The organism is Paenibacillus lutimineralis, from assembly GCF_003991425.1.
GTDB classification, from domain to species: domain Bacteria; phylum Bacillota; class Bacilli; order Paenibacillales; family Paenibacillaceae; genus Fontibacillus; species Fontibacillus lutimineralis.
On the sequence record NZ_CP034346.1, the window covers coordinates 5,815,172 to 5,872,842 of the forward strand.

The window sequence follows — 57,671 nt, forward strand, 5'->3', positions numbered from 1 at the left end:
CGAAGGTAACCATCGCATCCTTGCTCATGCCGAAATCATTCTCATAACGGAAGCGGACTTTAATGTCACCAGTACCATAGAGCAGCTTGTCCATCTGATCCTTCGTTAGCTCCGATACGGGCACATCCTGTGGAATTTTGAAATGTTCACATACCGAACGCAGAAACTGCGGGTAATAGTTCGAAGTTCCACCCGCCCAAGCTTCAAAGGCACCGTCTTCAATGCTCTTGGAACGATCAGGCACTAGTAAATCCGGGTCGATAATCATCTTTACCCCGAGGCCGTCACACTCTGGACAAGCACCAAACGGGCTATTGAAAGAGAACATCCGTGGCGACAGCTCTTCCATGCTGAAGCCGCAAATTGGGCAGGCGAAGTTAGAGCTGAAGCGCAGCTCCTCCTGACCGATAATATCAATAAGGATTTGGCCACCTGACATTTTGAGCGCCGTCTCGATCGAGTCGGCTAGCCGGCTCCGAACATCCTCCTTAACGACGACCCGGTCCACAATTACCTCAATAGAGTGCTTCTTGTTCTTCTCCAGTTCTATCGTCTCAGATAGATCACGCTGCTCTCCGTCCACGCGTACACGAACGAAGCCCTGTTTGGAGATTTCGCTGAACAGACTCTTATGCTCACCCTTCTTGCCTGACACAACTGGAGCCAGAATTTGCAGTCTCGTCCGCTCTGGATACTGCATGATCCGGTCAACCATTTGTTCGACTGTCTGTGACGTAATTTCGATGCCATGCTCCGGACAATGCGGATGCCCGACACGGGCAAACAACAGACGCATATAATCATAAATCTCAGTGACGGTTCCCACAGTAGAACGTGGGTTGCGGCTGGTTGTCTTCTGATCGATGGAAATCGCAGGCGACAGCCCCTCGATGGAATCTACATCCGGCTTCTCCATTTGCCCGAGAAATTGCCGAGCGTAGGCCGATAGCGATTCGACATATCTGCGCTGACCCTCGGCATAAATCGTATCGAATGCCAGTGAAGATTTGCCGGAGCCGCTAAGCCCGGTCAGCACGACAAAGCGATCGCGTGGGATCGTAATGTCGATATTTTTCAAATTGTGCGCGCGTGCGCCCTTGATTACGATATTCTCACTAGCCAATAGGTTTCATCTCCTTGAACCTTCTATATAATAGGGAAAGTTCCCTAGCTTCATCCAACCTTCTCGGTGCTGAAAACCGGCCTTTTTGAACATTACTATACAACAGCTTGCTACTCCGCCTTAAGCTCCAAAATCGCATCGCGCAGCTCAGCAGCTCGTTCAAACTGCAAGTTCTTCGCTGCTTCCTTCATTTCGGCCTCAAGCCGCTTGATCATCGACTCGCGATCGCGTTTGGACATCTTACCTTTGGCATCCGCCAAGTAATCCGATTTGCTCTCCGCCACTTTCGTAGCTTCGATCACATCTCTGACCTTCTTGCGAATTGTCTGTGGCGTGATACCATGCTTCTCATTATAAGCGATCTGGATACTGCGACGACGCTCTGTCTCCTTAATAGCCCGATCCATGGATTCCGTAATATGATCTCCATACATCAGCACACGCCCCTCTGAGTTCCGCGCCGCCCGGCCAATCGTCTGGATCAACGAACGCTCGGAGCGCAGGAAGCCCTCCTTATCCGCATCGAGGATAGCTACCAGCGATACCTCAGGAAGATCCAGTCCCTCCCGAAGCAGGTTAATCCCAATTAGCACATGGAAGGTACCGAGTCGCAGATCACGAAGAATGCTCATCCGCTCCAATGTCTTAATATCAGAGTGAAGATAACGCACCTTGATTCCGATTTCCTTAAGATAGTCGGTAAGGTCCTCGGACATTTTCTTGGTCAACGTCGTAACCAGAACCCGTTCATCCTTAGCGATCCGCTCATTGATCTCCCCGATCAGATCATCGATTTGGCCCTTGGTCGGACGCACTTCGATTACCGGATCAAGCAGACCCGTCGGCCGGATAATCTGCTGCGTCATTGTATCGCAATGCTCCAGCTCATATGGACCTGGGGTCGCTGATACAAAGATCATTTGCCCGGCCTTTTCCTCAAATTCCTCGAATCGGAGTGGACGGTTATCCAAGGCAGAAGGGAGCCGGAAGCCGTGGTCAACCAGCACATTCTTACGCGCCTGGTCCCCGTTATACATCGCCCGGATTTGCGGTAGCGTCACGTGCGACTCATCCACGACAATCAGCATATCGTCAGGGAAATAATCCATCAAAGTATAAGGCGTTGCCCCCCGCTCACGGAAGGTTAGCGGCCCCGAATAGTTCTCAATCCCTGAGCAGAAGCCGACTTCCTTCATCATCTCGATGTCATACCGGGTACGCTGTTCAAGTCGCTGTGCCTCCAGCAGCTTGCCCTGTGAACGAAGCAGCTCTAGCCGCTCCTCCAGCTCACGTTCGATATTGACAAGCGCCGCCTTCATCGTCTCTTCTTGGGTTACGAAGTGAGACGCCGGGAAAATAGCAACATGGTCCCGCTCCCCGATCAGTTCACCGGTCAGTACGTCAATTTCCGTGATCCGGTCGATCTCATCGCCAAAGAACTCTACTCTAATCGCTTGCTCCCCTTTGGAAGCCGGGAAAATCTCCAGCACATCCCCGCGTACACGGAACGTCCCGCGCACGAAGTTGATATCATTCCGCTGGTATTGGATATCTACGAGCCGACTCAGAATCTGATTACGCGGCTTCTCCATCCCAATCCGGAGCGACAGAACGAGGTCGCGGTACTCCATCGGCGAACCGAGGCCATATATACACGATACGCTCGCTACAATTATGACATCTCGACGCTCAAACAATGAGCTTGTCGCCGAGTGCCTTAATTTATCGATCTCTTCGTTAATACTGGAGTCTTTTTCAATATAGGTATCAGAGGAAGGAATGTACGCTTCCGGCTGGTAATAGTCGTAATAACTGACGAAGTAATCTACCGAGTTGTGAGGGAAAAATTCTTTGAACTCGCTTGCGAGCTGCGCAGCCAGCGTCTTGTTGTGAGCGATCACTAGTGTCGGCCTGTTCAGCTTCGCAATCGTGTTCGCTATAGTAAAGGTTTTTCCGGTACCTGTTGCGCCTAACAACGTCTGGTACTTTTCGCCCATTTTTACGCCTTCAACCAATTCCTCGACGGCCGTCGGCTGGTCCCCCTGTAGCTTATACTCGGAGACAACTTCAAATTTATTATCATTGAAGACAATATCGCTCATTGTCCAACATCACCTTTATCGTTAAAATGAAATACTAGAGGTTATCATTAGACAGCTTGTGACAAATTTCCACCTTATATAAAACAATTCATCCCTAAAAATGTAAAATAGGAATGGATGTTCCCATACATTATAACTTTTTTGCGAATCAGATGCAAACGATAAGTAAGAAGAGGAGTGGATAGCAAGAGATGGATATTTCAACGGTTATCGGTATCATTATCGGACTTGCCGCACTGGTCGGCGGGTTCATTTGGGAAGGGGGAGAATTAGGAGGTCTCATGCAGCTTACAGCTGCTTGCATCGTATTCGGAGGAACGCTTGCTGCGGTGTTGGTCAGTTTTCCATTAGCCAAGCTAAAGACGGTTCCACGCGCTCTGGCTATCGCCTTTGCTACTAGAGGTACTGATATAGCCGGATTAATTGATGACATCACCCGCATGTCGCATACGGCGAGACGCGAAGGTGTACTGGCTCTGGAGAAGAAAGCAGCCGAATACCCCGATCCCTTCCTCCGCGAGGGAGTCCAACTCGTCGTTGATGGTACCGATCGGGCAATGGTGGAGCAGATCATGGAGCTTGAACTACAGTCTACGCATCATAAATATGAAGGCTATGCCAAAATATTCGAATCCGCTGGTGGATACGCCCCTACGATGGGGATTATCGGTACGGTTATGGGTCTCATTCACGTTCTTGGCAGCCTGACTGAACCAACGGCATTGGGGCCATCCATCGCTCTGGCTTTTACAGCTACATTATATGGTGTAGCGAGCGCCAACCTGATCTTCCTGCCAATCGCTTCGAAGATTAAATCGCGGGGTGAGGATGAAATACAACGTATGGAGATGATGCTCGAAGGAATCCTGTCCATTCAGAACGGAGATCACCCTGTGCTGGTTCGACGCAAGCTGGAATCATTCGGCGCAGATTCTATCACTCCCAAGCAAGAAATGCCCGAGTTCAAGGAGATTGAACTATGAGACAGAGTCAGCATGAACGGAGCCGCAGATGGAAGAAAAGCGAACAGAGTGGCGACTCCAAGGATCGCTGGATGATTACATACGCTGACTTGATTACCCTGCTGCTTATTTTCTTCATCATCATGTATGGAATGAGCCGTCTTGATGTTGAGAAATATGAACTTGTTACTCAATCCTTGCAGCACACATTCAGCAGTGGGAACTCCATCATTGCCGGTGGCAATGGCATTCTAGATGGTTCACAAAGCCCCGATATACATGAGGATCCGGGTTCCGGTTCTGCCGAGGCAGACCAGAGCAATCAGAACGGTGAGGAACCCTTAAGCGAGCGCGAACTCGCCTTCCGTAAACAAGAGGAAGAACTGCAGGATCTTATGAAACGGATCGAAGCTTATGTGAAGGATAATCATCTACAAGATCAAATTCATGTCGCCGATCTGCCAAAAGGAATCTCGATTACCTTGAGCGACCGCTTCCTGTTCGATACCGGCAAGGCGGAATTGAAGCAGGGTTCTGCCAAAACCATGGCCAAGCTGGCCAGCCTGTTCAAGCAACTGGACACCGTAATTAGCATTGAGGGGCATACCGATAATCAGCCGATCGTCCGTGCCTCCAAGTTCAAGGACAACTGGGAACTGTCTGGCGAAAGAGCCTTGTCGGTGCTGCGTTTCTTCCTGGATAAGGAGAAGCTTGATCCACAGCATTTTCAATACGCCGGCTACGCTGACACCCGTCCTACCGGTGACAACACTACAGCCGAGGGTAGACAAAAGAACCGCCGCGTTGAAATCACGGTATTGAGACAGCTACAGCAATAAGAAGCAGAAAGCTTGGTGATGAGCCAAGCTTTTTGCCTTGTAGATCAATTGTTGAATAAAAAACAGGTAAAATTATGCACTGCATCATTTTTACAGGTATGATATATGTCTGGATATAATCTATGTTGAATAGGGTGGGTGAGGACATGACAGAAAACCTTAGTACGGTAAAAAAGGAAAAAACGGCATTAGTTGTTGAAGGCGGCGGAATGAGGGGTATATTCTCTACGGGAATTCTCGATGCATTCATCAAACAGAATTTCTACCCATTTGACCTATGTATCGGCGTTTCCGCGGGTTCTTCGAATGTCGCTGCCTATTTAGGCCAAATGTATCAGCGTAATTATAAAGTATTCACAGACTATTCACTCCGTCCGGAGTTCATCAGTATGAAGAAATTTGTACGTGGTGGCCATCTGATGGATATCGATTGGCTATGGGACATAACACTGCGGGATATGCCTGTAGATGTGGATACTCTGTTCTCAGGCTCCGCTGAGTTCATTATCGGAGCCACCGAAGTGAATACGGGCAATTCAGTGTATTTGCAGCCGACCCGGCATAATTTTGACCAGTTAATGAAAGCTTCGAGCGCTATACCCGTCATATACCGTGGCTTCGTTGAGGTGGATGGGGTAAAATATGTCGATGGCGGAGTTACCGATTCTATCCCCGTCATCGAGGCCTATCGTCGTGGCGCCAACAAAATTATGGTGCTGCGCTCCAGGCCTCATGCTTATATGATGAATAACAGCAAAAACAATATGTTAACCCGGTGGCATCTGCGTAAATATCCGGACCTGCTGCAAGCACTCAACAACCGCGCACATACTTACCAGGAAGCGATCGACTTTATGCGCAATCCTCCGAGCGATGTACAGGTTATCGAAGTGAATCCACCGGATTCCTTCAAGACAGAGCGTCTGACCAAGGAGCTGCCTATACTAGAGCAAGACTATCAGCTCGGTTATGACATGGGCGTACAGCTTGCGCAGGATTGGGACAAACAATCCTCCTGATGCTGCACTTCAACACAAAAGGCTGCGGCCGCTTACGCGGTGCCGCAGCCCTTATTTTTGTCTCAACCCGCCGATGGCGGCTGAGACGCTTTGTCGCCGCCCCGGCCAGCCGGGCGGCGCTTGCCGCGCGCGCCAGCTTCGCTGCGCCGCGGCCTCAGCAGCTGCAGCAGCGACAGCGGCTGCAGCCTAACAGCAACCGGCGCCTTGTCGTCAGGCGCCAGGATCACGCCGAGCTGATGATGCTCGCCGGCGTAAATTGCGCGCTGGAGAAACTTGATCTCACCCTTGAGATTAAGAACCTCCAGCTTGCAGAAGGCCGGATTCATCCGCAGCGCCGCATGCATCTCTTCCTTCGTTGGAACCGGCACGCCATTGACCTTGCGGATGGTCTCCCCGACCAGGATGCCCATCTCCCGTGCCGGACTGTCCGGCAGTACCGCGAGCACCTTCAAGCCTCCTGCCGGATTGACGAACAGCGGGCTCGATTCCTGCTCCTCAAAGCGGCTGTACCACACAAGTCCTTCATGCAATAAGAAGGACACCAGCGCCGCTGGAAGCAAGATCCAGCCCCACCAGTGGGACAGCAGCGCCAGCACAAGCACAGCCAACCCGTAGAACAGTAGTCGATTCGAAGTTAATCGAGCCTTGACCTGAGGCAGCATCCCACTCGTCATCTCCGAGAATCCGATAATGATCGGCAGAGCAACAAGACCGAACCCGTCCTGCCAGGCATCTCCACCAAACAGCGGCGTCCAAGGCAATACCCCTCCCGTTGTATGAGCAGGAATGAGCAAGAGCAATGGAACTGGCCATAGGCTCTGCATCTGATAGCCCCCGACCAGCTTACCGCGCTTGCCTTCGAAGAACAATGGCCCTGCAAAGGAAGCACCCTGCCAGCGGACAAGCAGCCCTTCCGCTAAGTGCAGCAGCCCGACAAGGCATAGCAGTGCTGGTATATTCAGTTCCCTAACCGTACGAATCACTTCGGCCCCAAAGCCGCTGCCTACAAATGAAGGGAATCGATCCAGGATAAACTGGATAACTCCTAGCAGACCGACGGAGTAGGCCAGACATAAATATCTAACACGAACGAGCAGTAATACAATCGTTACCGCCCATATACATAAAATCCCCTCTATCGTTAACGTCATGCCGATAAACGCACCAACAAGCGATACGATAATCCCCGCCAGCAAGCCTCCAAGCACTGTACGCCAAGTCTGAGCGAGCCAATTGTTCAGCCTTACATGGAACAACCTGCGCTCCAATATAACTTGCCTGCGATAGAGCAGGAGCACCATAATAATCGAGATATAATAAAATGGCTGCAGAAACAATTGTCCTACGGCCCCGGCTAAATTCCACAATCCTTCAAGCACAAGATCCAATCGATCATCAACCCCTAACCATCATCTCAAAAAATATTGACTCTAACCACAATATAAGAACCCCATTGAACATCCACCAAGTTAATTCCACTTTTAACTATAACAGAAAAAAAGAAGGCTGAAACTCAGCCTTCTTACTCATTCGACGCCAATGAATTGATTTCCTTCTGGGCCTCCTGAATCGCTTGATTCATTTGGTTATCATTCTTCGGATCACGGATTTGATCAATCAGACTGCTCTCAAGCGCCTCCGCCGTCTTAGCGTCAAGCACACCATTCGCCTTCAAGCCTTTGGCTGCTTGGAATTTCTCCAGTGCCGCCTCCGTCTTCTTGTCAAAATATCCGTCCTTGCGGCCGGGATCATAACCTACCCCGCTTAACATCGTCTGAGCGCTCTTAATGTCTTCGCCCAGCATGTCGAATTTATAGGTTTTCTCCTTGTTAATCGGAGCGACCGAGAAGTAATCCGGCTGTGATACCGGGATGTCCGGCTCAATCCCTTTCTTGTGGATCCACTCGCCATTTGGTGTCAGCCATTTAGCAATCGTAATCTTCACTAGACTACCGTCGCCCATCTCTTTGGAGAAGCTGGACTGAACAGTTCCTTTGCCATACGTCGTTTCTCCAAGCGATTTTGCCCCTGCTGATTCTTTGAGGGCACCCGCCAGAATTTCCGAGGCACTAGCACTGCCCTTGTTCGTAATGATGATCACCGGATAATTTTTACTCTTGCCTTGAACAGAAGTCATCTTCTTACGATTTTTATTCTTATCCTCGATTTGAAGAATGGCCTTACCTTTCGGAACAAATTGCTCTGCCATCTTCTCAACGACTTGAAGCACGCCGCCCGGATTGTTCCGCACATCGATGACCAGTGCCTTCATTCCCTGTTTCTCCAATGAAGCCAATTCCTGTGCAAAGCGATCCGCCGTATTCATGGAGAATTCCGTAACCTCAATCACGCCAATATTCTCTTGCTTCATGCTGGAATAGACCGTTTCCAACGCAATATCACCACGGACAATCGAGAATTCCAGTTCATTAGCTGTACCTGGACGCTTGACCTTTACTTTAGCCTTGGTCCCTTTTGGACCGCGAATCTTAGCAACGGCTTCATTCAAGCCAAGCCCTTCAAAGGATTCACCGTTGACCGAGAGCAGAATATCCTTCGGCTTGATGCCCGCTTGCTCCGCAGGAGAGCCTTTAATGGGAGATACGACGACAACCTTGCCGTCCTCCATCGATACCTCAGCACCAATTCCGGTAAAAGAACCTTCGATTTGTTCGGAGAACTGCTGCGCAGTCTCCGGTGCCATATAAGAGGTAAACGGATCGCCAAGCGCATTCAGCATACCACCGATCGCCCCGTCCACCAGTTTGTTCCGATCAACGCCCTCTACGTAATTTTTTTCAACAAGATCCATAGCCGTCTCGATCTTCTTGATTCCGCTCTTGTTGCCTCCAAAAGCATCAGCAAAAATTCCGCTACCTACTGCATTCGAACCCGCAAAGGTCCACTGACCTGTTAAGGTAAGAGTCAGAATACTGCTGAGCAGCATGGCGACCACGACCATTAGAGCAACTGTACGTCCTTTGAACATCTTCTCTTCTTCACCGCCTATGTATCTTGAATAGAGTAGGTATTGCATCATTTCCTTCAGGGAAGCAGTCCGCCAAACCGCTGTCTATCTTTTAGTGAGTGTTCAAAAAGTCCGGTTTTCAGCACCGAGAAGGCCCGGATGAATTCAAGATTCGATGCCGAATTTGCTTCCTGATTCACTTCGTGATCAAAAGCTGACTTTTTGAACAACCTCTTTTATTATATGCGCGGCTTGTACAGATTATTTACACACCACATGCCTGCCGCTCAAGAAGGAAAAACGGATACGCAAAGGTATCCGTCTCTTTGATATAACCTATTTTATTACAAATAAGGTGTCGGGTCTACCGGATTACCGTTAATACGAACCTCGAAATGAACGTGTGGCCCAGTGGCAACACCGGTCTGACCGACCTCCGCTATCTTCTCACCTTTTTTCACCGTATCTCCGACCTGTACCTTAGTCCCGCCAGTACGGATATGACCGTAAAGCGTCCAGACATTGTTGCCATGATCGATGACAACCGTATTTCCGTAGCCGCTCCACCATTCTGCGACGATGACGACACCACCTTCAGCTGCATGAATATCGGTTCCTTCCGAAACAGCAAGATCTACCCCTGTATGCGACTTAACCTTTCCCGTCACCGGATGTACCCGTGTGCCGTACCCGGAGGAGAGACGCGCCCCGTTCACTGGAACCATCATTGAGCCGCCATTTCCTGTGAATCCACCTGATGCCGAATAGGATACCTTCTTGGTAGTCGTCTTCGCTTTATATACTTGAGCTGCTTTGATCTTCTTCTTCTCATTCTCAAGAGCAGAACGCTTGGTCGCCAGTTTGACAAGCAATTCATTTTGCTCCTGAGTAATTTCTTCCTGTTGATCGATCTGATCGCTATACTTCGCAATCAATTGCTGCTTCTCAATTTCTTTCTCCTCAAGAATACTTCTACGATCCTCCGCTTGAGCATACAATGTCTTCACTTTAGCGTAGTCCTGTTCAAGCTGCTGCTGCTGATCCTGGAGAAGTTCTTTATCATGCTTGTGCTCATCCAGCAGGACCTTGTCCTGATTCATGATCGCCTGAAGGGAATCAGCCCGCTGCAGAAAATCCGAGAAGCTAGTGGAGGACAGCAATACATCCAAATAAGAGACAGCACCGTCGGTATACATGATACGAACCCTCGTATCCAGCAAGCCTGAACGTTCCTCAATCCGCTGCTTTGTCTTATCCAACTTGTTCGCGGTATCCCGCAGGTTCGTCTTCGTGTCCTCAATGTCCAGTGCAATATTGGCCAATTCATTACTAACTGTATCGATCTGTGATAGCACCTGCTTCAAATACGCCTGGTTCTTGTTCACATAGTGCTGTGCTTCCTGCTTCTTGTCAGTTGCTTTCTCTTGCTGAATCTTCGCCTGTTTCGCCTGCTTCTGAAGCTGCTTCAGTTCGGCATCAATCTGGTTGATGGTCTTAGATTTGGCATAACCCTCTGTTGGGTTGAACATCGTAGCGGCTATGGTGATTACAGCAATCACGGATATCCATTTCTTCAAATTCTTTTCCCCATCCTTCTCACGATTTAGATTAGCCTCTTCCTAAACTCTTTCTCTTCTGTACCTTGCCACGCCTATACCTTCAAAGATTTACGGATGGACATGAGACTTCCCCAGATGCCGATCAGCAATCCAAGTCCGATCAATAATCCGCTGATCTGAAGTGCGATCTGCTTGATCGGAACGAGTCGGAAGGCAAGGGTCATATCAGCGGCTACCGCTTGCTCCAGCTCCTGATACCCGAAGATCAATGCGCCCACCGTAATAACGGAGCCGATCAAGCCAATCAGTGCTCCCTCAATAAAGAAAGGCCAGCGAATGAAGGCGTTGGTCGCACCAACCAGCTTCATAATTCCGATCTCACGACGTCGTGCCAAGATCGTCACCCTGATCGTGTTGGAGATGAGGAACATGGCCATTAATGCCAGGCCGGCTACGAAGATAAACCCGATGTTGCGGATCCCCCGCGTAATCTTGAATAGCTTCTCTGTCGTCCCTTTACCATAGTTCACTTTGTAGATCGGCTTATCTGGATTTTTGTCGTTGAGCGCTGTTATTTTGCTGGCAACGAACGGCGCCGTCGTTGGTTCGATCAATTTGATCTTGAACGTATCAGGGATCGGGTTCGTCTCATCGGTATAGCCTTCAAGCAAGTCCTTCCCTTCCGCACCCAGCTTCTCCTTGAACTCCTTGAGCCCTTCGGACTTCGGAATCAGGGCCACCTCGCTAACCTCCGGCATCGACTTGACTTCTGCAATCAGCTTGTCCCGCAAGGCATTATCCACATTCGATTCCAAATACACGCTAATCTGCACCTGACCGTCAGCATCATCTGCGAAGGAATTTATGTTAACGACAAGCATTATAAATACGCCTAATATAAATAGAGATACGATAATTGAAGTAATGGATGCCACCGACATCCAGCCATTGCGGAACACATTACGCGCCCCTTCTCGAAACTGTCTTAAGAGGGTACTAAAACTCATATCCGTATTCCCCTCTCATCTCATCACGAACGATATTTCCATGCTCAATAGCGATGACGCGCTTGCGCATCGTATTCACAATATCCTTATTGTGGGTCGCCATAACAATCGTCGTACCGCGAAAATTAATCTCATCTAATAGCTGCATAATTCCCCATGATGTCTCCGGATCAAGATTCCCGGTTGGTTCGTCAGCAATGATAACCGACGGGTTGTTCACAATCGCCCTGGCGATCGCCACCCGCTGCTGCTCTCCCCCTGATAATTGGGATGGATCACGAGTCGCCTTATTTTTCAGACCGACCAATTCCAGCACCTCAGGCACCCGCTTGCGAATCACTTTCTTCGGGGCTTCGACAACCTCCATCGCAAAAGCGACGTTCTCATATACATTCAGCTTGGGCAGCAGCCTGAAATCTTGGAAAACAACGCCGATATTGCGTCTGACATAAGGAATTTTTCGCTGTTTGAGCCTTCCGATATTAAAACCGTTTACAGAAATCTGCCCTTTCGTAGGCACTTCTTCCCGATATATAAGCTTCATAAAAGTCGATTTCCCCGCGCCAGAGGGCCCGACCAAATATACAAATTCATTACGATCGATTTTGACCGAGATACCCTTCAAAGCATGGGTCCCGTTTGAATATGTCTTCCAAACATCCTGCATTTCTATCACTTCATCACGTCCTAAGCCTTGATTCATATCTAGTTAGTTTGTACGCATAGTCAACTACTACAATTTCGACATCTTCTAGCCAAATCCTTTATAAGTTGAGCCAAATTTCTTCAGTTCGATAATTATTGTAACAAATATGTTACCATTTGAGTACCCGAAAGTTTCCATTATTTCAGCATATATATCATTAACAAGGTTGTACAATAAGTTTTTCCAGTGATGATAAGGAGCGAATAATGGATAGAAATCGATTCATATTCTTCGTGGCCCCGTTATTAATTCTCGGTAGTACGGCGCTGTTTCTGCTGTTCTCACTGCAGCATTATGCTTATAGGGATACGATTCCGTCTGGAGTAGACGTCGCCGGGATTCCTATGGGAGGAATGTCAGCTCATGAGGCAATACAAGTACTGGATAGGAAGCTGGCGGAGCTGGAGTTGGAGAAAGTCACTTATTCTTTTCGCGACATTGCCAGTTCTGAGGTTCTATCATGGAAAAATAGCGGGATCACCTTCGACATATCTGATTTCCGCACCGAGCTGACTGCCCTAACAAATGGAAGTCTCTGGAGTCGAATCCAGATCCGCAGCCACTTTCCCAAGCAATGGAGGTTACAGGCCCGTTACGATCTACAGCCGTTGAAATTACAATTGGGTCCGGAATGGGAGAAAGCTCATTTGGGTGTACCGGTAAATGCGACAAGAACGATCGGAGCGGATGACAGCATCCGTTATACGGCTGGAAAATCCGTGTACCGAATCGATTGGACCGTCTTCATGACGCTGATTCAAGCTGCCCTTCCAACCACACTCCCCTTGGATAAAATGGACGATGGTGCCGCTGAAGGGGATCTTCGAGAAGAGTCAACCGACGTTACTGGACATGATACTACAGCACATCCACGACAGAACTTTCGAGTTCCGACCCAACCCATCACAATCTCTGTTCCACTAATTAAGCTCCAACCAAGCGTTACCCTGGATAGCCTCAAGTCGCAGGGCATCACTCGCAAAATCGCTCAATTCTCCACCGATCTTACGACGAGCGGCGAGGGACGTTTGCACAATGTCGACGCTGCCGCCCACAGCATCGATGGTATGCTGCTGTCACCTGGCGGTACTTTCGACTACGCCAAGGTGATCGAATCCGCCGAGCAAGAGTATGGCTTCCGGGAAGCACCGGTCATCTTCGGCGGCAAGCTCGTCCCTGGAGTAGGCGGAGGCATCTGCCAAGTTTCCAGCACCCTCTACAACGCTGCCCTCCGGGCAGGTCTAGAAATAGTGGAACGACGCAATCACACCCTGCCTGTCAGCTATGTCCCGAAGGGACAGGATGCCACCTTCGCTCAAGGGTACATTAACTTCCGCTTCAAGAACACGACAGGCAAGTATCTGTTGATCCGCGCCGAGAGCAGCAACAATCAGCTTGTAATCAAACTGTTCGGTACGCTTGCTGAAAACGTGACGTACAGCATCCAATCGAGAACAACCCGAACAATCGCGCCCACCAACAAATATATCAAGAATCCTTCGCTTCCTATGGGCAGCCAAGAGATCATGCTTGAGGGTAAGCCTGGTTATATTGTAGAGACGTATCGTCTTAAGCAGGTCGACGGCGTTACCGTCAGCCTAACTTTGCTGTCACGTGACACCTACCCGGCCCAGCCGGCTGTCATTGCTGTCCACGATGGAACAGAGAAAAGCGGCGATCCCCCGTCACAAATCCTAGAAGATGGGGTAGAGGGACCCAAATTCCCTTGATTTTTGAGAAATTTGAAAAAACAATAAAAAAGCCCTTTTGGGGGCTGCTGGTCGGGATCCGGTTGAATTTATGAATAATGCATGCAAATTTGTTGGACTAGACAGGGGAAGGGGATTATATTGGTAATAACCCGTTACGGACTTGCCCATAGCGGGTTATTTTTTTTCATACATACATTACTTGAGAGAGTTGGAGCGACTGAACGATGTGGGGGATTATAGCAATTTTAGGACTGATACTGTTTTTGATCTGTATTCCATCATTTGTCTATGCTTTGAAAAGAAAGAAAAAAGGAGGCATTGCGGTTTATGCCATCATGGCAGGGATTAGCTACTGCATTTTATTATTCGGTGGGCTTGAGGCGATCAGCGAATATCAAGCCGCGAAGGCCGAAGAAACAAAGATTGCCGCGGTTGTAGCTGAGGAAGACCCGGGAGGCGCCAGCGCCGATGATATGGTTGTAAAGGTGGCGGAAGAAGCCCAGCCGGCGGATTCGGCTACCGCATCCGACACAGCCATACCTGACGAAACGGCTAAACAATCGGCCGAAAAAAAGGCGGACCTGGACGCGAGGACAGATGAAGCTGGAGATAACCCCAACAGGCCGGATGAAATCATCAGCGACGAAATTCCGGATGAAGTGGAGCCTGCCGGGAAAGGCCCTTCCTTGCCGGAGCAATTGACCGCTTCCGGTGGAATCGGCGATACGCTCTCCGTATTGGGAGAAGAGTATGGTTATAATGCGGGGGACGAGAATCATGCTTCTTTTAAAAGAGGGGCGTTAACCGCGGATTTGCACCCGCCCACAAAACGGGCTTACCAGATCGAATACGGATATGTCGGCGATGTGGGAGGTGCCCTGAACGCCATCAGCGATATGATTCCCGCCGATTCGGTACAATTGGATATGGGGGTCGGCAAGGACAAGGTGATGATCAGCTATCGTAGTGAAATGTTGTCCCAAGCGATTCAGGAGGGCGACTTTGTGGCGTCGTTCAATGTCACAAAAGTCGGTAAAGACAAGCTGGCGAGCTACATCAACATAAGTCTTGGAAGTTTTACGCGCACCAAGGAGTCCGTCGAATAAAGCAAAATGTAAAGCCGGTCCGATATATTTCTGATATCGGGCCGGCTTTAATTTTGAAGGAAGCCTATAATAATTAATGACATTAATTTATTTGAACTTGAATGTTTACCGTCAAACCAAGCGATTCCACCGGTTTGTGGAAGGTCTAAATAGGCATTGGCCCAATCCGAACAATTCATTCCTGCATACATTGCATTAGCCCATTTTAGATAAGGAGTGAACTCGAATGACGTTTATGCCTCCATTTGGACCACCATCTGGTCCACCACTGGGTCCACCATTTGGACCTACACCTGGACCGCCTGGAACAGTTGGACCACAGGGACCAACTGAACCTCCTCCAGCTTTTGAGCCGACGATGACTGCTTTTGCAGTTGATCCTCGAGCTATTTCCCGCTGCTTGTTTCGATACACTTTTATTTGGCTTAATAATGGGAATCGCTTCTGGTTCTATCCAACTTTTGTCGGAAATGTATCGGTTGCAGGTTTTAGGTGGACCGGTAGGTTTTGGTTAATGTCCGGAATTAGTTTAAGAGAAATTAGTTCATTTTCATGTTTTTAGCTATCATCATCGCTCCCCAGGCCGCATCGTGCTTAGGCAAGATACAGGATAACCCCGGGTAACTTTCGGCTATCCTTCCCCTCAAGGCTGACTGAATAAAGCTATTATGCAGCAGCACACTTCCGGCTAGCGCCAGATTACCCGACTGCAAACCAAGGCGCTCAGCGACGGGAGCGAGCAATTCAAATAACGCCTCGGCACTTTGCCGAGCTATATTCAAAGCCGCCATATCACCGACAGAGCAAGCCTCGGACAGAATCGGAGCCAGCGCTGCAATATCCTTCTTCGTCCGCTGAGGGTCATAGACAAAGCCTATGACCTCATTGAGCGAACCATTAGGCAGCTGCAGCGTCTCATAAATCCGTTCACTGACTACTGTCGGAGGAATCCTCCCATCGCTGGCCTGAACGAGTGCCTCAAGCAGTTGCCTGCCGATACTATAGCCGCTCCCTTCATCGTCAATTAGATGGCCGAAACCGCCGGTGCGATGGGTGCAGCCCTGCTCATTCCGTCCGTAGCAAATCGAGCCTGTTCCAGCGATGAGAATGATACCGTGTGGCTGGCTAAGTGCGCCATAGAGCGCCGTTTCATGATCGCCGGCTAGTGTCAGGCCGCCACGATATCCAGCCTTGCGAATCGCCACAGTTAACCGCTCTGTTACTCCCGTAGCACTGATCCCAGCAGCGCCGAGACAGATATGCGCACAATGCTCCAGACTACCGCAGACCATTCCAATCCTCGTAACGATCTCCTCGATATTTCGCTCTACAACTCTCTCATCCTGTCCATTATAGTTGATCGGACCCGACGTGAAGGTCTCAACCATCCGACCGCTCTCATCAGCAATAGCAACCTTTGTCTTCGTACCTCCACCATCTAGGCCTGCGGCAAATCTCATGATGAATCACGCCTTTCTCTTTTTACAGGTAACTCAAAAAGTCCACTTTTGATAAGAAAACCTGATACGCTGCACTCCTCATGCCCCAGCTTCATCCAGCTGAAGCGTTTTGAAAAGATGCACATCACTAGACTGTCGAACTCTAACGAAACTGGATATCGCTATTTAGGCCAAAAATGGTGGTTAATTATTTTAACGAAACTGGGTATCGCTATTGAAGCAAATGAGTGGTCAAAAGTCTGGATTTGTCCCGAATAACGATATGGTGTTTCGTTAGGTTTTATTTACCGTTGTTTTTGAAGAAATAACGATCTGTAGTTTCGTTAGACATTAATTTGCCTAAAATTTCACTCCATGCACGAACTCATGAATAAAGATGATACTTTTGTTTTTCCCTGGCGAAATCCCGGCTCTCCTCGCGAAACTTCTCCAGCATTTCAGTGAGCCCAGCCTCTTCCCAGTAGAGCTTGTCACCGCATAGTAGATCAATGAATGGACGCGAGCCCTCCTTAACCGGAGGCAAGTAAGAGAACTCTTCATAGTTCCGCTTCATGGTGTACATCAACGTCACGCCCGTCTCAACCGATCGGTATGAAAGTGTATCAGTCACATAAATCTGTATCCCTGCGCAGAGCTCATCTTGGAACTTCGAAGTGGTTGGCTTGAAGTATACGGGTCGAAAACGCACTCCTGGCAAACCTCTACTATTCATTTCATCAGCCAGGCGCTCAGCGTCGATAAATGGCGCTCCAATGATCTCGAACGGGAACGTTGTCCCTCGTCCTTCTGACAGATTCGTACCCTCAAACAAGCAAGTGCCGGCGTATACGAGAGCTGTCTCAAAGCGTGGAATCCCCAATGAGGGATGAACCCAAATCTGTCCTGTCTGCGGGAAGAGCATGTTCCGTTCCCATCCCTCGCAAGGGATCACATGGAGCTTCGCCTTCCAGCCCTTCTGTTCATTGGCCATATTTGCTATCTCTCCCACAGTCAGACCATACCGGACAGAAAGCGGATAATTTCCAATAAAGGATTCATAACCAGGCTTGAGTACATTTCCCTCCACCGTCAGTCCGTCAAGCGGGTTCACGCGGTCCAACACAACGAACTCCTTATCTGCCTTGGCACAATCCTCCAGAGCATACAACATCGTATAAATAAACGTATAATAACGCACGCCCACATCTTGAATATCGTAAACAACCATATCCACCTGATCGAGCATATCCGCAGTCATCCGTTTGGAATCCTTGCGATATAAACTGTATACCGGAACGCCGGTCAACGGATCAGTATACGTCTCTACCATGGCCCCTGCTGCCTGATCTCCACGCACGCCATGCTCCGGCGAGAATAGAGCAGTGAGATTGAAATTGTCATGCAAAATTTGAATCGTAGATACGAATTCTGAAGTGATACCGGTCGGCGTCGTGATTAAGCCAATCCGTTTACCCTGAAACAGATGGGAGTACCTCAATATGCGGTCGATTCCGTTCTTAACCATAGCCTCCGCTCCTTATAGAGGTTGTTCAAAAAGTCCGCTTTTGAACACGCACTTATAGTTCTGACTTGATGATGCGCAAAGACTCCTCCGGGATCGTGAATGTCTCTGCATAGGTCTTACGCGCCTCTATACCACGAACCCGGGCCAGATGCTTGTAATACTCCAAATAAGGGAAAGACTTGCTGCCCGTCACGAACCAATGCTGGGACACCGCCTTAACCCATAGATCATAGGCATCCTGATCGAAATCGATATAAACATACGGTGTATAGCCGACAGCATCCTCCCAATTTTCCGCATAGTACAGTCGTGAGGCAAAATGGGCAGGCTCATGCCGCTGCATGGAAGCGAGCCCTGCGAAGAAGCGGGCATCGTTAACAATCAAATGTGTCGTTCTGTGATCCTTATGCATGCTGTTCTTGAAATGAGTGATGATAATGTCCGGTTTAACAAGACGAATCACATCGCAGACACGATAGCGCATGTCCTCACTGTCGCTCAGCTCTCCATCTGGGATGTCGAATACGATCGACTCCCCGCCCAGCATATCTGCGAAGACTTTCGCTTCCCGAACCTTTTGCCCCCGGTATTCTCCCATGTCCTGCCCAGCCGGGACACCACGCTCCCCTGCCGTAAGTGCCAGGGTAACGATACGATCCCCCTTTAATGAATGGCTGGCAAGCACGCCTCCCGCCGTAAGCTCCATATCTCCAACATGACCGCCGATCGCCAGAATCGTTAGTGTCTTCCTGCTCATTTTCAGAACTCCCTTCTCATAATTACGAACCGTTTGACTGTCTGAAAACCCGCTTTTTCATAAATGCGTTTAGCCGGATTATTGATTCCAGTAAATAGAGACATATAGTCGGCCCCGATCTGCTGAAAAGCCTCGCACATTTTAAAGAACAGAATGCTGCCTAGACCGTGCCCCTCATGCTGGGGGTCCACGCCAATGCCGATGAAGAAGGCCCGTCCGCCGGGCTCGCGAATGATCGGTCCGGCGAATCCCTCCGTATTTCCTTGATAGGCCGCTATCATGACCGGAATTCCCTGCGCCGCATAGCGTGGAATCTGTTCGCGCCATAACGGATTGTCCAGCCCATCCAGCATCTCCTCTAATCCCCCATGCTTCGAGAGATCTAGCAGCTCGACCCGATATCCATCCCCTTCGGCCTTGCTTTCCTTGGCCCGGATTTCCTCCGGAATCCTAAACTCGGCAAGCGGCATATACATCCCGCACTCCTGCGCCCGCTCCACATACCCGTAGTTCAGCAGAAAGCCATGTAGCGTGCTTCCCTCCGGCACTCCAGGAGTATTGTTATGTTCATGACCAACGGTTCCCGGAATGATCCAGGGCAGCATCATCGGATTAAAAAACAGGCAATCCGCCTGCTTCTTACCAAGCTGTTGAAAGCGGCTCTCCAAGGCTTCGACCATAAATCTGTAAGATGCATCGTTTTGAACAGCTCCATCTAACACGATACAGGTAATATAGCCTGCCACCTTACCTAAGGGCAGATCATCCCCCGTACAACCGCAGGCAAAGCCCTGCACATGCCCTTCCTCATGAAACATGACAAAGGTGGCTTCCCGGTCAAAATAAGGGTTTGATAAAAATAGATCTACGAAACTGGCTTCGGTTAATCTTCTATATCCATCCCGCACCGCTTCCCTGTTCCATAACTCAACGGTCTCAGCTATGAATCGATCATCCCATGTTGTGATCATGTTCTGATGCCCTCCGCTTCCATTGAACTTAATACTCCATCATAAGTTTATGTTTGGACTTATACCCCATCATACTTTACGTTCAAACTACCTCTAAAATGGATAACTGATCTTGCCCATTATGACTGGTCTGCTTGCTCCAGTTGCCGCCGGCAAATTGTTCGGTCGCCTGACCAGGGTGTAATCCGCCAGCAGCGCGAAGGCTACCGCCTCCTTGGCATCGCTGCTTAGTCCGAGCTGCTCCTGAGTAAGCACCTGAACCCCAAGCGGCTCCAGATCCGCCTGCAAATAACGGAGCAATACCGGATTGTAGCTGCCTCCGCCGCCAACAATCAGCATGTCGGCCGGATAGCGCTCCTGGACGTACTTCCGGTACGCCTCACTAATCGAACGTGCTGTTAACATCGTCACCGTGGCAACCAGATCCTCATCTGAGAGGTTATACTCCTGCTGATGGGCTAGCAATCTAGCAATATAGGCTGAGCCGAACAACTCTCTTCCGGTAGATTTAGGCGAGCTTTGGCTGTAGTAAGGCTCCTGCATCAACAGGTCAAGCAGCCGTTCATTCGGATGGCCTTGTGAGGCTATAGCTCCTCCTGCATCCATCTTGCTCTTCCCACCGCTCATATGCGTGACCAGGCCATCGATGAGCATATTGCCCGGCCCCGTATCGAAAGCAAATACGTCCTCTGGCGGGCTGCCCGCCGGAAGCACCGTCATATTGCCGATCCCCCCGATATTTTGCAGCAGCAGCGTCCTTTTCTCTTCCCCGTACAGCAAATGCTCCGTGAATGGTACGAGCGGGGCCCCTTGGCCACCTACGGCCATATCAGCCGGGCGAAAATCAGATACGCAAGTGATCCCCGTTCTGGCCGCGATTATCGAGCCCTCACCAATTTGCGCCGTATAACGAAGTGCGTATCCCCCAATAATCTCATCTGTCGGATGATGATACAGTGTCTGACCATGCGAGCCGATGTGGGATATATCCCCCGGCGCCAAACCAGATTTAGCAATGACAGATAGAGCCGCTTCCGCAAACAATTCGCCAAGCCAAACATTAAGGCGACCTACCCGATCCAACGTGGCCTTCTTGACGTCGAACAGAGTAAATATTTCGTCTCGAACCTGAGTGGAGAAGGGGGTATTTTCAAAACCTAGAAGCTGGACCTCCGGTCTCGTCCCCACAGCACCTGTAATCCTAACGACCGCCGCGTCGATGCCATCGACCGAGGTACCTGACATAAGTCCAACCGCATAACGTGTTACCAGGTTTGTCGACTGGGCCTCACCCATCTGTCCCGCAGCAAATTCCGTCATCCGCCCTGAGGCTTGTGACCCGTCCATTAACCCTTCACCGCTCCCACGGTTACACCCTCAAGGAAGTACTTCTGCAGGCTGAAGAACAGGATGAACATCGGCAACGCCGAGATCGTTGCCCCGGCCATCATCGGCGCGAAATACGTCGTATTGGCAAAACGGAAGTTCTTGAGCCCCACCTGGATCGTCTGCATATCCATCGTATTCGTGACCAGAAACGGCCAGAAGAAGGTATTCCAGCTATCCATGAAAGTAAGAATGGCCGTAACCGCCATGACTGTCTTCGACAGCGGCACGATCACCTTCAAGAAAATTTGAAACTGATTACAGCCCTCCACCTTGGCACACTCGATAATCTCGTTAGGAATAGAGGACATAAATTGTTTGGTTAAAAATATGCTGTAGACGGTGACCAGTCCAGGCATGATCAGAGCTCTGTAAGTATTCTCGATCTCAAATATATTCACGATCAGAATATAAAGCGGTACCTGGGTCACTTGATATGGAATCATCATGGCGCAGAGCAGAATTGAGAACAGGACGGCCCGGCCTTTGAAACGGATTTTCGAGAAGGCATAGCCTGCCATCGTGGCGAAAATCACGTTAGATACCGTAACACTTCCTGCCACAATCAATGAGTTCAGCAGCCAACGATAGGAATGTTCACTGTAATCAAAAAAGAATTTATAGGATTCAAGAGATACTTTGGCAGGCCATAGAGAATAGTCCATAGCCCCCGCCTCAACGGGATCCCCGAATGAAGAGATAATCATGAAATAAATTGGAAATAACGTTGCAAGAGCAAACAGTAAGAGAAGAATCATGATGGATGTATTCCTGGTGTATTTAACCGTTTGCTTGCCGGTATGTTTCTTGTACAGAGCCATGTGTCATTCTCCTCCCCTATTAGTACTCGATATTTTTACCGAAGAATTTGAATTGAATGAAGGAAATACTGGCAATAATCGCAGCCAGAATCAGTGATTGCGCAGCCGCCTTGCCGAACTCGAAGTATTTAAACGCATTGTTGAAAATAAGCAAACCAACCATCGTTGTCGCATTGTCCGGTCCGCCCCCTGTCATCAGGTAAGCATTCTGGAACACCTGGAAGGAACCAATAACACCGGTAACGAGCAAGAATAAGGTTGTCGGTTTCAGAAAAGGAATCACGATATACCAGAGCTTCTTGAGGAAATTCGCTCCGTCCAGATCGGCGGCCTCATAGTAACTCACGTCAATCCCGAGAAGAGCGGCCAAATAGATGATAATACTGGTGCCGTGACTCGATAGCCAGGCCATCAATACGAGCGAGAACATCGCCGTGGAGCTGGACCCCAGCCAGTTCAGGTTAGAGATACCAAAAAGGCCCAGTAGCTTGTTCAAAATACCGCTTGGCATCGGATCAAAGATCCACAGCCAGACGACAGACAAAGCTACCCCCGAAGCAACCGCCGGCAAATAGTAGATTGCTTTGAAAGCAGTCTGCGTCCGTTTCTTCAAAGGAAGAATTAGAATCGCTACTGCAAAGGACAAGAACAAGGTGACGGGGACTGTGAGTACGGTATATACAATCGTGTTTTTAATAGACTTCCAGAACAGGGAATCCGAAAATGTATTGATATAGTTCTCAAATCCTATGAACACGGAGCCCAGCGGGCGGTATTCCTGGAAGCTGATGATGAAAGCACTGACTACGGGATAAGCCGTAAACATCGCATAGACAACAAGTGCCACGGCAATAAAGGCATAACCCCAAGCATTGTCGCCTCTCCATTTTCGTTTTTTGGCCACTTTTGCTGTTGTCGGTACTTTTGCTAATTGGCTCATATCTCTTAGCTCCTTTTCCAACCGTTTTGCCAAAATGACCCGGGTAGCCATATGAATAATCTCAACGGCTACCCGAGCTAAAAGATAATTAATCCTTCACAATACCATCTTCTCCGAAGGTCTTGATGGCTGCAGCCTTCACGGCTTCATACATATCTTCCGGAGTTATCTCGTTCGCAAGTAGAGCCTGTAGCTTAGGAACAATGACTTCATCTTCCATTTTGATCGCTTTAGCACCTAGGTCAGATGGAATATCAGGACGCGGTGGATTCGCATGTGAGAGAAGCTTCTCTACAGCTGCTACGTTGTCCGGATTACGGTCAACTGGCATACTCGCAGCGGCATCTCTGGCGCTCTTCGTAATATGAGCAGCGAACAGATCATTGTTCGTCATCGCAGCAACCTTGCCGCTGGCAAGGAAATATGCAGCCTTAACTACGTTGGCTTTATGCTCATCGGTCGGCTCCTTCTTGCCGCGGAATGTAACATATCCGTCTACTACCGTGCTTGAAATCGGCTCTTCACCTGCGAATGTAGGAACTGGCAATACGATATATTCTACTGGGATACTACCGCTGACAGCGCTTCCATCATTGGCTTTAATTTTCTCGTTATTTTGTCTAGCATTGTTCTCAAACGTAGCGAGACCCTTACCCGTAATCATGGTCTGTCCTGTTAGGAACATATTCCAGCGTTTTCCTGCATCTACTGAGCTGAGCTCCTTCGGCATAGACCCGTCATCGATCATTAGACGAACGTCCTTCAGCACTTCCAGGAAGTTCTTGCTCGTTAAGGCGTATTTCAAATCCTTCGTAAATGGAGCAGGCATACCCGCATTTTTGATGAGAATGTTCAAGTAGTCCTTGCCTGTAACGCCCGCGGTAGCAAATACGAACCCATAACGCTTCGTTGTATTGCCTTCCTTGACGACACCATTCTTGATCGCTTCACGGAACTCATCAAAGGTCCAGCCGTTCTGCTGTACACTCTTCCAGTCTATGCCGGCCTGTTCAAGGAATTCCTTGTTTCCTCCCAAAGCATGCACTTCCATATAAGCTGGGAAGCCGTACAATCCTTCAGCTCTCTTCATATACTCCAGCGGAGTCTTATCATAGTCATTGACCATATCTGGCGTCGCTAAATCCGTAATATCCATCAGCATATTCTGCTGCAGATACTTCGAGATTCCCTCTGAGCCGATAAAGGCGATATCTGGAGGGCTTCCCGCATTCACCTGCGTATCGAGCTTCTGCGTCATATCTTCCCAGCTGGCAGGCTCAATTTTAAGCGTCAAATTTGGATAGAGCTCGTTGAAGTCTTTCTCCATCTGTTGGAACATATCTTGGAAATTGCCCGATACCGGCGGAAGCAGCGCCGTAATCGTATCTTTTGCCTCTGAGTTAGTGTTGTTATTAGATTTACCGGAATTCTCCGTCTTGTTATTATTGGCAGCTGTATTGTCTTTGCCGGAATTGCCTTTATTGGAAGAACCACAAGCCGTTAATGCAGTCAAGGACATGGTTAGTGCCAAGACTAATGCCAACACACGCATTTTTCTCATAACAAAAATCCTCCCCCTGGAATTTCATACTAAACTACGCGATTTGTAGTACGAATGGCTAACTTCAAGCTTCCTTCGCATTCCTGCAGCACCTGCTTGCCCTTCTCGGCATCCAGGCCCGTCTTGATCATCAGGATAGCCAGCTTGCAATTCATAGACGCCTTATGCAGGTATTCACCGGCCGTGTCATCATCGACTCCCGCCGCAATTTTGATGATGCGGATAGAGCGGTCATAAAGCTTCTTGTTGCTAGCCCTCAAGTCCACCATCAAATTGTCGTATGTCTTCCCCAGTTTGACCATCGTGCATGTTGTAAGCATATTGAGCACAAGCTTCTGAGCAGTGCCAGCCTTCAGACGAGTCGAACCCATGATCACTTCAGGACCTACTACAGGCGCGATACAAACATCGCAGACCGCTTCCAATCTGGAGCCCTTATTATTAACTACTCCGATCGTCGCTGCCCCTAGTTCGGCTGCCCTCTTCAGACCGGCAATAACGAAGCTGGCCGAGCCGCTGGCCGAGATGCCAACGACAGCATCACGTGCGGTTACGCCGACCCGCTCGATTAAGGCAATCCCCTCCTCTATACTATCTTCAAATCCTTCAACAGCCACCCTTAAAGCCATATCGCCTCCGGCAATATACCCTTGCACTAGCGTTGGGTCTACTCCGAAAGTAGGTGGACATTCCGAGGCATCCAATACTCCCAATCTTCCAGAAGTACCTGCGCCTATATAAAACATTCTTCCACCATTCTTAAGCGAATGATATAGAATATCCACCGCCTTCATGATTTGAGGAATTTCCGCAGCCACGGCAGCTGGAACCTTGGCATCCTCCTGATTAAGCAGATGAAGCATTTCTTCGGTTGTACATTCATCAATCATCTGTGTGTGGGGGTTGACTCTCTCTGTGGTCAGTTCTGCAAAGTATTGTTCCATAGCTGATCCCTTCTCCTCACTGATGGTCTCAATCTCCATTTCCTAGAGGTAGTTCAAAAAGTCCGCTTATGATAAGAAAACCAATCGAGATCAATTCAAGGATGAGTGACCGCGATCCAAAGGTAGGTTCTCTTGCGATATAGAATTTCATCAGTACTGCTGGTACCTTGTAAATTCAATATCTATCACGAAGTGAATCGAGTAGTAACTCGACCTTTTTGAACTCTTACTCTTAGCTTTAGCTTAAATGAGCGCTCACCTATCCGTCAATAGTTTTTGGAATAAAATTTTACTATGTAATATTATTTTGTATTTTTAATTCAATGTTTCAACAAAAAAAGAGACCATTCCTTATTTTTCTCCATCCAGAAAATGCACCCCTCACTTGCGGCAGGTGTTTTCGCAGGCTCAGTGCCCCTGTCTTCTGTCAACGGTTAGTACGTATGACACTTCGCCTCCAGCCAAAGATGTTTTTATTGAAAAACTGGGTGTCATGATAGGAATTTGAAGAAGTAGAGCTTTGCAGCAGTGTATTTCTTTGCGGCTCGTAGTGCGGCTTGTGGTACGGTTTATGGTGCGGTCTATCTGCGGTTTGTGGTTCGGTTTATGATGTGGCTTGTGGTGCGGCTTGTGGTGCGCTTGGCGTTTTCGTGCTTTGTGAACACGGTTATCGTTAGCTCGACATTATCGCGCTTTGTGGCTTTTGTTCGAGCTTGGCCTGGCCTATTGGACATTATTGACCGTTAGAGCCGATCCTTGGATAGTCCCCCCTCCTTACGGACACTTTTGTCCGTAAGGAGGGGGGGACTATCTCAGAAAGGCGTGGTTTTTCCCTTTAACGGTCATAAATGTCCATTAAGATAGCAAAGTGGCTTTTTTCATGCTCTAACGGTCATTTTTGACCAATTGATAGGTACAATAGCGCTGTTGTCCATTGTGAATAAGCAACACTTCCATTTTTACGAGTTTGTCTAAAATACGTCTCGCCTGTCTGTCGGATCGGTTCAGGTGCAAGGCGAGCTCTTCGGATCGGAAAGGCCGAATGACCCGACGAGCAAAGCGCAGAGCCTCTTCATCAATCCAGCTAAGCGAAGGACTCGTTGACAAGGACACAAACTTACCGACAAAAGATAGCGCCATCTGCTGGATAACCTCCGGTTCTTCCTCAATTGACAAATAGGCAACAGGCAGGAACAACCAATCGTCTAATACAAGGTAAGCCTGTTTTCTTGCACAAATCTCTGAACCGCCATGCTTCAATATCTCTCGCGTGAGACCGATATCCATGGACTTCGATGCAGCCTTTGGCGCCAATGGGCATATAGGCCAGATCCAGATATCGATAGCGGCCGCCATAATCCCGAACTTCCCACTCCGCATACAGATGGTTAAAGTTCCCAATGGCTGGGTACCATACCTTTCTCAGAAACTCCTTCGTACCGTGTCCAATTTCCTTTTGAAGCATCTCGCGTCTTCTCGGATTTTTTCTACAGCGAGCTGATCATTAAGCCATTGGTTCTTTTTTGTCTCAAAACCACTCATCGTACCTCTTCCTTTCTATCTGAAAATAAATAATGCCGCTTTGATCACAAGAATCGCAAACGATTCCGGATCAAAGCGGCATGTGCTTCACGCCATTTTCAACTTTTATCAAATCTTATCTCACACGCTTCGCGAGCTAAACTGGCTTAAACCCTGAATTACTCCCAGTGACTGCCTATTTCCGGCCGCGATGCTTGCTAGCCAATATGTTATGTGTCTTGGTCAAATATTTCTTCACATTTTTGTATTCAGCGCTAGCTACGCCGGCGAACAAAATATCGATAATCGTCAGCATCGCAATCCTCGAGCCCATCGCTCCGCTTCGCATCGTAATCTCGGGAGTCGTAATGCCGAGCAGAATATCGGCCTTGTCCGCAAGCTCGCTCTTGCTGTACCGGGTTATGGCGATGGTCGATACATTGTTCTTCTTGGCGATCTCTAGCGTATCCAGGATTTCCACCGTATCTCCCGAATTCGAGACAAAGATAGCGACATCTCCCTTGCCGAGCAAGGTTGCCGCAGTAAGCTGGCTATGCCCGTCCGTGTAAGCATGGCTCATTTTGTTGATCCGGGAAAATTTCTGTTCCCCATCCATGCAGATCAGGCCGGAGGCACCGATCCCGAAGAAGACGATGCGGTTGCTGGAGCGCAGCACCTTGACTGCCCGGGCTACCTCATTTCGGTCAATTACGCTCAGCGTGTCCTCTATCGATTTGATATTGTTATGCGAAATATTCGAAATAATCGTGAATAGGTCATCACCCGGTTGAATATCGGTATAAACATCCTTCTGCTCCTCATCGATTGACCCCAGAGCAGCGGAGATACTGACGATGAAATTCCGGTATCCGCTATACCCCATCGTCTTACAGAAGCGAAGCACAGAGGCGTCGCTCGTCTTGCTGAGCTGGGCCAGACTCTTGATAGAGAGGTGCGGAATTTCCTCCGTATTAGCCAGGATATATTCGGCCACCATTCTCTCCACCGGAGTCAGATTGTCCTTCATCTCACGAATTTTGATCAGAATATTATCATTAATCGCCATGTAATACTCCCCACTTACCTTGATTAATTTATATAGGTGGTTCAATAAGTCTGACTTTTTGAACACGCACTTATATGATTCATTCATTCCTTTGCACCAACAGCTGGCAATACTTGCACCTATCTTAAGCGCTTTTTGGCTAGAAAACAAGCAGATCAAGGTGAATAATTGGTAAATTCTTTAATTAACCTGAAATTTTATTTCAAAAACATAATACATTATAACATTTATTTGCGGAATATTATTGTCGGAATTAAGAACGGGTGCTATAATGACGGCGATGATAGCAGCTGGAGTTCTATCCCAAAAGCATAGGAGGAGTTCAAATGACTCAGAAGCTAAAGATCTCCATTATTGGTTCTGGAAGTACCTATACCCCTGAACTTATCGAAGGTATTATCAAACGCAAAAATGTACTGCCCGTCAGCGAGCTGGTGTTCATGGATATCGATGCCTGTAAACTGGACATTGTTGGTCAGCTGTGTAAGCGCATGATCGAGGCTGAGCAGCTCCCCTGTCGGATAACGATGACTCAGGATTTGGATGAAGCGCTAAGGGATGCTGACTTTGTACTAGGGCAAATTCGCGTTGGCAAACTTCCCGCCAGAGTTCTGGATGAGAAGATCCCGCTTAAATATCATTTAATCGGCCAAGAGACCTGTGGTATCGGTGGGTTTTTCAAGGCGATGCGCACGATTCCCGCGATGCTGCATATTGCAGAGCGGATGAAGGATCTATGCCCCAATGCCTGGCTGATCAACTTCTCGAACCCGGCCGGAATTATTACTGAGGCATTGCTCAATCATAGCGGGGTCAAAATGCTGGGCCTTTGCAATGTACCCTTTAACATGTTCAAAAGCATTCGTGAGACACTCCATTTGGAGCACCCCGAGTTCACCTATATTGGATTGAATCATCTGAGCTGGATTACTTCGATTAGACAAGACGGTATGGATTATCTTGAAGCCGCGCTTGATATGGGGCTAAACAGCGAAGCGATGAAGAATATTCCGTCCAGTGGCTTCAGCAAAGAACTAATCCAGACGGTTGGCGCGATTCCTTCCTCCTATCTTGAATACTACTATTTCAAGAACAAGAAACTCAAGACCGTTCAAGAGAGCGAACTGTCTCGAGGCGAGAAATGTATGCAGATCGAGGAGGAATTGCTGCAGATCTACACTGATTCCAAGCTGCACACTAAGCCAGAGCTGCTGTCCTCCCGCGGCGGAGCCAATTATTCTGAGGTGGCTATCAGTCTAGTGGATGCCATTTACAATGATAAACAAGAGGTTCATGTCGTCAACCTGCTGAATCAAGGCGCGCTCGATTTCATGGAGGATAACGATGCTGTTGAAGTATGTGCGGTTGTCGGCAAAGACGGTGCCAAGCCAATTAAAATCGAAAACTTTGCCAATCACCATATTATCGATTACATGAGGATGGTTAAAGCCTATGAGCGCGAGACTGTCGCTGCTGCGGTCAGCGGAAGCGAAGATGCCGCTATGCGCGCGCTGCTGATGAACCCACTCGTCGGTGATTACGACGCTGCCTACCATTGCTTCCAGGAGCTTAAGCAGGCTCACCAAGCCTATCTGCCGCAATTCTTCAAGGAAGGCAGCAGCCAATGAACAAAGTCAACAAATACATTATAGGTGTTGACGGAGGCAACAGTAAAACAGATTATTTTCTGTTCGATCTTCAAGGCAATTATATTGATCATCTTCGTACTGGTACTTGCAGCCACGAGCGCTTCCCCGATGCCTATGCCAGCACCTTCCGAATCATGCGGCAGCATCTAGAGGAATTGCTTACTCCTCACGATCTGGAAGCTGATCAGCTTGCGGCTGCTGCCTTTGGGCTTGCCGGGGCGGACATTCCTTCCCAGAAAGAACAGCTCGGCGATGTGATTAAGCGGCTGGGCTTCAGCAATTATGCTGTAGACAATGATTCCTTCCTCGGTATTAAGGCTGGCAGCGAAAAGGGCTACGGCATCTGCTCTATCAATGGTTCGGGTATGTCCACCGGAGGTATAAGCAGATCTGGTGAACGCCTGCAGGTCGGCGGCGTCGGCAGCGAGTTGTCCGGCGACGAAGCAGGCGGCTTCTATCTAGCCCGTAAAGTGCTGCGTACCGTGTACGACTCCTTCTACCGGATGGGTGAAGATACGGCTATGACTAAGCCAGTCATGGATCTCCTTCAGGTCAGCGATAAATCGAAATTTATCGAAGCCATGGTCGAAGGTACTGTGAAGCGGAATCTCCCGAATACGGAGCTAATGCAAATATTGTTCACCGCAGCAGATCAGGGCGATGCCCCGGCGATCAGCGTCATTGATCAGACGGCTGAACAGTTGGCCCGCTCCAGCGCAGGCTGCTTGAACAATCTCAACTTCTCAGGGGAGACTGAGATCGATATTGTACTCGCCGGTTCCGTGTGGATCAAAGCCGAAAGCCCGCTCCTCTTCGAGAAATACCAACAATATATGTCCGATTGGGCTCCCTGCAATTGCCGTTACATTTTCCTTCAGGTCCCTCCTGCAGCCGGGGCAGTACTATGGGCATTGGAGCTGTTCCATGGCCAGCCCGTACATTCGGCGTTCCGCCATAAAGTAATCAGCAGCATTGAACAGGTGCAGACCGGACAGCACGCTCCGATAGAGTCATAATATATAACGATATGAATTATTATATAAGAGCCATCCTTAGGCAAGTAAACAAGCACTTTAAGGATGGCTCTTTTCTATTTTGTAAGTTATATATTTAATACTGGATATATAGTAAAATTAATCCAAAGGGTTATTTTTATAAGATTCAAATCCATTTGCTGAATGAAGATGTTCTAGAGATGGGTTTAGACCGGAATTCTATGAAATACATAAGATTATCACCTGTAAAAAATTGAAGTTGGAGGAAAAAGCCATGTATTCATCGAGTGAGATCCGTTCTGCGGCCAGGAAGACTTCTCAAGGGGAGGCTGATCTGAGGAAGTCGGAGAGACAGCTAAGCTCTGATGTTCAGGAAGCAGCCTCCTGGTGGAAAGGGAAGGCAGGATCAGCATTCAAGGATGACTTCACGAGGCAGACCAAGAGCGAAATCACCCGGTTGTACGCAGAAATCCGGGATATCGAATCCGGGCTTGAACGCTTGGCTCGGGAAGTTCAAATCGCCGATGAGCGCCGCCGAGCTGAGGAAGCCAGAAAGGCGTTAGAACTGCAAAAGCAGCAGAAAGGCAGGTAGTAACAAATAAGGAGAGCGAATAGGATGTTACAAGTGAAGCAGTATTTGCTGTTATGTGAACTCGCTGAGTCGGCGGAGACCAGGTTAGAGTACGAAAGCTTTGCCGAACTTGAGTTGTTGGAACAATCAAGTATTGAGCACCGACGGGATTGGGTTCTACTTCTCAACAAGGAGCAGCAGTACGGCATAGTGGTAGTACTTCAACCAAAAGAATCGGGAGATCAAATTACATATTCATTCCCATTAGACACCATGGTACATAACATTCGAGAAGAGTTGCCACCTGATGTTACTACCGTGTTTACCGGACTTGGCCAGGGAGGCTGGCGTGCCGCTATGCTAGCGGAAACACTCGATGCGGAAGCTATTGTTTTTGGTGCGCCAACTATAGAAGAACTCCCTGGAAAAGCGGTCAACTATGTTGTGGAAAATGACCCGGTGGGAGATCATACTGAGAAAGTCGTATTTGTAAAGGAAATGGATGATCTGGAAGAAGAGGACGTCGTCCCTCTTTCTAGAAAACTGGTTTTTGACGACAGCGGGAGAGCAATCTTATCAGAACAAAGCGAGTTCTCCCGATTCGTCAGCTGGTTCTACAACACAGCTGGAACCGTAGAACCCGTGATCTGGAATTTCTTCTTTCCGGGAGCAGAAGAAGATGAAGTAACTGTCCTTGCAGACCTTGGCGTTTATTCCGTGTTCTTGAAGGTTGGCGAGCTTAACAATGAGAGGGTTCTTAGATCCATCGGGGACATCATACGATATGCTGCAGGAAGACTGGAATCAAACCGCAATCAACTTGCAGCCGAATTGGATAAACTGCCGGATGAAGACTATGATAATCAGGTTTCAGAAACTGCGAATAACTTTACAAAGCAGGCCGAAGATTTCATCCTGCGTACATTCGAAAGTGTCCAAACCGTATTTATGGGTGTTGCTCTGTTTACCCTGGAGCAGGAGTCATTTGACACGGATACCCTGATTGATAGTTTTTACAGGCAGCTCCATGACCTACTGGATCAAGAACTAGAACGGGTAACAGATTGCCTTGATCAAGCAATTGCACGCCGGTTGGATCGATTCTTTCAGCTCCCTTCATTCCATTTTAAGTGGTAAGAAGAGCTATGGTTGGATTAAATGAAAATCAGTTAAACTACTAGATGTTTACATACGTTGATGTATAAGAGACTCCAAATTAAAATTGTTGGGAGGAAGCTGATGAATCAATGGGTTGGACGAATATTACTCGTTGTTTTAGTAGGAACGATTATTATCTTAGGAGTGAGTGGTTGTATGAGTAAGAATAAGGAACAACAAACAGAGGAAAATAAACCAACTCCAGAAGTCATTAAAGAATGGGTGCTTACCCATTTGCAGGAGAAGTACGGTGAAGAATTCGTGCCCGTGTCTTTTAGCGGCAGTAGTTTCGCATATCCCTATAATCTAATGTATTTGTATCCGAAAAATGGATCTAAATCGGATCGTTTTGAAGTTCATATCGTGATTAATATGGATGGGACTTACGATATTACAGATGCGTATTTTGGGATTCTAATCGCTCCGGAATATGCGAAAGTTGTTTCCGAATTCATAGGAGAAATTTATAAGGATTTTAAATTTTCCGTCGACTTTGGCGAAGGCGTATTTCCAGACCGATTGAACAAGAATACGAAGTTGGAAGAAATCTACAATGAAAATGAATTTTTCAACTCCGATATTACTGTTTTTGTAAAAGATGAATCAGCTAAGGGAATCGACACGATTGATAGTTTAAGTACGATTGCCGTAAAAATGATAGAAAAGAAATTGGTCGGAGACGTCTCCATTTATATTGTCAAGGATGAAAAGTTTGATTCTATAACGATGGAGGCCTTAAACGCAGTAAATGAGGATGAATACTTCATTGGAGATTATAACATCGTAATGATTGGTAAAGATCTGAAAATTTTAAAAATAAGGTAGGACGGAGGTAGAAATTTGTCTGAGCTAAGTAATAGCCAGTTAATTCTCTTAGATAATTTGATATATCTTGATGATGTTGCAAACCGAAATAATAAGAAGGTTGAAGATATTGTAGATTATCTTTTGAAAGGCGGGCTAGACAAAAGCATCACTGTAAAAGATGGTGCCAATAGCTACCCGGGTCTAATGACTAGAGAAGAATGGATTACCGTACTAGAAGCCATAAAAAAAGATCCCCAGTTAATGAATCTAACATTGAAACATGGAGATGTCGGTAAAGTATACGACAAAAATGGAAATATCATCGTTGACCAGAATGGGAAACCCTTGGAAGTCGGCGCTCGTATGGCTACCTTTGTCGATTCGGACAAGAATGCAACCGTTGTCTTCCGGGGTACTGCCGGAGACTTTGAATGGTATGACAACGGTACAGGTGGATATTTATCCGACACCGATATGCAGAAGCAGGCTTTGAAGTATATCGAAAGTCTGCCCTATAACAACATAACGGTTACCGGTCACTCCAAAGGCGGTAACAAGGCCCAATACGTAGGGATTCTTTCCGATAAGGTGGATCGGGTCCTTTCTCTGGATGGACAGGGATTCTCGAAAGAATTTGTTGAAAAATATCAGGACTTGATAGACAAGAATAGATATAAAATCATTTCCATTTCCGCAGAAAGTGATTACGTGAACTGCCTATTGATACCGGTAGCGGGAAAATTCATCTACATAGATACTGAGTATCAAGAGGATTTCCTCAGGAATCATAGCCCGGTCATCGTGTTGGATGGAAACGGACAGTTGCGAGACACAGCCGAACAAGGGGCTATTCCACAGCTCGTAAACGACCTAACGATCTATTTAAACGCTCATATGCCAGAGCCGGATCGAAGCTATGCGATGGACGGACTATTAGCTATGCTGCAAAGCGGAGACGAAGGGTTCCAAAAGGTGAGTCAGGACCATACCAATCAGGGCATCAAAATTGCGCTGCCGTATGTAGGGGATTATCTTTTGGAGAAAGCCGCCCAAGGCGGAAAAGATTTTGGAAATCTGCTGGCAGCCACTATTGGGATGGCTGTGTTGCCTCAGGAATTTATGGATGACTTTTTGCTATATTTGAAAATCAACGCAGACAATTTCGGCTACCTACGTCAATTAAAGGAAGAAATCGGCGCCATCTTGGGTCCTATAATCCGCGAGAAGCTGCAAGCCTTTGTATCGGATTTAGCAGCTAAAATTGAAAATAAAGCCAAGGAAATTGCGGCTAGCATTTCTGAGTTTGCCGGTAAGATCAAAGACGGCTGGGATGCGATGGTCCAAATGATTAATAACTTTATGTCTGACCTCAAAAATGCGGGTATGGCTGCCCTGGAGAAAATCAATCAATTTAAGGATAGGATGTTCCAAGGCATCAAAGATTTTGGAAATTGGGTTGCCGAAGGTACGAAAAAAGCGGCCGACGCCGTGAAAAATGCCTGGAACAGTTCTATTGATACGGTTAAAGGCTGGTTTGGAATCGTTAAAGAAAAAACTACGAATGCAATCATTGGTCTGAAAGACGGGATAAAACGTACCGTCGATTTAACCCGATCCACATGGAGTAAAGTTGTAGATGCATCGATAACCAAAGCTAAGGAAATCGGCAATTGGCTAGTCACCAAGCTGGATCAGGCCCGGGATAAGATGAAGGTGCTTGGCTCAAAAATCAGTGCTGCATTTACTGCTTTTGTAGATAAATTAAAGGCGGGCTGGGAAAGTCTCAAGGATCAGATGAAGAGCCTAGCTGAAAAGGCCAAAGATGCCGCAATACAGATTTATGAAGGTGTTGCTCGATTCGCCCAGACTTTGAGCCAAACGGTTAAAAGTTTTTGCAATAAGCTGGTCTCTACCTATAGACGGATTATGGAAGGCATAAAGAAATCCTGGGATACACTCGTTGATAGGGTTTCTAATCTATACAGTAATCTAAAAAATACGATTAGCCTGAAAGTCAGTGAGTATAAAGAGAAAATGAAATCAATGGTCACTCTATCAAAGAGTAAATTGAAAGACTTGGGTCAACAAGCTTATGGGGGAATCAAACCATTTACACGCAAGGTTGTAACAGGGTTGTCCAAATTCTCCGGAGGCCTTCTCATGGTCAGCGTAGACCGACTCAGCGATTTGCAGACGAGGTTCAAACGTATGGACGACGAGATCGTGTCTACAACAGGACGAATCATGAGCGATGCGGAACGAATTGCATCTGATATTTCGCGCGCCTATAGCGAATCTAACGTACAAAGCCAAATTCGTCAGCTTCAGAGGGCAATTGACGATGTCAGAAATCGCGGCAGACGGATCGCTACAGAAATGCAGCGTAAAACACATTCCATTACTGTTGCGCGCGATCAGTATTTGAAAGTCGAACAAATGGTGAGAAGCGAGATCCGGGGATTGATTTGATTTGCAGTTCTGCATCTGCTTATTCCTTTGTTGTAATTGGAGATTACAACAATACGGGAATGCAGATGTTTTTTCTTTCAGCGTAATTTTAACTATTGATTGCAAAAGTTTTCATATGCTAAGGTTATTTCAATATTCTAAATACATATATTTCATCCCGAATTTGGTATTACACATTCGGTGAGTATCGGAAGGTGGCTTGCAGCAAGTATGAAATCCAATGAGGTTCTCCCTGATTCCAAGGCTCAGCCGGGTCCCTTTCACTCAACCGGCAAGACTCAAGCCTTAACTGCGACGAAGGCTGCAACTCCCCTGCTCTTCATCGCTATTATGTTGACCGCTGCTACTCTTCGATCGCCATTAACAGGCGTCGGATCACTCATTACGCAAATCCAGGCCTCAACAGGACTGACGCATACGACAGCTGGCATGCTTACGACACTGCCGCTAATCGCATTCGGCTTATTCGCCCTGGTTGCGCCGAAGCTCTCGAGCCGCTTCGGCATGGAGCTTACCCTGCTCGCTAGCACTGGGCTGCTAATCATCGGGATTCTGCTTCGCTCTATTCCGGGCATTCCCCCCTTATTCCTGGGCACAGCGTTAGCTGGTATCGCTATCGCCATATGCAATGTCCTGGTTCCTGGCTTGATTAAGCGCGATTTCCCACGGCAAATCGGAATGATGACCGGATTGTATTCATCATTCATGAATCTATGGGCCGCCATCGCCTCAGGCATCAGCATCCCGCTCTCGCTTACCTTTCTCGGCTGGCGCGGATCGCTGGCGATCTGGGTTGTGCTCGCCCTGGCTGCGACATTGACTTGGCTGCCGCTATTGCGCCGAGCCAACCATGCCAAGGAGAAAGAAGCTGGCCGGGTACAGAACGCCGGCCCGCGGAGGCCAGTTCAAGTATGGCGTTCTCCCGTTGCTTGGCTCGTTACCATCTATATGGGCTTCCAGTCCGTCATGTTCTATGTCGGGGTATCCTGGCTACCGGAAATTTTGCACGAACAGGGTATGGATATGGCTAAGGCGGGCTGGATGCTCTCACTCATGCAAATCCTAAGTATGATCGGTTCCTTCGTCATGCCGCTCCTCGCTACGCGATTGCAAGATCAGCGCTGGATCACCGCAGCTTCCTCCGCCTTCTTCCTATTTGGCTTCGGCGGTGTATGGGTTGGCCCGCATAATCTGGCTCCGTTATACATCATGTTAATCGGGCTAGGCTGCGGTACGACCTTCAGTCTGGTCATTACCTTCTTCTCGCTGCGTTCGCATACATCTGAACAAGCGGCGGCCATATCAGGGATGGCCCAGTCGATCGGATATTTGCTAGCTGGTGTCGGCCCAACCCTGTTCGGCTTCATCCATGATGCCAGCGGCGGATGGGATGTCCCGCTGGCTACGATCACTTTGATGTCCATCCTGACGATTATCTTCGGATATGCCGCCGGGCGTAAAGGCTATATCAGCCCAAAATAACAAAAAAGCTTCTTTTGTCCGTGCAGCCGCATCAGCTGAACTACCGACAAAAGAAGCCTTTTTTATCCTATTTCTATACAGACTATAATCCGACGTACCGGCTGTCCTCAATAATGGAGTCCTTATCTTGCTGCAAGCCCTCCCGATACTCCACTATCCCGATTTGACAACCCTTCCCGATAACTACGGTTGAACCGCGTACCACTCTGGCAATCGTGTTCTCCAGATAGAGACGATCTCCTTCAATCACTTCACTCTCCAATTGCGGCAAACCTTTGAATGTGAACAAAGAGACCCATTTTTTGAAGTTGCTTGGCTCGACCTTGATCTCCCCGCCTACCACTTCGGTAACCACACTTCTGCCATACAGATCGATCTCAATCTTGTCTGCGTTCAACATACCGTTCATCTGCAGTGCACCCTTCACCCGGAAGTTCTCAGCTTGAATGCCATGACGGACCGTCAAATTACCGAAGATATGAATCTCCTCGCCGATGATCCGGTTGCCAACCTCGACTTCTCCGTTGAAACTTGTCTTGGCTGCGATCAGATCCCTGCCGATCTTTATGTTGCCCGTCATCGCCAGACTGCCGCCCTGCAAATCTTCCGTCGTTCTGATCTCCCCCGTCGATTTAAGGCTTTCGGCGCGCAGACTTCCTTCTACATCCAAGGTACCTGTACCCCTGAATTTGGAGCAGTCAATATCGCCGTCAATCTGTGCATCGCCGACGATGGTAACCTTATCAAACACTCCACCGTTTGAATTGCTGTTGCCGATAATCCGCAAGTTAGAGCTTCCTTCATCATCTCGTACAGTCATATTCATTTCGCCTCCTGCACTATATCTATCCATCATAGCTACACCTGCTCCACGCTGCGGACCGATGCTCTCGGATCAATCTCGCAGTGCTGCCTATACTCTATTCGTTCAATCTCACACCCAGGTCCGACCTTTACGATATTTCCACGTACGATGGTGGCCCTCGTCTCCTCAAGCTCAACAATGTCACCTTCAATAGAATCTGCGGACAGCCTCGCTGCTAGTGAAGACGACAGCAAGCTTAGCAGTCTTCGCGGAGAGGCCAGCTTCCGCTTGACAACAATGCGCTCGCCGCCAATTTCACGCGCCTGGCTGTTCCCTTCCAGGAGAATCTCTAATTCCCCGGCATTAATCATTCCGCCAGCGCGAATCTGACCGTGAACCTTCAAGCTCTCGAACTCTGCGTTTTCTCTCGTCTTCATTCCGCCATCTACCTTGGCATGTTCACCGGCGATTCCCCCGTTTACCGTCAGCATCCCGTTGATGTCCATCTCAACGAATCTCACATGTCCATCCACCTTCAACATACCGTCAACGCGTAATTCACCACCGCGAATCGATTCGGAAGCGGAGCCGGTTCCATTCATGCGTAATTTCCCTGCTTCGATAGACTTCTTCACTTTCAACGTACCGTTAGATGTTAGTGAATCGCAAACAACATCACCATTTATAGTTGCAAGCCCATCAGCTACGATGCTCCCATAGACTCCTCCAGCCACCTGACCTATTCCATTAATTTTCAAATCCTTGAATCCATTCCCCATAAACTTAACCCTCACTCCCGTTAACAAGTAATTTTAATTCTTCCGTGCACTGTGCTAGCGATAGATGGGCAACCCTCTTCACCCCGGGATCCATGTAGATCTCCTGATCATTGGGGATAAGAAGGAAGGCCGACACCCCCATTTTGCGAATCAAGACAATTCCGCATTCCATTCCCGCCATCCGCGGCAAATGCTCATTCAGGGCCTGAATCAATAACCGCCCTTCATCCAGCGCAATATCCCCGCTCTGAAGCCATCTATCCAGCACATAAATACTGAGTAGCTTATCGAACTCGAATATAATATGCTGCGCCGCAGGGTCAACCATTTCAATATATAAATTCAGAGCAGCTGATGTAACAATGTTCTGTTCCATAATCTCCCCAGCTGTTAATTGGATGTCCGCCAGATTTGGCGAGAATACATCGGCCAGTGCGTCCAGTGATAGATCATCCTTCATGTTCAGAATCTTGTCGATCCGCCGTATTATCTTGTCACGCGGGAAGAAGGTCTCCTGCCCAGTGAAGGAAGATTTACGGATGAACCACTGCTCGGGAATCAAATTTTTACGCTTCCATCGATATAGCTGTCCATAGGATATTCCGGTCAAATCCAGCAGCTCTTTCTTGGAAATTAAATCCTCACTCATACTTATACCCCTTTCTTACGAAAATAATGTAACATAACATTGTTACGTTGTAAAGTTGCCGAATATCCCCTATTGCTCTCTCCCCATTAAAATTGCAGTAAAAAAAGTCTCCAACGCATTTGTTAATACGTTAGAGACTTCTCCGATCATCTTATTCTATTCTTTATCGAATTTGAAATACTCCACTTTACCGTTCATATCGGTTGCAATCTTGGCTAGTCCCTCTGCCGCGGAAGCAATCTCCTGCATCGAGGCAAGCTGCTGCTCCGTCGCCGCTGTAACACTTTGGAAGGCATCCTGGCTCTTGGCCGAGGTATCGGCAATACGAGCAACTGAAGCGGTCACCTGATCCGCGCTGGCCGACATCTGTTCGGTAATCGCTGATACATCTTGAATCTGCTCTATGATCAGCTTAGTCGACTGCTCGATTTGCCGGAATGCGATCTGGGCATCATCTGTAACCGTCATGCCGAGTTCTACATTAGTTACGACATCTTGACTCATTTTCGCATAGGCTTGATCCGTTAATTCAGTCATCATCGTCAGACTATTCCGGATTTTCTCAACGGTCACCTTGGACTGCTCCGCCAGCTTGCGAACCTCTCCAGCTACAACGGCGAAGCCTCTTCCTTCCTCACCCGCTCTCGCCGCTTCAATAGAAGCGTTCAAAGCCAGTAGATTTGTCTTCACGGCAATGTCGGACACCGCAGCACTCATATCAGTAACTTGAGAGCTAATTTCTGTCATTTTACGAATCAGCTCAGCCGATTCCGCAGTGGAACGATGAATTTCATTCATCTGCGTAGCAACGATCGATACTTTTTCACTGCCGGTTTGAATGTCCTGCTCTGTCTGTGAGGATGAGCTTGCAATTTGGTTGGATGCCTCAGCGATTCTATAAATACCTTGAGACATCTCCTCCATCGCTCTCGCCCCTTCCGCTGAAGAGATTGCCTGTGCTTCCGCATCCGCAGACGCATCTTGAACGAGGTCGACGACATGCTCCACCGCCTTGGAATTATGCTCCGTGCTGGCCGTCAGCTCCTCGCTGGAGGCCGCGAGCTGGCTGGAAGCCTCGGCAACACTGCCAATAATCTCCCTGATCGTTCCTACCATATTGTTATAGTTGGCCGACAGTTGGCCCACTTCATCCTTGCTGCTTACGGCGACCTCTTCGTTCAAATAGCCATCGCTGACTCGTCTGGAAGACAGGTTCAGCCGTTCAATCGGCCGAGTAACTGCACGAACGACGAAATATAACAGCCCAAGCCCGATAACGAGGGACAATCCTGATACAACCAGCGAATTCCAGAATATCGGCATTGCGGCTTTTTTAATCTCATCCTCTTCCATTACTCCAACGATTTTGAATCCTGTCCATGAATTGGTCAGGAAATAGGCCCGCTGTGGTCTCCCACTAACTGGACTAGTATAGTCAAACATTCCTGATCCAGCCGACTGAATCTCATTCACATAGTCACCTTCGACCTCTTCACCAATCTCTATTGTCGGAGATGCTACAATCCTATTTGTCCGGTCTATGATATAAAGAAATCCATCTTTCCCCAACTCTACTTTCCCAACCATCTCATTAATCTTTGCCAGATCCAGAGAGATCGTCAATGCGCCTTGTCCATCGGCCAGAGAGTGACTAATGTATAAGTTATAATGCCCCGTTGTTAGCGAACGAAACGGATCAATAATAACGGTCTCCCCGGGATTCTCCATCGTAGCCTTATACCAATCTCTCTCTCGTGGATCATAGTCCTGTTTGCCAGGGTCCGGAGCTTTCATCCAAGCGCCGTTGTTATTGCCGACAACAATGTTCTCAAGATCCGGGTGTTTATCAATAAAGAGCTCAAGCAGACGTCTTAGTTCAGGTGACTTGCTGTCAATCTGCTTCGAATCTATCTCCATCACCAGTTGTTCCAAATTATAGACCTGCGCCTCAATAACACGATCTATGGTATCGTTGAATTGAGTTGCACTGATCTTCATATTCTTATCCGTCTCTACCTGTAGCTGTCGCTTGGCACTCCCAAAGCTGCTATAGGCAATCAGAACGTTAGGTATGATAAACATAACAGCGAACAATAAGAATAGCCGATTACGTAAAGTGCGTATTTCTACCAAAGAGTATAAACGTTTGATAATCCCCTTCAAGAAAGTTCCCCCTATAATTTAATGATAAGCCCAAAAGTGATATACCCCCTCCTATCTCCTGAAAATATGTTATTCCGATGCTGTATTTTAACTAGAAGTTTTCACATGATTTTGCAGGGTATATTGCAAGATATCCCTTTCTTCGACATAATTCGAACATTTTTTAATATGTCTCGAAAATTTTCATGAAACTTTAATAATCTTTTTCAAGGTACTGCAAAACAGCCTTATTATTTACAAAAATACAATCTATTGAAACCCCTTAGATTCATCATTTAATCCCATAAACAACAAAAACCATCGCACCCCTATAAGGATACGACGGTTCAAGAAGTTCAGCTTATGTTCATTATTTGCTCTTCTCTGTATATTCAACAACCCAATCGGCCGTTGCCGCGAGTTTTGCCTCCGCACGTCCGATCGCTGCCGCTACCTGACTGGAGGCCGTCCCGCCGTATACATTACGGGCATTCACTACCGCCTCAGGCTGCAGTACATCGTAGATACTCTCATCGAACAAGGAAGAGAATTGCTTGAATTCCGCCAGCGTTAGATCGAGCAGGAACTTGTTATTTTGAATACAATACAGCACGGTCTTCCCGATCACCTCATGGGCTTGGCGGAAAGGCATGCCTTTGTTGGCCAGAAAATCCGCAATATCGGTCGCGTTGGAGAAATCCTTGTTAACCGCTTCGCGCATCTGCCCACTGTTCACCTTCATCGTAGCAATCATGGGAGCGAACAGCTTGAGCGCTCCTTGCAGCGTCTCAACTGTATCGAACATGCCTTCCTTGTCCTCCTGCATGTCCTTGTTATAGGCCAGCGGCAGTGATTTGAGGACGGTTAGGAGTCCCATCAGGTTCCCATAGACACGCCCAGTCTTTCCGCGTACCAGTTCAGGTACATCCGGATTCTTTTTCTGCGGCATAATGCTGCTACCGGTGCAGAAGGCGTCATCCAACTCAACAAACCGGAACTCTGTGCTGCTCCACAGTACTAGTTCCTCACTCAAACGCGACAAATGCATCATCAGGATCGAAGCATCAGCCAGGAATTCAATGATGAAGTCGCGGTCGCTGACCGCGTCCAAGCTGTTCTCATAGACGCTGTCAAAGTGGAGCTGCTCGGCGACATAGTGACGGTCGATCGGGAAAGTCGTCCCGGCCAATGCTCCCGCACCAAGAGGAAGCACATTAATGCGCCGGTAGCTATCCTGCAGACGCTCAATATCCCGTTGGAACATCGAGACATACGCCATTAAATGATGTGCGAACAGAATCGGTTGAGCGCGCTGCAGATGGGTGTACCCCGGCAGAATTGTCTCCTGATTCGCCCGGGCCTGCTCCAGCAGAGCTTCCTGCAGATCATGTAGCAAGCCAACGAATTCTACCACCCGCTTGCGCAGATATAGATGCATATCCGTTGCGACCTGATCATTCCGACTGCGTCCGGTATGGAGCTTACCGCCTACAGGACCGATCTCATCGATCAACTGCTTCTCGATATTCATATGAATGTCTTCATTTTCAATAGAATACTCCAACTCCCCGCGCCGAATCTGGCCGAGTACCGTATGAAGCCCCTCTTTGATCTTCTCGACATCCTCTTCCGGTAGAATTCCGCATTTGCCCAGCATGCTGACATGTGCCAGACTTCCCTGCACATCTTCCTCTGCCAGCAGCTTATCAAAGCCGATCGATGCCGTGTACTGTTCAACCAGCCTGTTCGTCTGCTTCGTGAAACGTCCGCCCCACAGTTTGCTCACCTGACCCCACTCCTTATCCTGTAATCTATGTCGTCATATAAATAAATGATGAAAAAATAGCCATCGTCCTGCAATAGGTGCTGATTTACAACTATTCACGCCTGTTATGAGCTCCCTAAAGCATATAACTGCGTTTATACACTTATTTGGACCAAAACCTCTTTAAATCGACTCTAAATTGAAAAATAGTTGTAAATTCACAACTATTTTTGCTATTGTAGCAATTTCCGTCCAAATAAGTGAGCTATTGCAACTATTTTTAAGTTATTTATTATTCTGCTCTACTCCGGAGCTCACCTTCAGACGAAGGGCATTCAGATGTATAAAGCCTGTAGCATCCCCTTGATCATAAGCCTGAGTAGGATCGGCTTCCATCGTAGCAATATTCGGATTGTAGAGACTTACTGGGCTCTTCACGCCAGCGGCAATAATATTGCCTTTATACAGTTTCACACGCACTGTACCAGCTACATTCTTCTGGCTCTCCGTTACCAACGCTTGCAGTGCGAGACGCTCCGGTGCGAACCAGAAGCCGTTGTAGACGAGCGTACTGTAGCGGGTAATTAGGCTGTCACGCAGGTTCATCACCTCGCGGTCCATCGTCAGCGACTCCATCTTGCGATGCGCTGTGAACAGAATCGTTCCGCCTGGCGTCTCATATACGCCACGGCTCTTCATACCTACGAAGCGGTTCTCTACCATATCAACACGGCCGATGCCATGCTTGCCGCCAAGCTCGTTCAGCTTATCCATAACGCCCAGCGGGCTAAGCTGCTCACCATTAATGGCTACACAATTTCCTTGCTCGAAATCCAATTCAACATATTCCGCTTGATCCGGAGCATCCTCCGGCGAGACGCTGAGCAGGTACATATCCTTATTTTCAGGTGCAGCCGCATCGAACCATGGGTCCTCCAGCACGCCGCTCTCATAGCTGATATGCAGCAAGTTACGGTCCATCGAATATGGCTTCGCCGCCGATGCAGTAACCGGGATTCCATTTGCTTCAGCATATTCGATCATCTCTGCCCGGCCCGGGAAACGATCGCGGAACTCGTTCAGACGCCATGGTGCAATTACAGCGATCTCCGGTGCAATTGCAGCCGCCGCCAGTTCAAATCTTACTTGGTCGTTCCCTTTTCCTGTCGCTCCATGTGCAATTGCTGTTGCTCCCTCTTTACGTGCGATCTCCACCATCCGCTTCGCGATCAGTGGACGGGCGATACTCGTACCGAGCAAGTACTGCCCTTCATACAATGCTCCGGACTGGAACATCGGATAAATAAAGTCCTTGGCGAACTCTTCCTGCAGGTCATCGATATACACCTTGGAAGCACCGGTGGCAAGCGCCTTAGCCTCAAGCCCGTCCAGTTCCTCCTTCTGACCGATATCCGCCGTAAAAGCGATGATCTCCGCATCGTAAGTTTCCTTTAACCATTTCAATATAACGGAAGTATCCAGCCCTCCGGAATACGCCAACACAATTTTTTGCTTCGCCATGTTTCCTCTTCCTCTCTAGTACTATATAAGTTGAAATTATCCGAACATTTCATCCGTTGCCTTCATACCAATATTCATTGGTTCAACTTATATAGTATTTTTTTATTTATCCCATTAAAGCTGCCATCAGCGCCTTCTGTGCATGTAGACGGTTCTCCGCCTGATCAAAAATAATCGAATGCTTGCCGTCAATGACGCCCTCGCTAACTTCTTCCCCGCGGTGGGCAGGCAGACAGTGCATAAATACATAATCATCCTTGGCATAAGAAGCCAGCTGTTCATTTACCTGATAATCTTCAAAAGCAAGTTCGCGCTGCTTCTGTTCTTCCTCGAAGCCCATGCTCGCCCACACATCTGAATAGATCACATCCGCATCCTGAACGGCAGCCTTCGGATCACGAACCACTTCAATGATGGCTCCCGTAGCCTTGGCGATCTCTTGTGCTTGCTGAACCACCGCCGCATCGGGCTCATAGCCCTCCGGACTTGATACACTGACATGCACGCCCAGCTTTGCCCCGCCGATCATAAGGGAATGAGCCATATTGTTGCCATCGCCAACATAAGCGACCTTGATGCCCTGCAGCTTGCCCTTGTGCTCATAGATCGTCTGATAGTCCGCCAACACTTGGCAAGGATGGGCCAGATCGCTAAGTCCGTTGATAACCGGGATCGAAGCGTATTTGGCCAAATCAACGACCTTGTCATGTCCAAAGGTCCGGATCATGATGCCGTCCAAATAACGGGACATTACCCCAGCTGTATCCGCGATCGTCTCCCCACGGCCGAGCTGGATATCATTCTTGCTGAGGAACAGCGCATGTCCCCCCAGTTGATACGTGCCCACCTCAAAGGATACACGCGTCCGAGTCGAAGATTTCTCAAAAACCAAACCGACGGTTTTCCCTTTCAGCGGCTCGTATACTTCTCCGTTCTTCTGCTTGCGCTTCAGCTCAATAGCCAAATCGATCAAATATTGAATCTCCTCGGTGGAGTAATCATCCATTTCCAAAAAATCACGACCGTGCAAATTAAAAGTTTTATCCGTCAATGGCTGAGTTAGGCTCATAATTTTGCTTCCTCCTTGCTCGTATGTGTTGTAATGATAGCAGCCAGTGTGTCTACTGCCTGATCGATCTCCTCATGACTTACGTGCAGATTCGGCAGCAACCGAATGACGTTAGGACCTGCGGTTACGAATAACAGCTTATTCTTCTGGCCAGCGGCAACAAGCTCAGCAACAGGCTCTGCGCACTCAATTCCGATCAGCAGACCCATGCCGCGAATATCCTTCACAAATGGCTGCCCATCAAGCGCCGCCTTTAAACGTTCCACAAGATAGGCTCCTGCCTCGGCTGCTTTCTGAGGGGTATTCTCTTCCTTCATTGTCTCTAGCGTGGCAATCACCGATGCTGCAGCTACAGGATTGCCGCCGAAGGTCGATGCATGGCTCCCTGGAGAGAATGCCTCACGCAAATAGTCCTTGGCAAGCATCGCCCCTGCCGGCAGTCCGCTGGCGATTCCTTTGGCCACTGTGAAAATGTCCGGCTCGATGCCGTATTGCTGATGTGCAAACCAGGAACCCGTACGTCCCATTCCTGTCTGAACCTCATCGATAATAAGCAGCAGTCCCTGAGCCTGACAAAGCTTGGAGAGCTCCTGTACGAATTCAGGCTCTACGGGATAGACGCCGCCTTCAGCCTGGATCATCTCAATCATAATCGCCGCCGTGTGCGGGCCGATCGCCTCCTGAAGAGCATCCATATCATACAGAGGTACAGTCTTGAAGCCTGCTGGAAGCGGGAGGAAGCCATCCTTCACCTTCTGCTGCCCGGTCGCCGTCAGGGTTGCCAGCGTACGTCCGTGGAAGGATTGCTCGAACGTGATCACTTCGTAACGGTCCACGCCCTTGATCTTCTGATGATAACGACGAGCCAGCTTGATCGCCGCCTCATTCGCTTCAGCTCCGCTGTTACAGAAGAACACGGCATCCGCACAACTGACCTCAGTCAGCAATTGCGCCGCCTGCTCCTGCTGTGGAATCTGGAACAGGTTCGAGACATGCCACAGCTCGTCGAGCTGCTCCTTCACCTTCTGCTTCACCTTCTCTGGGGCATGCCCGAGATTGGTTACCGCCAGTCCGCTCATAAAATCGAGATAACGATTGCCTTGATCATCCCATAGCCAACTGCCGTGGCCTTTGACTAGATTGATTGGGTAACGCGAATAAGTCGGAAAAAGTGCGCTTTGCGCCATTTTTATTCAACTCCTATCATTTAATGTGTATGTTCAAAAAGGCCGATTTTCAGCACCGAAGCTTATGCTTCCGATGTGCGTTTTACAAAACGCTTCAGTTGGATGGTGATTTATATTAGCCCATGCGTACGATCCGTGTGCCGATCTTCTCACCAGATAATACCCGGCCCAAAATTCCCGGCTCACTGCCGTCCACAATAATGACCTCGTCTACTTTCCCCTGGATGCAAGCAATCGCAGCCCGTACCTTCGGGATCATACCGCCGTAGATTTCTCCAGTCAAAATCATATCCTCGATCTGCTGTACAGTAACCGTCTCAAGCACACGCTTCTCTCCACCTGTATTCTTAAGGATTCCTGGAACATCCGTAACAACGATCATCTGGTGTACGCCCAGCACTGAGGCGACAGCTCCCGCTGCTGTATCTGCATTAATGTTGTAACGGCTGCCCTCCGTTCCTACACCAATAGGTGCAATCACTGGCATGTATCCGAGCTTCAGCACACCTTCGATCAGTTCCGCGTTCACATCGGTCACATCACCGACCAAACCGACCTCTGCGGCCGCCTGCACCGGCTTAGCAATAATCAATCCGCCGTCGACTCCCGACATCCCGAGCGCTTTGCCGCCCGATTGAGCGATACGCCGTACTACCTTCTTGTTAATGCTTCCAGCAAGCACCATCTCCACCACGTCCAATACTTCCTCGGAAGTATAGCGGAGACCATTCACAAAGTGAGTCTCGATCCCCAGCTTGTTCAAATTGTCGGAGATCGCTGGTCCGCCTCCATGCACAATAACAGGCTGTACGCCTTCGACCTGCAGCTTCGCCAGATCACTGTAGAAAGAATCCGGCAATTCCTCAAGCGTGCTGCCGCCGCACTTCATCACAAACGTACCTTTCTCCCATTTCTGATTGACCAAGAGCTCGTTCCCCTCCAAAGCTGTCTCCATGTAGAATGAACCTCCTTCTGATAGGTTGATAGAAAATATCGTATAAAGTACATGTTCAAAAAGTAGACTTTTTGAATTCCTTATTAAGTGCGGTATGCCGCATTGATTCGTACGTAGTCGTAAGTCAGGTCACATCCCCAAGCCGTTGCATGGCCTGGTCCGTTATGAAGCTCGACATGAATGACAACCGTATCGCCCTTCAAATATTCCAGCGCCTCTTCCTCGTCGAACGCCACCGGCTGTGAACCGGACAACACGAGGATGTCGCCGAGCTGGATATCGACGGTGTCCGGATTCACTGGTTCACCAGCACGCCCCACCGCCGCAATAATCCGTCCCCAGTTGGCATCGGCGCCAAATACTGCCGACTTCACAAGGCTGGAGCCGATCACCGTCTTGGCAATGGCTTGAGCTGACAGATCAGTGACCGCTCCGTTCACCGTTACCTCGACGAGACGAGTTGCCCCTTCACCGTCGCGGGCAATCGCCTGAGCCAGCGTCTGGCACACATAACGGAAGGCAGCTGCGAAGCTATCCCAATCGGGATGCCCCGGCGCCAGCTCGGTATTGCCGGCCAGACCACTGGCCATGGCAATCAGCATGTCGTTCGTGCTCGTATCTCCATCCACGGTAATCATATTAAACGTTACATCCGTCGTTTCTCCTAGCAGGCTTTGTAGCGCCTTCGGGGAAATCGCCGCATCCGTCGTCACAAAAGCAAGCATCGTCGCCATATTTGGATGAATCATCCCCGAACCCTTGGCCGCTCCGCCGATCGTCACTTCATGGCCGTCCACAGTAATCGTTACACAGGACTCCTTCTTCACCAGGTCCGTCGTCAGTATCGCTTGCGCAAATTGGTCGGCGCCTTCATCGCCCACCGCCAGCGCTGCTGGCAGGCCCGTAATCCCGTGGGCCACGCGGTCCATCGGCAGCAATTCGCCGATGACGCCGGTAGAAGCGACGGCCACCTCATCGGCGGCGAGCCTGAAGGCATCCGCAGCTGCCGCGCGCATCGCATAAGCATCGGCCTCGCCCTGGCGGCCGGTGCAGGCGTTGGCGTTGCCGCTGTTCACGACCACAGCCCGCAGCTGACCGTTATTGGACGCGATCGATTCCCGCGTCACCTTCAGCGGTGCAGCCTGGAACACATTGGTCGTGTAGACCGCCGCCGCCGTCGCCGGCACCTCACAATATATCGCGCCGAGATCATTGCGCGATGTCTTCTTCAGGCCGCAATGCAGTCCGCCGGCCTGAAACCCCTTCGGCGAGGTAATCGAGCCTGCCGGAACAATCTGAAATAAACTAACCACTCCCATGACGATCCTCTCCATTTCCTGAATCCTGTTTATCTTATGAATCTATGAATTTCGTCTATCTTTCTACTTGCATCGTTCACAGTCTATTATGGATATACAGGACTAAGCTTAAGTCCAGTCGTCTCGTCCCAGCCCATCATCAGATTCAAATTCTGTATCGCCTGACCAGCTGCACCTTTGACAACATTATCCGTCACAGCAATAATCGTGACCCTTCCAGTTCGGTCATCCACAGAAAATCCGATATCGCAATAATTCGAGCCGAATACTTCCTTCGTTGCTGGCCACTTGCCCGCTTCACGAATCCGTATAAATGGTCTTCCAGCGTAAAATTCGCGATACAACGATATAAGTCCTTCTTCTGTATAATCCCCCTGCAATTTTGCATACATTGTGCTCATAATCCCTCTTGTCATCGGTACCAGATGCGTTGTAAAAGTCACCATTACTGGACTACCAGCAGCAAGGGATAGCTCCTGCTCGATTTCAGGAATATGCTGATGCTTATTTACTTTATATACTTTCATATTTTCATTCATTTCCGCGTAATGCGTTGTTAGGCTCGTTCCCCGTCCTGCACCGGATACACCCGACTTAGCATCGATAATAATGCTTGCCGGATCAATCCAGCCTGCGTTAAGAGCAGGAATCAGTCCAAGGAGTGTCGTAGTAGAAAAGCAACCAGGATTAGAAATGAAGCTTGAACCTATCACGAGGTCTCCATTAATCTCGCACAATCCGTAGATGGCTTTATCAAGCCATTTCTGTTCTGCCGCCTCATGCCTATACCACGCTTCATATTCCGATCTATCCTTAATCCGAAAATCACCTGACAAATCAATGACGCGCAGCCCTACTTCAAGAAGCTGTGGTACCAGCTTGCTGCTGACCCCTGAAGGAGTTGCTGTAAACACTACGTCCGCTTTCTCTGCAATTTCCTGCGGATCAACACCGTCCAAATTCTGTACCATCAGCTCAGACAAATGCGGGAATCCATCAGCAATCGGTTCGCCCGCACTGGAGGATGAAATCACCGATACAATCTCTACATGCGGATGTCCCATTAAAAAACGAATCAGCTCCACGCCTCCATAGCCCGTGGAACCAATGATCGCCACCTTCACTTTTACATTTTCCATCCTATATCCCCCTCTTCCCATCGCTTACTATCTATAGGTCGTTCAAAAAGTCCGCTTTTGATCACGAAGCAAATCAGGAAGTATCTCGGCATTGAATCTTGAATTCAGCCGGGCCTTCCGGTGCTCTCGTACCTACTACGTACGCTCCGCTCCTCAGTCCCTAGCTTCATCCAACCTTCTTGGTGCTGAAAATCGGCCTTTTTGAATCGCACATCTATAAGATCAAATGTATAAATCCGTAATTAATATGTATTATTATACGGTCCTGCTTATATAAATACAACCATTAATTATTTTAATGCCATACTCTATCGTCATCAGAGACAATGGTAATGCTTTTGGCGGATTAATAGACCTGAACATAACGTACGAACAACAAAAAGAGAGAACGTTGTCATTCTCCCTTTTGGCGAAACTCCTATATTTTTCTGTCAATCATCCGATGCTTGTTCTGCCCGCCATCCCTCCGGATATAATGTGTGTTGTAGCAATCGTGGAAGGAGTTCAAGCAGCAGCTCTTGAGTAATAGCATCCCCATAATTCCATTCAGAAGCCTCCAGTTCGTATACATGGCCGCGCTGCACAACGGGCAGGGTGAGCCAGCTCCGGCTGCTCATTAATTCCTCCATGGCTGCTCTGGATTCCGGATGCTTTGATTGCATGATAAATAGACGATCCCCGGCGAAAGCGGACAGATCTTCCTCGCTGATTTCAGCAAACCCTTGTCCGTTATTCAGCAGCTTCTGTACTCTCGAAACCGGCCGGAAACCGTGCGGATGATACAAGCCTGGAGTTAGTCCTGCTGATCCCATGACGTACAATCGCCTGCCATGATCATACTGGAGCACTGAGGCTGTCTCGCCCGGATCAACTAAGGAGCTCAACTGCTTCCATACTGTCTCCGCTTTTGCATGATACCTGTTCAGCCACTTTTCTGCCTGTAGCCTATGGTCCAGCATTTCCCCCAGTACATGCAGCCTTACAGTAAGCGGCGCGAATGAATTGAAGGTAACGGTAGGAGCAATTCCCGATATCAGATTGTACTGCCGTTCATCGGCATTAGCCAGAATGATCAAATCCGGCCGAAGCTTGGCCAGAATATCAGGATTTATCGGATGCCCTACATCTTGCATGCTCTGTTGTAAATTCCTGCTTGCAGCCACATGCAATGGGAAAATCCCTCCTATAGGCTCAATTCCAAGAACAAGCAGATCGCCAAGCGTCTCCCCATAATAGACAATGCGTTCCGGCTTGACGGGAATATCCACGACATGCCCCGTCCAATCCTTTACTTTTTTGTATTTTCGCATGTATCGTGCAAATTGTTTCGGAGCAATCCCAGTCGATTGGCGAAACCGGCGGTTAAAATAATACTCATCAAGGAATCCGACCTGACGGGCGACCTCTCGAAGCGGTTCATTCGTATGAACGAGTAAATGCTTGGAGCGATTGATGCGCAGATCATTCAAATATTCCAGCGGACGTTTTCCGGTCAGCTCCTGGAATATTGAAGAATACCGCCAATGTGGAACATGGGCAGATTCCGCCAGTTCCTTCACGGTCATTTGGTCCATATAACGGCTCTCCATATAACGAATTGTTCCCTCAACCGCTTGTTTTGAGTGGCTGGACTGCCCTGCATGAAGGTTATGCTCAATCAGCACGTGGATAAACTCATGGAAGCGCAACTGCTGCTTACTAACCTCCAAATCGCCTGTCGCGTCATTCCCTGCATACAACTCATGAGCCATTTGGATAAGCCGGACACTTGGGAAGACCGTCAATTCTACGCGGCCCGATATAAAATTTTTTATATATGTTCTATGCAGATTCTTTCCCACCTCAATAACCGAGAAAGTCATCCGATACAAACTCATTCCGCTGTCATACCCGTTCTTGAGCTGATAATGCTGGCCTGGCGACAGAAAATAACATTTGGCCGCTGCAAATAAAAACTCATGCTCCTCCACATCAATACTGCCTTGGCCTTTCAGTATAACGATAAAAGTATGGCCGTCCGACACGCATAATTCCGATTCCCAACCGACTGGCTGATCGATCACTGCTATATCTGACAAATGGAAGAGCAGATTGTGTAGCGGGGCCGCCTCATTCTTCTGGTTATTCATAAGCCTTAAGCTCCTGTAATGATTAGAATCAAAAATTATTTTGCAAGCTGATTCGGTATCTCCTCCAACAGCCATTGTCTAGTTAGCGCATCGCTTCCCGATTTCAATATATCGATTGTATACACATGGCCCTTCTGCACCGCAGGGAGGTTCTTCCATAATGGGCTTGCCAGCATGTCCTCTGTCGACTTCTTCGCTTCCTCATCCACCGGTGTCAGAACAAAAATACGATCTCCAGCGTACTCAGGGAGAAGCTCCTTCGATATTTCCTTGAAGCCTGTACCTTCGTCCAGCAGCTCCTGGACTTTCCCTAAGGGCTTCAGTCCTCCCTGCTCATAAATCACTTGCGAAAGTCCTGTGCTTGCCATTACGAACAAACGATCTCCCGGGTAGAATGTTAACACTGATGCGGTCTCATCAGATTGAACTCCTGCCTTATGCAGTGTTGCCCACATCTGATCTGTCTTTTCTTTATATTGTGCCAGCCACTGCTCGGCTTCAGCCTTTCTCCCAACCAGATCGCCGATCAGCAGCATGCGTGCATCAAGCTTCTCAAAAGTATTGAACATCACTGTTGGAGCAATTTTGGACAATTGTTCGTATTCCTTTTCGTCCGTACTCGCCGTAATAATTAGATCCGGTTCGAGTTCAAGCGCCTTCTCCAAATTGATAGGGAAGCCAAGATCCTCGACATTTTTGACTTGATCTTCAAATACAAAACCGTCAATCGCGAAAAAACCAGCTCCCACGACATCCGCATCAATGGCTAACAGATCCCCATAGGTCTCGCCCCAAAATATAACCCGCTGCGGAGATGCCGGAATATCCACCTGATGACCTTTGAAATCTGTAATCGGACGTACAGCGTTGGCGGACATCTCAGATTTCGGATTGCCGCACGCAAATAACAGCATGCTTGATAGCACAATCGTTAATAGTACAAGAAGAGCTCTTTTCCCCATTTTGCAAAATCCCCCTAATGAATATCAATATAAATGATAATGATTATTATTATCAATATAATGATATAAGTGTATAAGCTCTTCTGTTTTTGATCAATGGACAAATGACAATCCTTCTCTAGATTTTATACAAAATACTAAAACTCTCAGAGCAAGCAGACGGTCCTCCTCTGCCCTGTCCGTCTCCCCTTCCCTATCAGTAAAAAGCACACTCCCAGAAAATCTTAAGAGTGTGCCTTTCCTATGCATATTTTGTTGAACCCTTCCATCTTTAACGGTAAATCATACATTACTCCTGTACTCGTTTAAAACCTTCTCCCAAGACTTCATGAGCATTCGTAATGATAACAAAGGCACTCGGGTCAAGCGACTGCACCAGCGTCTTGAGACTTGTTACCTCGCTCTGCCCAACGACGACCATGAGCACAGTACGCTCTTCTCCTGTATATCCGCCACGGGCATCCAGCTTGGTCAAGCCCCGGTCCAAATGCTTCAGCACCGCCTCGGATATTTCATCCGTCTTGTCGGCGATGATGTAGGCCACCTTCGTATAATTGAAGCCCAGCTCGATCATGTCGATGATCTTGCCGGTAATATAGAGACCGATAAGCGCATAGAGCGCCTTCTCTGGGGACAGAACAAACATCGCCAATAATATAACCATGCCGTCCATCATCACGACACATACCGATAAGTTCAGCCGGGTGAGCTTCTGGATAATCTGGGCCAGCGTCGACAGTCCCCCGGTTGATCCACGTCCCCGGAAGACAATCCCCAGACCAACCCCAACACCAATGCCACCGTAGAGAGATGATAACAGCAGATCTGTCGTTGGAACAGACCAGTCCTTCGTCATGAAGACGAAGAGCGGCAATACAATCGTACCCAGCAAGGAGCGAATAGCATAGTTGCGTCCTAGCACCAGATAGCCTGCAATGAATAAGGGAATGTTAAGTGCCCACTGCGTATATGCTGGCTCAATGCCGAACACCGACTGAATAATGACCGAGATGCCGGAAACTCCGCCAGATGCGATATTGCTAGGCAATAGAAATAGATTGAAGGCCAGAGCCGTAATAAAAGAACCTACAATAATCATGACCGTATCGACGGTATGGCGAATCGGCCCATCTACCGGAAAATATTCGTTAAGCCTTCGTTTGCGGGTTGTTGACGACACCCCAGTTCCTCCTTAGCTGTGATCTCAAAAAAATCCTACACACCAGAAGAGCCGGCGGACGAGATATACCTGTAGCTTTCTCTCCCCAGCTCTACCATGACATGTGTAGGATTTTCCGTTATTATGATTCAGTTCGGATCTGACTCCGCAAATAGCCGTCGATAAATGCGTCCAGATCGCCGTCCATTACAGCGCCCACATTCCCAGTCTCTACCGAGGTGCGATGATCCTTGACCATGCTGTAAGGGTGGAATACGTACGAACGAATTTGGCTGCCCCAGGCGATATCCGATTGTTCGCCGCGGATCTCATCCAGCTCTTTTTGCTGCTCCTCCAACTTACGCTCATAGAGCTTGGAACGGAGCATGGTCATAGCTTGCTCGCGGTTCTTGATCTGCGAGCGTTCATTCTGGCATGTTACGACAATCCCGGTTGGCAAGTGAGTAATCCGAACCGCAGAGTCAGTCGTGTTAATATGCTGACCGCCCGCGCCACTTGCCCGGTACGTGTCAATCTTGAGATCCTCAGTGCGAATCTCAATATCTACATCATCGGTTATTTCTGGTACCACATCGCAAGAGACGAAGGAGGTATGTCTACGGCCAGAGGAATCAAATGGAGATATGCGAACCAACCGGTGCACACCCTTCTCTGCTTTTAAATATCCATAGGCATTATAGCCCTTGATCAACAGTGTGACACTCTTGATTCCAGCTTCATCCCCCGGTAGATAGTCAAGTGTCTCAACCTTGAAACCGCGCTTCTCCGCCCACCGCGTATACATCCGCAGCAGCATGGAGCCCCAGTCCTGGGATTCTGTCCCCCCAGCACCTGGGTGCAGCTCAAGAATCGCATTCATCTTGTCATATGGCGCACTCAGCAGCAGTTGAAGCTCAAAATCCTCCATCTTCTTCAATAATGCACTTACAGAGGTACTGATCTCTAACAATAATGCCTCGTCATTCTCCTCTTCAGCCAGCTCGGCCATCATCTCGATGTCGTCATACTCCTGCTGCAATGTATTATATTGATCGACAGAGGACTTCACTGCGTTCATCTCCGCGATTAACGCCTGGGCCTTATCATTGTCATCCCAGAAGTCCGGTGCCGCCATCTTCTCCTCGTAATTCGCGATCATTTCCTGCTTCAGGTCTAAGTCAAAGAGACCCCCTAAGATTAGTTAGTCGCGTAGCTATCTCTCTCATATCATGCTTTACACTTGGATCGATCATGCTGTTCAATCACCTTCCTGTATAAGAGGTTGTTCAAAAAGTCCGCTTTTGATCTCGAAGTAACACTGAGAGCTTATTCGGCATCGAATCTTGAATTCAGCCGGGCCTTCCGGTGCTCACGTACCAACTACGTACGCTCCGCTCCTCAGTCCCTAGCTTCATTCAACCTTCTCGGCGCTGAAAACCGTACTTTTTGAACACGCACTATAAGTATTTACGCTCATTTTATACATTTCTAGGGCGAATCACAATAGGACACCCCATTAAAAAAAAGAAAAAACGGGGAGCCTCCATTCACGGAAGCTCCCCGCTGTCAATTATGCGTTCTGTCCGTGGCAGTGTTTGTATTTCTTACCGCTGCCGCAAGGGCACAGATCGTTGCGTCCTACTTGGTCGCTGCGCTTCACCGGGCGTTTCTCTGCCGGTTCGCCGCTAGTGGAGATTTTGTCCTCATCCACAACCGCTTGGCGCTCCTGGTTCGTCTCGATTTGCGCCTTCATAATATAAGTCGCAACCTCTTCCTGGATCGATGCAATCATCCCATTGAACATCTCGTAGCCTTCGAATTGGTACTCACGCAGTGGATCCGTACCGCCGTATGAACGCAGGTGGATACCTTGACGTAATTGGTCCATTGCATCGATGTGGTCCATCCATTTGCTATCTACAGCACGCAGAGCGATAACTTTCTCGAACTCACGCACCAGTTCAGGACCAATCGCCTGCTCACGAGTATCATATTTCGCCATGACCTTCTCGTAGATGAACTCGACCATTTCGTCGGCCTCTTTGCCCCATAGATCATCTCGGGTTACCGCGCCTTCATCAAGCATCTTCGAATTCATGTAATCGGCAATCTCTTGCAGTTCCCAGTTCTCCGGAATGTCATCCGCGGTATGAACCGCAACGACACGCTCGATGACCGGTTTAATCATATCCACTACAATTTGCTTAACATTCTCTGATTCAAGCAACTCTCGGCGTTGCTTATAAATAATCTCACGTTGCTGATTCATCACGTCGTCATATTGCAATACGACTTTACGCACGTCGAAGTTATTACCTTCAACGCGTTTTTGAGCGGATTCAACCGCACGCGTAATCATCTTGCTCTCGATCGGCTGATCTTCTTCGAAGCCAAGACGCTCCATCATATTCATGACGTTATCAGCCCCGAACCGCTTCATCAATTCATCGCCAAGCGACAAATAGAACTGCGTCGAACCCGGGTCGCCTTGACGTCCAGCACGACCGCGAAGCTGGTTATCGATCCGGCGTGACTCATGGCGCTCTGTACCAATAATATGCAAACCGCCAACGTCGGATACGCCTTCACCAAGCAAAATGTCCGTACCACGACCCGCCATGTTCGTGGCAATCGTAACGGAGCCTGGCTCACCCGCACGGGAGATGATCTCAGCTTCTTCAGCATGGTACTTCGCGTTCAACACTTTATGAGCAACACCCTTGCGCTTCAGCATCTCGGAGAGAAGCTCAGAGTTCTCAATCGACACAGTACCTACCAGAATGGGCTGGTTCTTCTTATGACGCTCTACGATTTGATCTACAACCGCTCTGAACTTGCCTTCTTCGCTCTTGTAGACAACGTCTGGCATATCGACGCGCTGATTCGGACGGTTCGTCGGTACTTGAAGCACCTCAAGTCCGTAAAT

The 57,671-nt window shown here is 48.5% G+C and carries 46 protein-coding genes (2 of these 46 running past the window's edge); 12 read left to right on the forward strand and 34 right to left on the reverse strand.

Going from position 1 to position 57,671, the window contains the following annotated elements:
* Both uvrA and uvrB read right to left on the reverse strand, forming a co-directional pair.
* On the reverse strand, positions 1-1,123 hold the beginning of the coding sequence (uvrA, locus tag EI981_RS25955) for an excinuclease ABC subunit UvrA (protein ID WP_127003160.1). The gene continues 1,742 nt to the left of window position 1, outside the view; only the first 1,123 of its 2,865 coding nucleotides appear in the window; the start codon lies at positions 1,121-1,123; its stop codon lies off the left edge, out of view.
* A gap of 110 nt (positions 1,124-1,233) precedes the next feature.
* Positions 1,234-3,225, reverse strand: coding sequence for an excinuclease ABC subunit UvrB (uvrB, locus tag EI981_RS25960; RefSeq protein WP_127003162.1), 1,992 nt, complete (start codon positions 3,223-3,225; stop codon positions 1,234-1,236).
* A gap of 191 nt (positions 3,226-3,416) precedes the next feature.
* Here uvrB and EI981_RS25965 point away from each other — a divergent pair, with 191 nt between their 5' ends.
* From EI981_RS25965 to EI981_RS25975, 3 genes are all read left to right on the forward strand, one after another.
* Positions 3,417-4,208, forward strand: coding sequence for a flagellar motor protein (locus EI981_RS25965; protein WP_127003164.1), 792 nt, complete (start codon positions 3,417-3,419; stop codon positions 4,206-4,208).
* Complete coding sequence (locus EI981_RS25970; RefSeq protein ID WP_127003166.1) at positions 4,205-5,026, forward strand: OmpA/MotB family protein; 822 nt, start codon at positions 4,205-4,207, stop codon at positions 5,024-5,026. Before EI981_RS25965 ends, EI981_RS25970 begins: the two co-directional genes overlap by 4 nt.
* A 146-nt stretch (positions 5,027-5,172) precedes the next feature.
* Positions 5,173-6,045: a patatin-like phospholipase family protein gene (locus EI981_RS25975; protein ID WP_127003168.1), complete on the forward strand. Its 873-nt coding sequence runs from the start codon at positions 5,173-5,175 to the stop codon at positions 6,043-6,045.
* Between the two features lie 62 nt (positions 6,046-6,107).
* On the opposite strand, the gene EI981_RS25980 is transcribed toward EI981_RS25975, so the two are convergent.
* From EI981_RS25980 to ftsE, 5 genes are all read right to left on the reverse strand, one after another.
* The gene (locus tag EI981_RS25980) at positions 6,108-7,433 is read right to left on the reverse strand and encodes a PDZ domain-containing protein (RefSeq protein WP_127003170.1); all 1,326 of its coding nucleotides are present in this window, start codon (positions 7,431-7,433) and stop codon (positions 6,108-6,110) included.
* Positions 7,434-7,567: 134 nt separating this feature from the next.
* Positions 7,568-9,034, reverse strand: coding sequence for a S41 family peptidase (locus tag EI981_RS25985; RefSeq protein ID WP_127003172.1), 1,467 nt, complete (start codon positions 9,032-9,034; stop codon positions 7,568-7,570).
* Between the two features lie 323 nt (positions 9,035-9,357).
* Positions 9,358-10,590, reverse strand: a complete 1,233-nt coding sequence (locus EI981_RS25990; protein ID WP_127003174.1) for a murein hydrolase activator EnvC family protein — start codon at positions 10,588-10,590, stop codon at positions 9,358-9,360.
* A 74-nt stretch (positions 10,591-10,664) separates the two neighbouring features.
* Positions 10,665-11,579, reverse strand: a complete 915-nt coding sequence (gene ftsX / locus EI981_RS25995; protein ID WP_127003176.1) for a permease-like cell division protein FtsX — start codon at positions 11,577-11,579, stop codon at positions 10,665-10,667.
* Entirely contained in the window at positions 11,569-12,255 is a 687-nt protein-coding gene (gene ftsE, locus EI981_RS26000) for a cell division ATP-binding protein FtsE (RefSeq protein ID WP_127003178.1), read from the reverse strand. Before ftsE ends, ftsX begins: the two co-directional genes overlap by 11 nt.
* A 236-nt stretch (positions 12,256-12,491) precedes the next feature.
* Here ftsE and EI981_RS26005 point away from each other — a divergent pair, with 236 nt between their 5' ends.
* Both EI981_RS26005 and EI981_RS26010 read left to right on the forward strand, forming a co-directional pair.
* Positions 12,492-14,015, forward strand: coding sequence for a VanW family protein (locus EI981_RS26005; protein ID WP_227011593.1), 1,524 nt, complete (start codon positions 12,492-12,494; stop codon positions 14,013-14,015).
* Between the two features lie 317 nt (positions 14,016-14,332).
* Positions 14,333-15,103, forward strand: a complete 771-nt coding sequence (locus EI981_RS26010) for a hypothetical protein (RefSeq protein WP_227011594.1) — start codon at positions 14,333-14,335, stop codon at positions 15,101-15,103.
* Between the two features lie 539 nt (positions 15,104-15,642).
* Here EI981_RS26010 and EI981_RS26020 read toward each other — a convergent pair.
* From EI981_RS26020 to EI981_RS26070, 11 genes are all read right to left on the reverse strand, one after another.
* Positions 15,643-16,563, reverse strand: coding sequence for a BadF/BadG/BcrA/BcrD ATPase family protein (locus EI981_RS26020; protein WP_127003184.1), 921 nt, complete (start codon positions 16,561-16,563; stop codon positions 15,643-15,645).
* A gap of 364 nt (positions 16,564-16,927) precedes the next feature.
* A complete protein-coding gene (locus tag EI981_RS26025; protein ID WP_127003186.1) occupies positions 16,928-18,067 on the reverse strand; it encodes an exo-beta-N-acetylmuramidase NamZ family protein in 1,140 nt (379 codons plus the stop codon).
* 52 nt (positions 18,068-18,119) lie between these two features.
* Positions 18,120-18,824 (reverse strand): PIG-L deacetylase family protein, encoded by a 705-nt coding sequence (locus tag EI981_RS26030; protein WP_127003188.1) that lies wholly within the window; start codon positions 18,822-18,824, stop codon positions 18,120-18,122.
* Positions 18,825-18,826: 2 nt separating this feature from the next.
* Positions 18,827-19,795, reverse strand: coding sequence for a GNAT family N-acetyltransferase (locus tag EI981_RS26035; RefSeq protein ID WP_127003190.1), 969 nt, complete (start codon positions 19,793-19,795; stop codon positions 18,827-18,829).
* A 93-nt stretch (positions 19,796-19,888) separates the two neighbouring features.
* Positions 19,889-21,142, reverse strand: a complete 1,254-nt coding sequence (locus EI981_RS26040; protein ID WP_335926270.1) for an anhydro-N-acetylmuramic acid kinase — start codon at positions 21,140-21,142, stop codon at positions 19,889-19,891.
* Complete coding sequence (locus EI981_RS26045) at positions 21,142-22,002, reverse strand: carbohydrate ABC transporter permease (protein WP_127003192.1); 861 nt, start codon at positions 22,000-22,002, stop codon at positions 21,142-21,144. Before EI981_RS26045 ends, EI981_RS26040 begins: the two co-directional genes overlap by 1 nt.
* A 19-nt stretch (positions 22,003-22,021) precedes the next feature.
* The gene (locus EI981_RS26050) at positions 22,022-22,942 is read right to left on the reverse strand and encodes a carbohydrate ABC transporter permease (RefSeq protein ID WP_127003194.1); all 921 of its coding nucleotides are present in this window, start codon (positions 22,940-22,942) and stop codon (positions 22,022-22,024) included.
* Positions 22,943-23,030: 88 nt separating this feature from the next.
* Positions 23,031-24,503 (reverse strand): ABC transporter substrate-binding protein, encoded by a 1,473-nt coding sequence (locus EI981_RS26055; protein WP_127003196.1) that lies wholly within the window; start codon positions 24,501-24,503, stop codon positions 23,031-23,033.
* A gap of 29 nt (positions 24,504-24,532) precedes the next feature.
* Entirely contained in the window at positions 24,533-25,447 is a 915-nt protein-coding gene (gene murQ / locus EI981_RS26060; protein ID WP_127003198.1) for an N-acetylmuramic acid 6-phosphate etherase, read from the reverse strand.
* 885 nt (positions 25,448-26,332) lie between these two features.
* Positions 26,333-26,827 carry a hypothetical protein gene (locus tag EI981_RS26065; protein WP_335926273.1) on the reverse strand — a complete coding sequence of 165 codons (495 nt, stop codon included), beginning with the start codon at positions 26,825-26,827 and terminating at the stop codon, positions 26,333-26,335.
* A gap of 337 nt (positions 26,828-27,164) precedes the next feature.
* Positions 27,165-28,034, reverse strand: coding sequence for a MurR/RpiR family transcriptional regulator (locus tag EI981_RS26070; protein ID WP_127003200.1), 870 nt, complete (start codon positions 28,032-28,034; stop codon positions 27,165-27,167).
* 326 nt (positions 28,035-28,360) lie between these two features.
* Between EI981_RS26070 and EI981_RS26075 the strand changes: the two genes are divergently transcribed.
* The 7 genes from EI981_RS26075 to EI981_RS26105 all read left to right on the forward strand — a co-directional run bounded on the left by EI981_RS26075 (position 28,361) and on the right by EI981_RS26105 (position 37,165).
* A complete protein-coding gene (locus EI981_RS26075; protein WP_127003202.1) occupies positions 28,361-29,662 on the forward strand; it encodes a 6-phospho-beta-glucosidase in 1,302 nt (433 codons plus the stop codon).
* Positions 29,659-30,699 carry an N-acetylglucosamine kinase gene (locus EI981_RS26080; RefSeq protein WP_127003204.1) on the forward strand — a complete coding sequence of 347 codons (1,041 nt, stop codon included), beginning with the start codon at positions 29,659-29,661 and terminating at the stop codon, positions 30,697-30,699. The genes EI981_RS26075 and EI981_RS26080 overlap by 4 nt, the downstream gene beginning before the upstream one ends.
* 253 nt (positions 30,700-30,952) lie before the next feature.
* Positions 30,953-31,270 (forward strand): WXG100 family type VII secretion target, encoded by a 318-nt coding sequence (locus EI981_RS26085; protein WP_127003206.1) that lies wholly within the window; start codon positions 30,953-30,955, stop codon positions 31,268-31,270.
* 24 nt (positions 31,271-31,294) lie between these two features.
* On the forward strand, positions 31,295-32,386 hold the full coding sequence (locus EI981_RS26090) for a hypothetical protein (protein ID WP_127003208.1): 1,092 nt from the start codon (positions 31,295-31,297) through the stop codon (positions 32,384-32,386).
* Positions 32,387-32,488: 102 nt separating this feature from the next.
* On the forward strand, positions 32,489-33,232 hold the full coding sequence (locus EI981_RS26095; protein WP_127003210.1) for a hypothetical protein: 744 nt from the start codon (positions 32,489-32,491) through the stop codon (positions 33,230-33,232).
* A 15-nt stretch (positions 33,233-33,247) separates the two neighbouring features.
* Positions 33,248-35,683: an Mbeg1-like protein gene (locus EI981_RS26100; protein WP_127003212.1), complete on the forward strand. Its 2,436-nt coding sequence runs from the start codon at positions 33,248-33,250 to the stop codon at positions 35,681-35,683.
* A gap of 210 nt (positions 35,684-35,893) precedes the next feature.
* Positions 35,894-37,165, forward strand: coding sequence for a CynX/NimT family MFS transporter (locus EI981_RS26105; RefSeq protein ID WP_127003214.1), 1,272 nt, complete (start codon positions 35,894-35,896; stop codon positions 37,163-37,165).
* Between the two features lie 82 nt (positions 37,166-37,247).
* On the opposite strand, the gene EI981_RS26110 is transcribed toward EI981_RS26105, so the two are convergent.
* From EI981_RS26110 to secA, 16 genes are all read right to left on the reverse strand, one after another.
* Positions 37,248-37,985: a hypothetical protein gene (locus EI981_RS26110; RefSeq protein ID WP_127003216.1), complete on the reverse strand. Its 738-nt coding sequence runs from the start codon at positions 37,983-37,985 to the stop codon at positions 37,248-37,250.
* 38 nt (positions 37,986-38,023) lie between these two features.
* Positions 38,024-38,749 carry a hypothetical protein gene (locus tag EI981_RS26115; protein ID WP_127003218.1) on the reverse strand — a complete coding sequence of 242 codons (726 nt, stop codon included), beginning with the start codon at positions 38,747-38,749 and terminating at the stop codon, positions 38,024-38,026.
* 4 nt (positions 38,750-38,753) lie between these two features.
* Positions 38,754-39,398 carry a YhbD family protein gene (locus EI981_RS26120; RefSeq protein WP_127003220.1) on the reverse strand — a complete coding sequence of 215 codons (645 nt, stop codon included), beginning with the start codon at positions 39,396-39,398 and terminating at the stop codon, positions 38,754-38,756.
* Positions 39,399-39,554: 156 nt separating this feature from the next.
* The gene (locus EI981_RS26125; protein WP_227011595.1) at positions 39,555-41,531 is read right to left on the reverse strand and encodes a methyl-accepting chemotaxis protein; all 1,977 of its coding nucleotides are present in this window, start codon (positions 41,529-41,531) and stop codon (positions 39,555-39,557) included.
* 379 nt (positions 41,532-41,910) lie between these two features.
* Complete coding sequence (gene argH / locus EI981_RS26130; RefSeq protein WP_127003222.1) at positions 41,911-43,326, reverse strand: argininosuccinate lyase; 1,416 nt, start codon at positions 43,324-43,326, stop codon at positions 41,911-41,913.
* A gap of 264 nt (positions 43,327-43,590) precedes the next feature.
* Positions 43,591-44,826 carry an argininosuccinate synthase gene (locus EI981_RS26135; protein ID WP_127003224.1) on the reverse strand — a complete coding sequence of 412 codons (1,236 nt, stop codon included), beginning with the start codon at positions 44,824-44,826 and terminating at the stop codon, positions 43,591-43,593.
* 106 nt (positions 44,827-44,932) lie between these two features.
* Positions 44,933-45,895: an ornithine carbamoyltransferase gene (argF, locus tag EI981_RS26140; RefSeq protein ID WP_127003226.1), complete on the reverse strand. Its 963-nt coding sequence runs from the start codon at positions 45,893-45,895 to the stop codon at positions 44,933-44,935.
* Complete coding sequence (locus EI981_RS26145; protein ID WP_127003228.1) at positions 45,892-47,082, reverse strand: acetylornithine transaminase; 1,191 nt, start codon at positions 47,080-47,082, stop codon at positions 45,892-45,894. Before EI981_RS26145 ends, argF begins: the two co-directional genes overlap by 4 nt.
* A 115-nt stretch (positions 47,083-47,197) precedes the next feature.
* On the reverse strand, positions 47,198-48,037 hold the full coding sequence (gene argB / locus EI981_RS26150) for an acetylglutamate kinase (RefSeq protein ID WP_127003230.1): 840 nt from the start codon (positions 48,035-48,037) through the stop codon (positions 47,198-47,200).
* Positions 48,038-48,120: 83 nt separating this feature from the next.
* Positions 48,121-49,356 carry a bifunctional glutamate N-acetyltransferase/amino-acid acetyltransferase ArgJ gene (gene argJ, locus EI981_RS26155; protein ID WP_127003232.1) on the reverse strand — a complete coding sequence of 412 codons (1,236 nt, stop codon included), beginning with the start codon at positions 49,354-49,356 and terminating at the stop codon, positions 48,121-48,123.
* A gap of 86 nt (positions 49,357-49,442) precedes the next feature.
* The gene (gene argC / locus EI981_RS26160; protein ID WP_127003234.1) at positions 49,443-50,495 is read right to left on the reverse strand and encodes an N-acetyl-gamma-glutamyl-phosphate reductase; all 1,053 of its coding nucleotides are present in this window, start codon (positions 50,493-50,495) and stop codon (positions 49,443-49,445) included.
* A 431-nt stretch (positions 50,496-50,926) separates the two neighbouring features.
* Positions 50,927-52,624: an ABC transporter substrate-binding protein gene (locus EI981_RS26165; RefSeq protein ID WP_127003236.1), complete on the reverse strand. Its 1,698-nt coding sequence runs from the start codon at positions 52,622-52,624 to the stop codon at positions 50,927-50,929.
* Between the two features lie 35 nt (positions 52,625-52,659).
* Complete coding sequence (locus EI981_RS26170) at positions 52,660-53,586, reverse strand: ABC transporter substrate-binding protein (protein WP_127003238.1); 927 nt, start codon at positions 53,584-53,586, stop codon at positions 52,660-52,662.
* Between the two features lie 289 nt (positions 53,587-53,875).
* Positions 53,876-54,766 carry a YitT family protein gene (locus EI981_RS26175; RefSeq protein ID WP_227011596.1) on the reverse strand — a complete coding sequence of 297 codons (891 nt, stop codon included), beginning with the start codon at positions 54,764-54,766 and terminating at the stop codon, positions 53,876-53,878.
* 121 nt (positions 54,767-54,887) lie between these two features.
* Positions 54,888-55,998 (reverse strand): peptide chain release factor 2 gene (prfB, locus tag EI981_RS26180; RefSeq protein ID WP_127003240.1). Its coding sequence is split into 2 segments (ribosomal slippage): positions 54,888-55,925 and positions 55,927-55,998, totalling 1,110 coding nucleotides; the frame shifts between segments, so codons are not numbered across the junction.
* Positions 55,999-56,315: 317 nt separating this feature from the next.
* Positions 56,316-57,671, reverse strand: partial view of a preprotein translocase subunit SecA gene (gene secA / locus EI981_RS26185; protein ID WP_127003242.1) — the 3' portion only. Its footprint extends 1,152 nt past the window's final position; 1,356 of the gene's 2,508 nt are visible here — the last part of the coding sequence; the start codon falls outside the window, past its right edge; it ends in the stop codon at positions 56,316-56,318.

Excerpts from the sequence above, each read along its gene's own strand:
- uvrB (WP_127003162.1), bottom strand. The coding sequence starts at position 3,225 with ATGAGCGATATTGTCTTCAATGATAATAAATTTGAAGTTGTCTCCGAG.
- EI981_RS25965 (WP_127003164.1), top strand. The coding sequence starts at position 3,417 with ATGGATATTTCAACGGTTATCGGTATCATTATCGGACTTGCCGCACTG.
- EI981_RS25970 (WP_127003166.1), top strand. The coding sequence starts at position 4,205 with ATGAGACAGAGTCAGCATGAACGGAGCCGCAGATGGAAGAAAAGCGAA.
- EI981_RS25975 (WP_127003168.1), top strand. The coding sequence starts at position 5,173 with ATGACAGAAAACCTTAGTACGGTAAAAAAGGAAAAAACGGCATTAGTT.
- EI981_RS25985 (WP_127003172.1), bottom strand. The coding sequence starts at position 9,034 with ATGTTCAAAGGACGTACAGTTGCTCTAATGGTCGTGGTCGCCATGCTG.
- ftsX (WP_127003176.1), bottom strand. The coding sequence starts at position 11,579 with ATGAGTTTTAGTACCCTCTTAAGACAGTTTCGAGAAGGGGCGCGTAAT.
- EI981_RS26005 (WP_227011593.1), top strand. The coding sequence starts at position 12,492 with ATGGATAGAAATCGATTCATATTCTTCGTGGCCCCGTTATTAATTCTC.
- EI981_RS26010 (WP_227011594.1), top strand. The coding sequence starts at position 14,333 with ATGGCAGGGATTAGCTACTGCATTTTATTATTCGGTGGGCTTGAGGCG.
- EI981_RS26020 (WP_127003184.1), bottom strand. The coding sequence starts at position 16,563 with ATGAGATTTGCCGCAGGCCTAGATGGTGGAGGTACGAAGACAAAGGTT.
- EI981_RS26025 (WP_127003186.1), bottom strand. The coding sequence starts at position 18,067 with ATGGTTAAGAACGGAATCGACCGCATATTGAGGTACTCCCATCTGTTT.
- EI981_RS26030 (WP_127003188.1), bottom strand. The coding sequence starts at position 18,824 with ATGAGCAGGAAGACACTAACGATTCTGGCGATCGGCGGTCATGTTGGA.
- EI981_RS26035 (WP_127003190.1), bottom strand. The coding sequence starts at position 19,795 with ATGATCACAACATGGGATGATCGATTCATAGCTGAGACCGTTGAGTTA.
- EI981_RS26040 (WP_335926270.1), bottom strand. The coding sequence starts at position 21,142 with ATGGACGGGTCACAAGCCTCAGGGCGGATGACGGAATTTGCTGCGGGA.
- EI981_RS26045 (WP_127003192.1), bottom strand. The coding sequence starts at position 22,002 with ATGGCTCTGTACAAGAAACATACCGGCAAGCAAACGGTTAAATACACC.
- EI981_RS26050 (WP_127003194.1), bottom strand. The coding sequence starts at position 22,942 with ATGAGCCAATTAGCAAAAGTACCGACAACAGCAAAAGTGGCCAAAAAA.
- EI981_RS26055 (WP_127003196.1), bottom strand. The coding sequence starts at position 24,503 with ATGAGAAAAATGCGTGTGTTGGCATTAGTCTTGGCACTAACCATGTCC.
- murQ (WP_127003198.1), bottom strand. The coding sequence starts at position 25,447 with ATGGAACAATACTTTGCAGAACTGACCACAGAGAGAGTCAACCCCCAC.
- EI981_RS26065 (WP_335926273.1), bottom strand. The coding sequence starts at position 26,827 with ATGCGGAGTGGGAAGTTCGGGATTATGGCGGCCGCTATCGATATCTGG.
- EI981_RS26070 (WP_127003200.1), bottom strand. The coding sequence starts at position 28,034 with ATGGCGATTAATGATAATATTCTGATCAAAATTCGTGAGATGAAGGAC.
- EI981_RS26075 (WP_127003202.1), top strand. The coding sequence starts at position 28,361 with ATGACTCAGAAGCTAAAGATCTCCATTATTGGTTCTGGAAGTACCTAT.
- EI981_RS26080 (WP_127003204.1), top strand. The coding sequence starts at position 29,659 with ATGAACAAAGTCAACAAATACATTATAGGTGTTGACGGAGGCAACAGT.
- EI981_RS26085 (WP_127003206.1), top strand. The coding sequence starts at position 30,953 with ATGTATTCATCGAGTGAGATCCGTTCTGCGGCCAGGAAGACTTCTCAA.
- EI981_RS26090 (WP_127003208.1), top strand. The coding sequence starts at position 31,295 with ATGTTACAAGTGAAGCAGTATTTGCTGTTATGTGAACTCGCTGAGTCG.
- EI981_RS26095 (WP_127003210.1), top strand. The coding sequence starts at position 32,489 with ATGAATCAATGGGTTGGACGAATATTACTCGTTGTTTTAGTAGGAACG.
- EI981_RS26105 (WP_127003214.1), top strand. The coding sequence starts at position 35,894 with ATGAAATCCAATGAGGTTCTCCCTGATTCCAAGGCTCAGCCGGGTCCC.
- EI981_RS26110 (WP_127003216.1), bottom strand. The coding sequence starts at position 37,985 with ATGACTGTACGAGATGATGAAGGAAGCTCTAACTTGCGGATTATCGGC.
- EI981_RS26115 (WP_127003218.1), bottom strand. The coding sequence starts at position 38,749 with ATGGGGAATGGATTCAAGGATTTGAAAATTAATGGAATAGGTCAGGTG.
- EI981_RS26120 (WP_127003220.1), bottom strand. The coding sequence starts at position 39,398 with ATGAGTGAGGATTTAATTTCCAAGAAAGAGCTGCTGGATTTGACCGGA.
- EI981_RS26135 (WP_127003224.1), bottom strand. The coding sequence starts at position 44,826 with ATGGCGAAGCAAAAAATTGTGTTGGCGTATTCCGGAGGGCTGGATACT.
- argF (WP_127003226.1), bottom strand. The coding sequence starts at position 45,895 with ATGAGCCTAACTCAGCCATTGACGGATAAAACTTTTAATTTGCACGGT.
- EI981_RS26145 (WP_127003228.1), bottom strand. The coding sequence starts at position 47,082 with ATGGCGCAAAGCGCACTTTTTCCGACTTATTCGCGTTACCCAATCAAT.
- argB (WP_127003230.1), bottom strand. The coding sequence starts at position 48,037 with ATGGAGACAGCTTTGGAGGGGAACGAGCTCTTGGTCAATCAGAAATGG.
- argJ (WP_127003232.1), bottom strand. The coding sequence starts at position 49,356 with ATGGGAGTGGTTAGTTTATTTCAGATTGTTCCGGCAGGCTCGATTACC.
- argC (WP_127003234.1), bottom strand. The coding sequence starts at position 50,495 with ATGGAAAATGTAAAAGTGAAGGTGGCGATCATTGGTTCCACGGGCTAT.
- EI981_RS26165 (WP_127003236.1), bottom strand. The coding sequence starts at position 52,624 with ATGAATAACCAGAAGAATGAGGCGGCCCCGCTACACAATCTGCTCTTC.
- EI981_RS26170 (WP_127003238.1), bottom strand. The coding sequence starts at position 53,586 with ATGGGGAAAAGAGCTCTTCTTGTACTATTAACGATTGTGCTATCAAGC.